The 55,839-nt window shown below is 63.4% G+C and carries 53 protein-coding genes and 1 other RNA gene (1 of these 54 only partly in view); 14 read left to right on the top strand and 40 right to left on the bottom strand.

Translation table 11 applies throughout. From position 1 onward, the window contains the following. The coding region (locus AC04SH_RS12225) for a transposase domain-containing protein (protein WP_488575467.1) at window positions 1–136 on the top strand (136 nt) is incomplete at its 5' end. On the opposite strand, the gene AC04SH_RS12230 is transcribed toward AC04SH_RS12225, so the two are convergent. Beyond that, on the bottom strand, window positions 103–879 hold the full coding sequence (locus AC04SH_RS12230) for a bestrophin-like domain (protein ID WP_488575202.1): 777 nt from the start codon (window positions 877–879) through the stop codon (window positions 103–105). The genes AC04SH_RS12225 and AC04SH_RS12230 overlap by 34 nt on opposite strands. Before the next feature lie 172 nt (window positions 880–1,051). Between AC04SH_RS12230 and AC04SH_RS12235 the strand changes: the two genes are divergently transcribed. Further along, on the top strand, window positions 1,052–2,533 hold the full coding sequence (locus tag AC04SH_RS12235; RefSeq protein ID WP_488575203.1) for an esterase-like activity of phytase family protein: 1,482 nt from the start codon (window positions 1,052–1,054) through the stop codon (window positions 2,531–2,533). A gap of 74 nt (window positions 2,534–2,607) precedes the next feature. Here AC04SH_RS12235 and AC04SH_RS12240 read toward each other — a convergent pair whose 3' ends face one another. Beyond that, a complete protein-coding gene (locus AC04SH_RS12240) occupies window positions 2,608–3,402 on the bottom strand; it encodes a L,D-transpeptidase (protein WP_477231499.1) in 795 nt (264 codons plus the stop codon). Window positions 3,403–3,579: 177 nt separating this feature from the next. Between AC04SH_RS12240 and AC04SH_RS12245 the strand changes: the two genes are divergently transcribed. After that, window positions 3,580–5,052 (top strand): MATE family efflux transporter, encoded by a 1,473-nt coding sequence (locus AC04SH_RS12245; RefSeq protein WP_488575204.1) that lies wholly within the window; start codon window positions 3,580–3,582, stop codon window positions 5,050–5,052. A 3-nt stretch (window positions 5,053–5,055) separates the two neighbouring features. On the opposite strand, the gene AC04SH_RS12250 is transcribed toward AC04SH_RS12245, so the two are convergent. Then, window positions 5,056–6,264 (bottom strand): MFS transporter, encoded by a 1,209-nt coding sequence (locus AC04SH_RS12250; RefSeq protein WP_488575205.1) that lies wholly within the window; start codon window positions 6,262–6,264, stop codon window positions 5,056–5,058. A gap of 155 nt (window positions 6,265–6,419) precedes the next feature. Between AC04SH_RS12250 and AC04SH_RS12255 the strand changes: the two genes are divergently transcribed. Then, window positions 6,420–6,995 (top strand): TMEM175 family protein, encoded by a 576-nt coding sequence (locus AC04SH_RS12255; RefSeq protein WP_488575206.1) that lies wholly within the window; start codon window positions 6,420–6,422, stop codon window positions 6,993–6,995. Window positions 6,996–7,001: 6 nt separating this feature from the next. On the opposite strand, the gene AC04SH_RS12260 is transcribed toward AC04SH_RS12255, so the two are convergent. Then, window positions 7,002–7,283 (bottom strand): hypothetical protein, encoded by a 282-nt coding sequence (locus tag AC04SH_RS12260; RefSeq protein ID WP_095773965.1) that lies wholly within the window; start codon window positions 7,281–7,283, stop codon window positions 7,002–7,004. Between the two features lie 130 nt (window positions 7,284–7,413). On the opposite strand from AC04SH_RS12260, the gene AC04SH_RS12265 reads away from it, so the two are divergent. After that, the gene (locus AC04SH_RS12265) at window positions 7,414–8,280 is read left to right on the top strand and encodes an SDR family NAD(P)-dependent oxidoreductase (RefSeq protein WP_488575207.1); all 867 of its coding nucleotides are present in this window, start codon (window positions 7,414–7,416) and stop codon (window positions 8,278–8,280) included. Between the two features lie 8 nt (window positions 8,281–8,288). Here AC04SH_RS12265 and AC04SH_RS12270 read toward each other — a convergent pair whose 3' ends face one another. The 4 genes from AC04SH_RS12270 to AC04SH_RS12285 all read right to left on the bottom strand — a co-directional run bounded on the left by AC04SH_RS12270 (window position 8,289) and on the right by AC04SH_RS12285 (window position 10,926). Further along, window positions 8,289–8,729 carry a low affinity iron permease family protein gene (locus AC04SH_RS12270; protein ID WP_477231504.1) on the bottom strand — a complete coding sequence of 147 codons (441 nt, stop codon included), beginning with the start codon at window positions 8,727–8,729 and terminating at the stop codon, window positions 8,289–8,291. A gap of 389 nt (window positions 8,730–9,118) precedes the next feature. Next, a complete protein-coding gene (locus AC04SH_RS12275; RefSeq protein ID WP_488575208.1) occupies window positions 9,119–9,760 on the bottom strand; it encodes a DapH/DapD/GlmU-related protein in 642 nt (213 codons plus the stop codon). Between the two features lie 94 nt (window positions 9,761–9,854). Continuing rightward, window positions 9,855–10,358 carry a CreA family protein gene (locus AC04SH_RS12280; protein ID WP_488575209.1) on the bottom strand — a complete coding sequence of 168 codons (504 nt, stop codon included), beginning with the start codon at window positions 10,356–10,358 and terminating at the stop codon, window positions 9,855–9,857. A gap of 61 nt (window positions 10,359–10,419) precedes the next feature. Further along, window positions 10,420–10,926, bottom strand: coding sequence for a cytochrome b (locus AC04SH_RS12285; protein ID WP_488575210.1), 507 nt, complete (start codon window positions 10,924–10,926; stop codon window positions 10,420–10,422). Window positions 10,927–11,137: 211 nt separating this feature from the next. Between AC04SH_RS12285 and AC04SH_RS12290 the strand changes: the two genes are divergently transcribed. The 3 genes from AC04SH_RS12290 to AC04SH_RS12300 all read left to right on the top strand — a co-directional run bounded on the left by AC04SH_RS12290 (window position 11,138) and on the right by AC04SH_RS12300 (window position 14,558). Next, window positions 11,138–11,722 carry an SCO family protein gene (locus tag AC04SH_RS12290; protein WP_488575211.1) on the top strand — a complete coding sequence of 195 codons (585 nt, stop codon included), beginning with the start codon at window positions 11,138–11,140 and terminating at the stop codon, window positions 11,720–11,722. Then, complete coding sequence (locus AC04SH_RS12295; protein WP_488575212.1) at window positions 11,722–12,594, top strand: 50S ribosomal protein L11 methyltransferase; 873 nt, start codon at window positions 11,722–11,724, stop codon at window positions 12,592–12,594. Before AC04SH_RS12290 ends, AC04SH_RS12295 begins: the two co-directional genes overlap by 1 nt. Before the next feature lie 119 nt (window positions 12,595–12,713). Beyond that, the gene (locus AC04SH_RS12300) at window positions 12,714–14,558 is read left to right on the top strand and encodes an aminopeptidase P family protein (RefSeq protein WP_488575213.1); all 1,845 of its coding nucleotides are present in this window, start codon (window positions 12,714–12,716) and stop codon (window positions 14,556–14,558) included. A 42-nt stretch (window positions 14,559–14,600) separates the two neighbouring features. Here AC04SH_RS12300 and AC04SH_RS12305 read toward each other — a convergent pair whose 3' ends face one another. Together AC04SH_RS12305 and AC04SH_RS12310 are read right to left on the bottom strand one after the other, a co-directional pair. Next, entirely contained in the window at window positions 14,601–14,897 is a 297-nt protein-coding gene (locus AC04SH_RS12305) for an AzlD family protein (protein WP_477231513.1), read from the bottom strand. Continuing rightward, the gene (locus AC04SH_RS12310; protein ID WP_488575214.1) at window positions 14,894–15,610 is read right to left on the bottom strand and encodes an AzlC family ABC transporter permease; all 717 of its coding nucleotides are present in this window, start codon (window positions 15,608–15,610) and stop codon (window positions 14,894–14,896) included. The genes AC04SH_RS12305 and AC04SH_RS12310 overlap by 4 nt, the downstream gene beginning before the upstream one ends. 188 nt (window positions 15,611–15,798) lie before the next feature. Between AC04SH_RS12310 and AC04SH_RS12315 the strand changes: the two genes are divergently transcribed. Further along, entirely contained in the window at window positions 15,799–16,641 is an 843-nt protein-coding gene (locus AC04SH_RS12315; RefSeq protein ID WP_477231515.1) for a VOC family protein, read from the top strand. A gap of 15 nt (window positions 16,642–16,656) precedes the next feature. On the opposite strand, the gene AC04SH_RS12320 is transcribed toward AC04SH_RS12315, so the two are convergent. From AC04SH_RS12320 to mraZ, 22 genes are all read right to left on the bottom strand, one after another. After that, window positions 16,657–17,346 carry a DUF2461 domain-containing protein gene (locus tag AC04SH_RS12320; protein ID WP_477231516.1) on the bottom strand — a complete coding sequence of 230 codons (690 nt, stop codon included), beginning with the start codon at window positions 17,344–17,346 and terminating at the stop codon, window positions 16,657–16,659. After that, complete coding sequence (ligA, locus tag AC04SH_RS12325; RefSeq protein WP_488575215.1) at window positions 17,343–19,547, bottom strand: NAD-dependent DNA ligase LigA; 2,205 nt, start codon at window positions 19,545–19,547, stop codon at window positions 17,343–17,345. Before ligA ends, AC04SH_RS12320 begins: the two co-directional genes overlap by 4 nt. Before the next feature lie 205 nt (window positions 19,548–19,752). Beyond that, window positions 19,753–19,992 (bottom strand): hypothetical protein, encoded by a 240-nt coding sequence (locus AC04SH_RS12330; protein ID WP_488575216.1) that lies wholly within the window; start codon window positions 19,990–19,992, stop codon window positions 19,753–19,755. Window positions 19,993–20,084: 92 nt separating this feature from the next. After that, window positions 20,085–21,758, bottom strand: a complete 1,674-nt coding sequence (gene recN, locus AC04SH_RS12335; protein ID WP_192258441.1) for a DNA repair protein RecN — start codon at window positions 21,756–21,758, stop codon at window positions 20,085–20,087. 197 nt (window positions 21,759–21,955) lie between these two features. Beyond that, the gene (locus tag AC04SH_RS12340) at window positions 21,956–22,825 is read right to left on the bottom strand and encodes an outer membrane protein assembly factor BamD (protein WP_488575217.1); all 870 of its coding nucleotides are present in this window, start codon (window positions 22,823–22,825) and stop codon (window positions 21,956–21,958) included. 263 nt (window positions 22,826–23,088) lie between these two features. Then, a complete protein-coding gene (gene lpxC / locus AC04SH_RS12345; protein ID WP_112560392.1) occupies window positions 23,089–24,036 on the bottom strand; it encodes a UDP-3-O-acyl-N-acetylglucosamine deacetylase in 948 nt (315 codons plus the stop codon). A gap of 275 nt (window positions 24,037–24,311) precedes the next feature. Then, window positions 24,312–25,964 carry a cell division protein FtsZ gene (gene ftsZ / locus AC04SH_RS12350; protein ID WP_477231519.1) on the bottom strand — a complete coding sequence of 551 codons (1,653 nt, stop codon included), beginning with the start codon at window positions 25,962–25,964 and terminating at the stop codon, window positions 24,312–24,314. A gap of 66 nt (window positions 25,965–26,030) precedes the next feature. Then, entirely contained in the window at window positions 26,031–27,338 is a 1,308-nt protein-coding gene (gene ftsA / locus AC04SH_RS12355; protein WP_112560390.1) for a cell division protein FtsA, read from the bottom strand. Further along, entirely contained in the window at window positions 27,335–28,276 is a 942-nt protein-coding gene (locus AC04SH_RS12360) for a cell division protein FtsQ/DivIB (protein ID WP_477231520.1), read from the bottom strand. The genes ftsA and AC04SH_RS12360 overlap by 4 nt, the downstream gene beginning before the upstream one ends. Further along, entirely contained in the window at window positions 28,264–29,190 is a 927-nt protein-coding gene (locus AC04SH_RS12365) for a D-alanine--D-alanine ligase (RefSeq protein ID WP_477231521.1), read from the bottom strand. Before AC04SH_RS12365 ends, AC04SH_RS12360 begins: the two co-directional genes overlap by 13 nt. A 311-nt stretch (window positions 29,191–29,501) precedes the next feature. Then, window positions 29,502–30,467 carry a UDP-N-acetylmuramate dehydrogenase gene (gene murB / locus AC04SH_RS12370; RefSeq protein WP_477231522.1) on the bottom strand — a complete coding sequence of 322 codons (966 nt, stop codon included), beginning with the start codon at window positions 30,465–30,467 and terminating at the stop codon, window positions 29,502–29,504. Then, on the bottom strand, window positions 30,464–31,870 hold the full coding sequence (murC, locus tag AC04SH_RS12375) for a UDP-N-acetylmuramate--L-alanine ligase (RefSeq protein WP_477231523.1): 1,407 nt from the start codon (window positions 31,868–31,870) through the stop codon (window positions 30,464–30,466). The genes murB and murC overlap by 4 nt, the downstream gene beginning before the upstream one ends. Continuing rightward, on the bottom strand, window positions 31,870–32,994 hold the full coding sequence (gene murG / locus AC04SH_RS12380) for an undecaprenyldiphospho-muramoylpentapeptide beta-N-acetylglucosaminyltransferase (protein WP_477231524.1): 1,125 nt from the start codon (window positions 32,992–32,994) through the stop codon (window positions 31,870–31,872). The genes murC and murG overlap by 1 nt, the downstream gene beginning before the upstream one ends. A gap of 1 nt (window position 32,995) precedes the next feature. After that, a complete protein-coding gene (gene ftsW / locus AC04SH_RS12385; protein WP_112560384.1) occupies window positions 32,996–34,147 on the bottom strand; it encodes a putative lipid II flippase FtsW in 1,152 nt (383 codons plus the stop codon). Then, the gene (gene murD, locus AC04SH_RS12390) at window positions 34,147–35,547 is read right to left on the bottom strand and encodes a UDP-N-acetylmuramoyl-L-alanine--D-glutamate ligase (protein WP_488575218.1); all 1,401 of its coding nucleotides are present in this window, start codon (window positions 35,545–35,547) and stop codon (window positions 34,147–34,149) included. The genes ftsW and murD overlap by 1 nt, the downstream gene beginning before the upstream one ends. 8 nt (window positions 35,548–35,555) lie before the next feature. Further along, window positions 35,556–36,638: a phospho-N-acetylmuramoyl-pentapeptide-transferase gene (mraY, locus tag AC04SH_RS12395; protein ID WP_112560382.1), complete on the bottom strand. Its 1,083-nt coding sequence runs from the start codon at window positions 36,636–36,638 to the stop codon at window positions 35,556–35,558. 18 nt (window positions 36,639–36,656) lie between these two features. Continuing rightward, complete coding sequence (locus AC04SH_RS12400; RefSeq protein ID WP_488575219.1) at window positions 36,657–38,090, bottom strand: UDP-N-acetylmuramoylalanyl-D-glutamyl-2,6-diaminopimelate--D-alanyl-D-alanine ligase; 1,434 nt, start codon at window positions 38,088–38,090, stop codon at window positions 36,657–36,659. Continuing rightward, window positions 38,087–39,541 carry a UDP-N-acetylmuramoyl-L-alanyl-D-glutamate--2,6-diaminopimelate ligase gene (locus AC04SH_RS12405; protein WP_488575220.1) on the bottom strand — a complete coding sequence of 485 codons (1,455 nt, stop codon included), beginning with the start codon at window positions 39,539–39,541 and terminating at the stop codon, window positions 38,087–38,089. The genes AC04SH_RS12400 and AC04SH_RS12405 overlap by 4 nt, the downstream gene beginning before the upstream one ends. A gap of 54 nt (window positions 39,542–39,595) precedes the next feature. Further along, window positions 39,596–41,320, bottom strand: coding sequence for a peptidoglycan D,D-transpeptidase FtsI family protein (locus AC04SH_RS12410; protein WP_488575221.1), 1,725 nt, complete (start codon window positions 41,318–41,320; stop codon window positions 39,596–39,598). A gap of 14 nt (window positions 41,321–41,334) precedes the next feature. Further along, the gene (gene ftsL / locus AC04SH_RS12415; protein WP_477231530.1) at window positions 41,335–41,727 is read right to left on the bottom strand and encodes a cell division protein FtsL; all 393 of its coding nucleotides are present in this window, start codon (window positions 41,725–41,727) and stop codon (window positions 41,335–41,337) included. A gap of 4 nt (window positions 41,728–41,731) precedes the next feature. After that, entirely contained in the window at window positions 41,732–42,748 is a 1,017-nt protein-coding gene (gene rsmH, locus AC04SH_RS12420; protein ID WP_488575222.1) for a 16S rRNA (cytosine(1402)-N(4))-methyltransferase RsmH, read from the bottom strand. After that, window positions 42,745–43,203, bottom strand: a complete 459-nt coding sequence (gene mraZ / locus AC04SH_RS12425) for a division/cell wall cluster transcriptional repressor MraZ (RefSeq protein WP_488575223.1) — start codon at window positions 43,201–43,203, stop codon at window positions 42,745–42,747. Before mraZ ends, rsmH begins: the two co-directional genes overlap by 4 nt. On the opposite strand from mraZ, the gene AC04SH_RS12430 reads away from it, so the two are divergent. Further along, complete coding sequence (locus AC04SH_RS12430; protein WP_488575224.1) at window positions 43,202–43,498, top strand: hypothetical protein; 297 nt, start codon at window positions 43,202–43,204, stop codon at window positions 43,496–43,498. The genes mraZ and AC04SH_RS12430 overlap by 2 nt on opposite strands. A 111-nt stretch (window positions 43,499–43,609) precedes the next feature. Further along, a complete protein-coding gene (locus AC04SH_RS12435) occupies window positions 43,610–44,725 on the top strand; it encodes a cystathionine gamma-lyase (RefSeq protein ID WP_488575225.1) in 1,116 nt (371 codons plus the stop codon). 9 nt (window positions 44,726–44,734) lie between these two features. Here the strand turns inward: AC04SH_RS12435 and AC04SH_RS12440 are convergent, their stop codons facing one another. The 7 genes from AC04SH_RS12440 to AC04SH_RS12470 all read right to left on the bottom strand — a co-directional run bounded on the left by AC04SH_RS12440 (window position 44,735) and on the right by AC04SH_RS12470 (window position 48,721). Further along, window positions 44,735–45,037, bottom strand: a complete 303-nt coding sequence (locus tag AC04SH_RS12440; RefSeq protein ID WP_488575226.1) for a type II toxin-antitoxin system RelE/ParE family toxin — start codon at window positions 45,035–45,037, stop codon at window positions 44,735–44,737. Next, window positions 45,034–45,309, bottom strand: a complete 276-nt coding sequence (locus AC04SH_RS12445; RefSeq protein ID WP_477231952.1) for a type II toxin-antitoxin system ParD family antitoxin — start codon at window positions 45,307–45,309, stop codon at window positions 45,034–45,036. Before AC04SH_RS12445 ends, AC04SH_RS12440 begins: the two co-directional genes overlap by 4 nt. A 179-nt stretch (window positions 45,310–45,488) precedes the next feature. Next, window positions 45,489–45,886, bottom strand: an RNA gene (gene rnpB, locus AC04SH_RS12450) — RNase P RNA component class A. A 50-nt stretch (window positions 45,887–45,936) separates the two neighbouring features. Further along, on the bottom strand, window positions 45,937–46,641 hold the full coding sequence (locus AC04SH_RS12455) for a lytic transglycosylase domain-containing protein (RefSeq protein WP_488575227.1): 705 nt from the start codon (window positions 46,639–46,641) through the stop codon (window positions 45,937–45,939). A 185-nt stretch (window positions 46,642–46,826) separates the two neighbouring features. Beyond that, the gene (locus tag AC04SH_RS12460; RefSeq protein WP_488575228.1) at window positions 46,827–47,594 is read right to left on the bottom strand and encodes an N-acetylmuramoyl-L-alanine amidase; all 768 of its coding nucleotides are present in this window, start codon (window positions 47,592–47,594) and stop codon (window positions 46,827–46,829) included. Further along, on the bottom strand, window positions 47,591–48,310 hold the full coding sequence (locus AC04SH_RS12465) for a TerB family tellurite resistance protein (RefSeq protein WP_477231536.1): 720 nt from the start codon (window positions 48,308–48,310) through the stop codon (window positions 47,591–47,593). Before AC04SH_RS12465 ends, AC04SH_RS12460 begins: the two co-directional genes overlap by 4 nt. A gap of 210 nt (window positions 48,311–48,520) precedes the next feature. After that, on the bottom strand, window positions 48,521–48,721 hold the full coding sequence (locus AC04SH_RS12470) for a hypothetical protein (protein WP_454574879.1): 201 nt from the start codon (window positions 48,719–48,721) through the stop codon (window positions 48,521–48,523). Between the two features lie 175 nt (window positions 48,722–48,896). Here AC04SH_RS12470 and AC04SH_RS12475 point away from each other — a divergent pair, with 175 nt between their 5' ends. The 3 genes from AC04SH_RS12475 to AC04SH_RS12485 all read left to right on the top strand — a co-directional run bounded on the left by AC04SH_RS12475 (window position 48,897) and on the right by AC04SH_RS12485 (window position 54,840). After that, window positions 48,897–52,730 carry a hydantoinase B/oxoprolinase family protein gene (locus AC04SH_RS12475; RefSeq protein ID WP_488575229.1) on the top strand — a complete coding sequence of 1,278 codons (3,834 nt, stop codon included), beginning with the start codon at window positions 48,897–48,899 and terminating at the stop codon, window positions 52,728–52,730. 143 nt (window positions 52,731–52,873) lie between these two features. After that, on the top strand, window positions 52,874–54,121 hold the full coding sequence (locus tag AC04SH_RS12480) for a BtaA family protein (RefSeq protein WP_488575230.1): 1,248 nt from the start codon (window positions 52,874–52,876) through the stop codon (window positions 54,119–54,121). Next, window positions 54,118–54,840, top strand: coding sequence for a class I SAM-dependent methyltransferase (locus AC04SH_RS12485; protein WP_488575231.1), 723 nt, complete (start codon window positions 54,118–54,120; stop codon window positions 54,838–54,840). The genes AC04SH_RS12480 and AC04SH_RS12485 overlap by 4 nt, the downstream gene beginning before the upstream one ends. Before the next feature lie 57 nt (window positions 54,841–54,897). On the opposite strand, the gene AC04SH_RS12490 is transcribed toward AC04SH_RS12485, so the two are convergent. Next, a protein-coding gene (locus AC04SH_RS12490) for a serine hydrolase domain-containing protein (protein ID WP_488575232.1) crosses the window boundary here: on the bottom strand, window positions 54,898–55,839 show its 3' portion. Its footprint extends 438 nt past the window's final position; 942 of the gene's 1,380 nt are visible here — the last part of the coding sequence; its start codon lies off the right edge, out of view — the gene reads right to left on this strand; its stop codon occupies window positions 54,898–54,900.

Consider the following 55,839-nt stretch of genomic DNA (forward strand, 5'->3'; position numbering starts at 1 on the left):
AAAACTCAACGGCGTCGACCCGTACGCCTACCTCACCGACGTCATCACCCGCATCGTCGCCGGCCATCCGCAAAGCCAACTCGACGACCTGCTGCCCTGGGCCTACGCCCCCGCACCACTCAAGGCCGTGGCCTGAGAACAGCGGTTACTCTGCAAAGGCGCCGACGAAATCTGGATCGGGCCGGAGAACGGCACATCCATATCGAGGATCAGGTAAAGCGCTCCGGCAATCAGCGCTGCCGAGACGACGAACGTCTCTATGGTGATGGCATTTCGCGGCGCCCTGAAACCGAAACTGGCGAAGATCAGCACCAGCCAGGCAACGAGCATAACGATCAGCGGCCGCGGGATGGTACCTTCCGATTGCTCAATCAAAGCCCAGCGCAGTTCCACCACCTTCTGCAGATGCTGGCGAGCGTCCTCCAGCATAGAACCATGCGCTGCGTCAGGAGGCTGCAGAGCGGTCAATCGTGTGCTGATCTCGGTCAACAGACGTTCAGACAGCCGGTTGGCGACGAGGGGTGTTTCGTTGGTTTCTGTCCAGTTGTTGGTCTGTCTTTGCACATAAGCGACCAGCGGCTGACGGACCTCGGCGGTCTCAGGCCCATATTGCCGAAGCGACCGGTCGAGAAGGATCAACTCGGTCGCATATGTGTGCACGTTGCGGTCGATCGACTCGAAAGTGTTCTTGGCCGAGTTGATCATCAGACCAAGCACCAGCGAGGTCATGACGACGAACAGGTTGGCGGCCAGCCGTACCACATTGTTGGTGTCGTCCTCGCGGTGATGCGCGGGCAATTTGCCATAGACAGCCATGCTGACCAGCGGCGCCGCCGTCAGGCAGAGGAAAACGGCGACCGCGATGAGTGTTTCGTGCATGGCAGCCATTTCTGCACGTCAAACGCCGAATGCCAATGGCCGGCAGAAATACCCTGTCACGCAAGTATCATGTTCGCGTCCTAGACCGCTTTGCGGGGGGCGACATCGTCGATGCGACACGGAGCCCTTTGCAGTCTCAGCCGCTTGAAGGCTTGTCACAAAGAGGATCTCCATGAAAATCTCGCACCGGACCCTGTCGCTCGGCGCCGCATTGGCGCTGTTTACCGCTTTGACCCCTGCCCTTGCCGACAGCACCGCCACCGTTGGCGGCGTCAGTTTCGTCAACAAGGGCCTGGTCGGCGTCGGCCGCATCCCGGCCGACCTGAAGGACAAGTTCGGCGAGACCTTCGGCTCCGGCTCCGGCATGTCGATCGACGCCTCGAGCTGGACGCATGACGCCAATGGCTACAAGGGTTCGCTCTGGCTGCTGCCTGACCGTGGCTACAATGTCGTCGGCACCACCGACTACCGGCCGCGCATCAACACTATTCGTATCGAGCTCACGCCGACCGCACTGGGCGCCACGCCCGCCGCCGGCCAGGAACAGACCGGCGTCAAGGCGACGCTTGCCGATTCCCTGCTGCTCACCGACGACAAGGGCGCCGATGCGACCGGCCTCGATCCGCTCAACGGCGTGCGCGCGGCGAGCGGCGAGCTACCGATCCTGCCCGAGGCCAACGGCAAGCTGGCGCTCGACAATGAGGCGATCGCGCGGCTGCCCGACGGCACCATGTTCATCTCCGACGAATACGGCCCCAACATCTACCGCTTCTCGGCCGACGGCCATCTGCTGTCGGCGACGCAGCCGCCGGCGGCCCTGGTGCCGATGCGCAAGGGCAAGCCGAACTTCGCCTCCGACAATCCTGGCCCGGGTGCCGCCGAACCAGATCCGAAGGATCCCGAAACCGGCCGTCAGAACAACCAGGGCCTCGAAGGCATGGCGCTGACGCCGGACGGCAAGTCGCTGATCGCGGTGCTGCAGTCGGCGCCCCGGCAGGATGGCGGCGATTCCGGCGCCACGCGCCAGAACACTCGCGCGCTGGTCTATGACGCCACCGACCCGGCCCATCTCAAGCTGGTGCACGAGTATGTCGTGCCGCTGCCGGTATTCAAGGACGACAAGGGCAAGACCAAGGTCGCCGCGCAGAGCGAGATCGTGGCGCTGTCCGACAAGACCTTCCTGATGCTGGCGCGCGACAGCGGCAACGGCCAGGGGGTGAAGGGCGACACCTCGCTGGTGCGCCAGATCTTCGTCGTCGACGTCTCGGTCGCGACCGACATTGCCGGCGGCGCCTTCGATGCCGCCGACAACCCGTTGGCGCCCAAGGGCGTACTCGACCCCTCAGTGACACCGGCCAAGCTGACGCCCTTCATCGACATCAACGACAACAAGGAACTCGGCCGCTTCGGCCTGCATGACGGCAAGCCGAACGACAAGAACAACCTGTCGGAGAAGTGGGAAGCGATGTCGGTGGTGAGCGTGCTCGATCCGGCGCTGCCCGACGACTATTTCCTGTTCGTCGGCAACGACAACGACTTCCTTGCCCAGGACGGCTTCCAGGTCGGTGCGCCCTACAAGGCCGAAGACGGCGTCGATGTCGACACCATGTTCCTGGTCTATCAGGTCACGCTTCCGGGCCTCGCCAGGAAGTAGCAGCATAGAAAAAGGCGGACGCGCCGAACGCGTCCGCCTTAACTGCTTATCGACGATCAGCGATGCCGCGAAGGCTATTTCAAGATCTCGGCGTCCCTCGGCACGCCGGCATCGATCGGCTCGGCGGTCCTGTTCGACACGGCGGAGCTCTCCCCGGCGACCGAGAAGTTCGCGCGCACATGGACCTGGGTTACGCCGTTGACCCGGCTGTAGAGGTCGATGATGTCCTGGTTCATGAAGCGCACGCAGCCCGACGACGCGTTCTTGCCGATGGAATCCCATTCCGGCGTGCCGTGCAGCCGGTACATCGTGTCCTTGCCGTCGCGGAACAGATAGAGCGCGCGGGCGCCGAGCGGGCTCTGCGGTCCCGGCGGCATGCCGTCCTTGTATTTCGCCAGTTCGGGGCGGCGCTGGATCATTTCCGGCGGCGGCGTCCACACCGGCCACTTCTTGCGCGCCTGGACCACGGCGCTGCCGGTCCAGCCGAACCCGGCCTTGCCGAGGCTGACGCCGTAACGGATCGCCTTGCCGCCATCGCGCACCAGATAGAGGAAATGCTCCGACGTATCGACGACGATGGTGCCCGGTTTTTCGCCGGTCGGGTCGGTCACGATCTGGCGCACGAACTTCGGATCGAGCTTGGATATCGGGATCGCCGGCAGTTGGTAGCCCTCGTCGACGCGTGCCGCGTACATGCTTTCGGCAGCGCCGAAAGCAGAATCGCTTGGCGGCGGCGGCGCTTCCACCGGCGGCGGCGCCACGTCCGTCGTTGTGCAGGCCGAAAGCGCCACGGAAGCGGCACCCAAGGCGGATGCCCCGAGAAACGCGCGCCGGTTCAGGCGCTCGGAAAAAAGCGGATTGTCGGACATGATCCCCCCGGGTTTGCGGCCCCACGCGGCGTCGATCCATATCCCATTCCGGATGCTTTGAGAACCTGATTGGCTCAGACGCGCAAGGCCGAATGTTCCGATGGCGCATCGACCTTATCCGTTAAATCGGCAATCATTGCCGGGCGGACTTTGAGATGAACCTAGGCCGAGCAGCCCATGGACGAAAAAATGCCCGCGCGTCGGCGCCCGGTCGACCTGACCAGCGGCCCCATCCCGCGCACGCTGCTTTTGTTCGCGCTGCCGGTGCTCGGCTCCAATGTGCTGCAATCGCTCAACGGTTCGATCAACGCCGTTTGGGTCGGCCGCTTTCTCGGCGAATCGGCGCTGACCGCGACGTCCAACGCCAATCTGGTGCTGTTCCTCATCCTTGGCACCGTGTTCGGCATCGGCATGGCGGCGACCATACTGGTTGCGCAATCGGTCGGCGCCCGCGACCTGCCCGAGGCCCGCCGCATCGTCGGCACCAGCGCCTCTTTCTTTTTCCTCGTCTCGGTGGTGTTCGCGGTCTGCGGCTGGATCTGGGTCAACGCCATTCTCAACACGCTTGGCACGCCACCAGATGCGCTGCCGCTGGCGCGCTCCTACCTGCGCATCGTCTTCGTCGCCGTACCGATGATGAATCTCCTGTCCTTCGTCATGACCGTGCTGCGGGGTGCGGGCGATTCGCGCACGCCGTTCTTCTTCATGGCGCTCGCCGTGGTGCTCGACATCGTGCTCAACCCGCTGCTGATCCGCGGCATCGGCCCTTTCCCCGAACTCGGCATTGCCGGCTCCGCCACCTCGACACTGATCGGCCAGACGGTGAGCGTGATCGCTATCCTCGTCGTGCTCTATGCCCGCAGGCATCCGCTCAGGATCGCCGGCGCCGACCTCGCTCTGCTGCGGCCCGACCCGACGCTGCTCAGGATAATCGTCTTCAAGGGCGTGCCAATGGGCCTGCAGATGATCGTCATTTCGGCGGCGGCACTGACGGTAATGGGCATCGTCAATTCCTACGGCTCGCAGGTCGCCGCCGCCTACGGCATCGCCGCCCAGCTGTGGACCTATATCCAGATGCCGGCGCTGGCGATCGGCGCCGCTGTCTCCTCGATGGCGGCGCAGAATGTCGGCGCCGGGCGTTGGGACCGCATCGGCAAGGTCGCCGCCTCCGGCGTCGGCTTCAACCTCCTGCTCACCGGCGCGTTGGTGGCGCTGCTGTTCTTCTTCGACAGGCCGGTGCTCGGCCTGTTCCTCAGCGGCGACAGCACCGCGATCGACATTGCGGCCCACATCAACAAGGTGGCGTCCTGGTCCTTCATCCTGTTCGGCGTCACCATCGTGCTGTTCGCCACCGTGCGCGCCACGGGTGCCGTCATGCCGCCGCTGATCATCCTGGTGATTTCGGTGCTGGTGGTGCGCACCGGCTTTGCCTACTTCTTCCGGAGCTACATCGGCGAGGAAGCGCTGTGGTGGAGTTTTCCGGCAGGCTCAATCACCTCGCTGGTGCTGGCCGCCGCCTACTATCGCTTCGGCCGCTGGCGCACCATGCACATGATCGAGGACCGTCCGGCCGCCGGCGAGCCGCCCGACACCGGCCTCGGCATACCGCGCCACCGCGCCAACCTTGCGCCCGAGACGCCGAACGGGTGACATTCAGCGCGCGTATTTTGCGCCGAATCCCAACGCGATTACGGAGAAGAGAGCGATCATACCGGCAAAGGCCAGGCTTGCCGTCGTCGGGCTGCTCCAGTTCGACAACAGGCCGATGCCGATGACCGGCAGCGCATTGCCGCAGAAGCAGCAGATGAAGAAGGCCGACACCACTTCGGCGCGGCGGTTCGTGGGCGCGATCTGGTTCACCACTTGCAGGCCGCCGCGATAGCCGAGCGCGGCCGCCACGCCGCAGAGAGCAGTGGCGGCAATCATCAGCGGCATCGAGGCAAAGACTTGCGCGGCAACCACCAACACCACAGCTGGGATCATCAGCCCCAGCGCCGCCAGCATGCCGGCACGGCTGGGCAGTCTGGTCGTGGCCAGGATGGTGGCTGCGGCCACGATCGACAATTCGAAGAACAGCCCGCCTGCTTCGGCATGGTTGGCCACATGCAGCTGCTGCGCCAGGATGCTCGGCGCCAGCGCTGCATAGAAGCCGACCAGCGCCATGGCGCCGAAACCGGTCACCGCCGGCGCCACGAAAGCGACGCGGATGTCGGCCGGCACCGAGAGGCGCGGCCGCAGCGAAACATCGGCCAGACTCCCCGGCCGCGACACGGTTTCGCGCGTGCGCCAGATCATAAGCGTGACCACGACAAGCATCGCCAGATAGACCGCAAACGTCAGCCTGAGCGGCCAGGGCGCATATTCGGCGAGCAGGCCCGAGGCAAGCGCGCCGAGGCCGAGGCCGACGAAGTTGGTGCTGGTAGCGATGACGGCCGCGCGCGACTTGTCTTTGCCTTCGATCAGCTCGGCAAGCCAGGCCGTGCCGGTTCCCGCGCCGATGCCTATGCCAAGGCCGCTCAGGATGCGGGCCGCATCGAGCCAGGCGACATTCTCGGCCAGCAGGAACACCAGCGCGCTGACCACCGCCACCGCCATCGATGCCAGCGCCGCAGGACGGCGGCCAATGCCGTCGGACAGGCGCCCGAACATCAGCAATGCGCCGAGATTGCCGACGACATAGACGGCGTAGACCAGCGTCAGCGTGATCTGCGAGAAACCGAAAGCCTGCTTGTAGATGACGTAAAGCGGCGTCAGCGCCGTGCTGCCGGCGAACAGCGCCGCGATCATGGCGGCAACCGCAGTCATCGCGGCACGGCCGCCGTGTTCATGGCCGCGTCTCGTCGTCTCGGCATAGCTGGTCATAACAAACTCCGGCCAGTTGCCCCAACGCCCCGATCGAATCCCAACGTCTACGTAAGGATTGCCGTTCCGCCTGCCGAACCCGCTCCTGACAATCTTGTCAGGATGGTCTTGCACGAAATCCTCCCGTAACGTCCGTCCAATGAGAGGGAGGAACCATGGGTAAAGGCAGAGTCGAGGCATTCACGGATGGCGTCGTCGCCATCATCATCACCATCATGGTGCTGGAGCTGAAGGTGCCGCATGGCGAGGACCTTTCCGCGCTGGCCCCGCTGTGGCCGATCTTCTTCAGCTATGTCTTGTCCTTCATCAATGTCGGCATCTACTGGAACAATCTGCACAACATGTTCCACACCGTGCAGCGCGTCGACGGCCGCGTGCTGTGGGCAAATCTCAACCTTCTGTTCTGGCTGTCGCTGATCCCGGCAACGACCGCCTTCATGGGCGAGAATCATTTCGCGCCGGTCCCTGTCGCCGTCTATGGCGTCGACCTCGTGCTGTGTGGGGTCGCTTACAGGATTCTTGTGACCAAGCTGCACCATCTGCATGGCAACGAAACCGCCTTCGCCAAGGCGTTGGGCAGTGACCGCAAGGGCAAGATTTCGGTAGCGCTATACATAACTGCGGTGCTGCTGACCTTCGCCAACCAGTGGATCGGCGTCGCGATCTACTTTCTGGTGGCTGCCATCTGGTTCGTGCCGGATACGCGGTTTTCGCGAGTGATCGAAAAGTAGCGGGCGCTACTTGCGCATCGCCTTCAGCTTTTCGGCGACCGATGCCGCAAGGTCGGCGTAGCGCTCCTCCAGCCGTTCTGCCGCCTTGATGATCGAAAAATCATGGCCGAACTTTTCCAGCGCCATGCGCAATTTCTCGACGAACTCGGCCTGTTTTTCCAATGCCGAAAACAAGGTCTTCACCTGCGCTTCGCTGATATCGGGATTGGCGAGCATCTGCGGCACCTCGCGGCCCATCTGGTCGCCGGTGGCGGTCTGCTCCTTCAGGATTGCGATCCAGTCGGTCAAACGGCAGTCTCCCTTTTCAGCTGCACCATGCGCAGCCAGCGCCTATACGGTCAACCCGAACACGCTGGACAGCCTTGCACGAAGCGCTTCCTGCGCTAAGTTCGGCGCGACCCCAAACAAGGACCTGACCATGACCAGCGATGCCGAAATTCAGTCCGCTCTGCCCGCCCTCAGCCCAGGCAATGTCGCCGTTATCACCGGCGGCGCCAGCGGCATCGGCCTTGCCGCGGCAAAGAGGCTGGCGGCAATGGGCATGAAGATTGTGCTGGCCGACATCGGCGGCGCGCGCCTCGATGCGGCCCGCCAGGCGGTCGCCGCGATCGCCGGTGAGGATGCCGTGCTCGCCGTCGCTACCGATGTCTCAAAGGCGGACGAACTCGGCCGGTTAGCGGAGACGACGCACCACGCCTTCGGCGCCGTCTCGCTGCTGATGAACAATGCCGGTGTGGGCAACAATCCGGGAAAACCCTGGGAAAACGGCGACGCCTGGAAGCGGCTGATCGACATCAATTTCTGGGGCGTCGTGCACGGCGTCGAGGCCTTCGCGCCAGCCATGCTGGCGTCGGGCAAGCCAGGCCTGATCGTCAACACCGGCTCCAAGCAAGGCATCACCACGCCACCCGGCAACCTGGCCTACAACGTCTCCAAATCGGCGCTGAAAACCTTCACCGAAGGCCTGGCGCATGCGTTGCGCAACGAACCGGGCGCGAAGGTTGCAGCGCATCTTCTCATCCCCGGCTTCACCTTCACCGGCATCACCGAGGGAGCGACCGAAAAACCGGCCGGCGCCTGGACCGGCGAGCAGGTCATCGACTTCATGCTGACCTCGCTGACGCGTGGCGATTTCTACATCCTGTGCCCCGACAATGAGGTGAAGCGGTCGACGGACGAAAAACGCATGGCCTGGGCGATCGGCGACATCATCGAGAACCGCCCTGCTCTCTCGCGCTGGCACCCCGACCACAAGGACGCCTTCGCAGCCTTTATGGAGCGCTGAGCAACGGTTCACGCGGCGCGTTTCTTGGGAGTGCGTTTCTGGGCCACGGCTTTCTTGGCGGCCAGCTCGGCGAGTTCGGTGTCATGCCGTTTCGCCGCCCGTTCGCATTTGTCTCTGATTTCCTCGACCTCGGTCTCGGTCAGGTGCTCGATGCCGATGAAACGGTTGTGGCCTGCGCTGACCCGGATCAGTTCGTCGAGCTTGGCCTGGACCGCGGCGCCGTCGCGGTTCTGGGTGTTCTGGATCAGGAACACCATCAGGAAGGTGATGATCGTCGTTCCGGTGTTGATGACCAGTTGCCAGGTATCGGAGAAACCAAAGAACGGTCCGCTGACCGCCCAGACGATGACGATCGCGCAGCAGCCGACAAAGGTCAGCGGCAGACCGGCCAGATGGGAAACGGTGTTGGCGATCTTGGTGAACAGCTTTTCCAATTCAAAATCCCTCATGAGTTAGACCCGATGGGAGCCGCATTCATCGCTCCAGCAAGAAACAACCGGCAGCCGCTCCCGGTTCCCTGTCGCGCGTGATATCGCTGATGCAATTGAGCACACGCCAAAGGCGCAGCGCCGGGAAAAGCCGCCTTATGGGTTTCCTGCCATAAGTCGCCATGCAGGCCGGAGAGCCTGTTCCTTCCGCTTCACAGCGGTTTACCTCCAAAGCCCCTTCCGCTGCGCCACCCCCGCATAGCGGAAGGGGTTGTTGCCGTAGACCGGCGGCTCTCTCCCCCCAACAGGCGCGCTGTCTCAGAATTTCGGTGCGAGGATTTCGACCAGCCAGTCGATAAAGACGCGCACGCGCGGCGAAAGCTGGCGGCATGCTAATCCGACCGCTGCGCTCAGGAGCGCTCTTGCTCCCAGCGATCGAGGAAGTCCTCGATCGGCAAGGCCTGCATGTCGGGAACCGCTTTGGCGAGTTTTTCCGGCGGCCAGTCCCACCAGGCGAGGCTTTCGATCCGCGCCGCGATCTCAGGAGGAAAACGCCGGCGCAATGGCTTCGCGGGAACTCCGGCGACGATCGCGTAGGCCGGCACATCCCGCGTCACCACCGCATTGGCGCCGACAATAGCGCCATTGCCGATGCTGATGCCGGGCATGACCACCGCGCCATGGCCAATCCAGACATCGTTGCCGATGTTGACAGCTTTCGCCTGCCGCCGCGCGCGAAACGCCGCATCGACGCCCAGCCAGCGGAAATACTCGTTCGGGCGGTAGCTGAGCTTGTGCTGCGTGACCCGCTCGATCGGATGCTCCAGCGCGTTGATGCGGCTGTTGGCGGCGATCGAGCAGAATTTGCCGATCGTCGTGTAGATCGCTTCGGCATGGCGCTCGAAATAGGAGAAATCGCCGACATTGACCTCGCGCAGCACCACCCGCTCGCCGATCGAGGCATAGCGACCGAGCTTGCACGCCTTCAGCTCGGCCGTCGGATGAATGCGCGGTTCAGGGTCTTTGAGGACAAGGTTCTCGGTGCGGTCCATGGCGCGGATTTACCTCCGCGCAATTGCGGAAGCAATTGTCCCGCGCAATTGCGCAAGCAATTGTCGCGTCCCCAAACAACCCACAGAGTCCGCCCTATTTCGGCTGACCGTTGGTCCACACCACACTCTGGCCGAACAGCGGCACGGTGGTCACCGACATTTTCGCCGAGCCGTTCTGCACCTGGCGCGAATGCGAGAGGTAGATCAGCGTCTCGTTTTTCTTGTCGTAGATGCGGTTCACCACCTGCTTCTTCCAGATCAGGCTGATGCCTTGCTTGAACACCTCCTCGCCGCCTTCGCTCATGTCGATGTCACCGATGGTGATCGGGCCGGTCTGGCGACACGAGATCGACGAATCCGACGGGTCCTCGAACCAGTTGCCTTTCTGCAGGCGGTCGATGACGCCGCGGTCGAAATAGGAAACGTGGCAGGTGATGCCGTCGACCTTCGGGTCCTTGATCGCCTCGACAATGATGTCGTTGCCGAGCCAGTCGACGCCGACCTTGCCGACCTCCTCAGCCGCGGCAGCGCCGGCGCCGAGGACAATGCATGCGGCCAGTGCGCCACCGATCAGTTTCTGCCCAATCCGTCTCTGCAAAGCAGCCTCCTCAGGTTCTGGTTGCCGGTCTCAGGTGGGGCGACCAGCCTGGCTTTGCAAGCTAGGCCTGTCGGAATGCCAGCATCCGCCGCAGCACGTCGGTCTTGAAGACGAAATGCTGAACCAGCGCCCCGGCGGTGTGCAACAGCACGACATAGAGCAGGATGTTCTGGCCCAGCACGTGCACCTGGGCCGCCCCCGGTACACCAAGGAACCAGGCGGCGGCGCCCGAAAGCGGCACGATGAAGATCAGCGCGTAGATGACAAGATGCGTCGCCTTGGCGAGCAGTCTCAACGCCGGATGCTCCATACCCGACACCGGCGGAACGCCGCGTGTGGTCCTGAGCCAAAGCCGCCATGCGGCTAGGACCAGCACCGTGACGCCGATCACCACATGCATATAGGCAAGGGGCAGGTCATTGGGCGAGACCTCCAGCCCCCGACGAAAGGCGCGCCACACATGCTGCATGCCGTCAGGCACGAGAAACTGGACCAGGATCAGCGCTGCGATGCTCCAATGGAGCCCGATCTGGGTTTTCGAGTAGGACGCAACGGACATATCCGACATTGGCTGGTTCCACAGCAAGAGAACAGACCGTCAAGATAGGTAGGGGCTCGAATCGGTCAAATTACGGTTTGGTAACTCCGGCCACGTTCGGAGCAGCATCGAGAGCCGGTTGCGGCAACGCGGCATCTTTGCCTTGACCGCCGCTACCGGCTAAGACTTCCGCCGCAGGTGCCAATCCGGCGCCTAAAGAAATCACGACGGACACTTCCTGATGATGCGTTCAATCCTGGTCGGCATTCTCGTTCTGATGGCGGCCGGCATCGGCTGGCTCACCTTCGACTGGTATAAGGGCCACTATGGCGGCGAGCCGTTCGGCGCGCCGTTCACGCTGGTCGACCAGAAAGGCGCGCCGATCACCGAAGCCGCCTTCAGGGGCCATCCCAGCGTCGTCTTCTTCGGCTTCACCCATTGCCCTGAAGTCTGCCCGACCACGCTGTTCGAACTGGCCGGCTGGCTGAAGACACTGGGCGACGACGGCAAGAACCTCAACGCCTATTTCGTGACCGTCGACCCCGAGCGCGACACGCCGGATGTGATGAAAACCTATGTCAGCAATTTTTCCGACCGCATCGTCGGCATATCGGGCGATCCCGACAAGGTGCACGCGATGGCGAAGTCGTTCAGCATCTACTGGAAGAAGGTCGACACCGGCGACGGCGACTACACGATGGACCACACCGCCTCGGTGCTGCTGCTGAATGCCAAGGGCGAGTTCGCCGGCACCATCGCTTACGGTGAGAGCGCCGACACGGCGATCGCCAAGCTGAAGCGGCTGGCGGCAGGCGCCCAAAGCTGATGGTGCAGACCAGGCTCCATTTCACGGCCGGGAAGGTCGAGGCCGACCGCGTCTTTGCCGCGCTCGAAGTGGCTTTCGAGGATGAGGGCCTGCCACTCGCCGTGCTCGAAGTCGACGAGGACCGCGACATCCATGAAGTCTCGCTCTATGCCGACGGCGATGTCGACGCGATCGAGGCACGGCTGAAAGATATCCTTTCTGGCCTCTCCCTGTCGAAGCCGATCGAACGCGAAGTGCTGCCCGACATCGACTGGGTGGCGCGCTCGCTGGAAGGGCTGAAGCCGGTGCGCGCCGGGCGTTTCTTCGTCCATGGCGCGCATGACCGCAGGAAGCGCCACAGCGGTGAACTCGCCATCGAGATCGAAGCCGGCCTTGCCTTCGGCACCGGCCATCACGGCACCACAGCCGGCTGCCTGGAAATGCTGGAACGGGTCGTGCGCCGCGAGCATCCCAGGAATGCTCTCGACCTCGGCACCGGCAGCGCGGTGCTGGCGATCGCCGTCGCCAAGCTGGCGCATATTCCGGTGCTGGCGACCGACATCGATCCGATCGCCGTCAGGGTCGCGGCTGCCAATGCCCGCCTCAACCACGTCAAGGCGCTGGTCGAAACGGTGACGGCGCCCGGCTTTCATCACCCGATCTTCGGCAAGCGCGCGCCTTTCGACCTCATCGTCGCCAACATATTGGCACGGCCGCTGATGCGGCTGGCGCCTGAGATGGCGAGGCATATCAGCCTCGGCGGCTCGATCGTGCTGTCCGGCATCCTCGATCGCCAGTGCAACGCGGTGATCTCGGCCTATGTCGGCCAGAATTTCCGCCATGTCAGGACCTTGCACCGCGAAGGCTGGGTGACGATCCACCTCAAGCACTGAATAGAGCGCGGAGCCCGCCGGGGCGAAGCGCACTTTGGACCAATCCGCTCTTTCGAAAATCGATTCCGGTTTTCTAGGGCATGCGCTACGCTCAAGCCAAGCACCTGAGGAGGCCTATCATGTTCCAGACCTTTGACTCCGCTGGCGATCCCAGCGTCGGCAAGCCGCGCGTGAAGCTGCTGCGGCAATGGCTGGCGGATAATGGCCTGGATGGTTTCCTGGTGCCGCGCGCAGACGAGCACCAGGGCGAATATGTCGCCGACCGCTCGGCGAGGCTGAAATGGCTGACCGGCTTCAGCGGGTCGGCCGGCGTCGCCCTTGTGCTGCGCGACCGCGCCTTCATGTTCGTCGACGGCCGCTACACACTGCAGGTCCGCCACGAAGTCGATCTCGACATTTTTGCGATCGAGAGCCTCGTCGACAATCCGCCGGCCGTCTGGATCAAGGACAATCTCGGCAAGGGCGCGCGACTTGGCTTCGACCCCTGGCTGCACACGATCAATGAGGTCAAGGCGCTGAATGTTTCGGCCGAGCAATCCGGCGCCACGCTGGTTCCGCTCGACAAGAACCTGATCGATATCATCTGGAAGGATCAGCCGGCACCACCGGTGGCGCCGGTCGAGATCCACCCGATCGGCTTTGCGGGCGAACTGGCCAAGGACAAGCTGGTGCGGCTGGCGGCGGCGATCGCCAAGGACGGCGCCACGCACGCCGTGCTGACCGACCCCTCCTCGATCGCCTGGGCCTTCAACATCCGCGGCGGTGACGTGCCGCACACGCCGCTGGCGCTCGGTTTCGCGATCCTCGCAGCCGACGGCAAGCACCAGCTGTTCATGGACCAGCGCAAGTTTTCGCGCACCGTCGCCGCCTATCTCACCCAGCTTGCCGACTTGCACGAGCCGGGCGAATTCGAGGCGGCAATCATAGCCCTTGCCAAGGGTGGCGCAAGGATCGCGCTCGACCCGGTGCTGGCGGCCGAAAAGCTCAGAATGCTGGTCGAAGACAATGGCGGCACCTTTGTTGCCGCGCCCGATCCCGCCCGTATTCCGCGTGCGACCAAGAACCAGGCCGAGATCGCCGGCAGCCGCGCCGCGCATCGCCGCGACGGCGCGGCCGTCGCGAAGCTGCTGTGCTGGCTGGAGCGGCAGAAGCCGGGCTCGCTCGACGAAATAACCGTCGTCACCAAACTGGAAGAGACGCGCCGGCAGACCGGCGAGGAAACGCAGATGCCGCTGCGCGACGTCTCCTTCGACACCATTTCCGGCGCCGGCCCGAACGGCGCTATCATGCACTACCGCGTGTCGCGCGCCACCAACCGCAAGCTGGCAAAGGGCGAGCTGTTCCTGCTCGATTCCGGCGCTCAGTATCAGGATGGAACCACCGACATCACCCGCACCGTGCCGATCGGCCAGCCGACCGAAGAGATGCGCGAGCGCTTCACCCTGGTGCTGAAGGGCATGATCGGCATTTCGACGCTGCGCTTCCCGGCGGGCACGCGCGGCTCCGAGATCGACGCGGTGGCGCGCATGGCACTGTGGAAGCATGGCTGCGACTTCGCGCACGGCACCGGCCATGGCGTCGGCTCCTATCTCGCCGTCCATGAAGGGCCGCAGCGCATCGCCCGCACCGGCACCGAAAAGCTGCTCGCCGGCATGATGCTGTCCAACGAGCCCGGCTACTACAAGGAAGGCTCCTACGGCATCCGCATCGAGAACCTGGTCCTGGTGACGCCGGCCGAACAGGTCGAAGGCGGCGACATCGCCATGCACAGTTTCGAGACGCTGACGCTGGCGCCGATCGACGTCAGGCTGATACGCACTGATCTGCTGACGCGTGACGAGCTGCACTGGCTCGACGCGTACCATGCCCGCGTGCTGGCCGAGATCGGGCCGATGCTCGACGGCGAAACGCTGGCCTGGCTGGAGAAAGCGACCGCGCCGCTGCCGCATGACGCCAAGATCTGAAGACGTGCCGGCCTGGAGTCCGTGTCCGATAGGACGCGGCGCTTAACCGACCAGATACCGGCCAATGATCAACACGGCTGCACCAACCAGAAACATTGGTAGAAGCCCACCGCGCAGCGATACTGCACCGGCGAGAACCAGCGCAGCCCATTCCACCGGCCCGGCCCCGAGCGCGGCCGGCGCCACCAGCGTTGTCAGCACTGCTGCTGGTACAGCGTTCAAACCCGCCTCGACGCGCGGATGCACGTGTTCGAAACGCGAGAGGACGAGGTGCCCGCCTACACGCGTGGCATAAGTGACCAATGCACCCGCTAGTATAATCCACAGTGTTGCGCTCACAGCGCCGCTCCACGTTTCGGCATTGCAGCGGCAAACACAATTCCAGCGGCGGCACCAATCGACACATGCCAGGGTGAGCCGACAAAGTTGTAAGCCAGGATAGAGGCGGCAGCGCTTATCAGGACGACCGGCAACCAAAGCGGCCGGTCACGAAATTCGGTCACCAGTCCGAGAAAATAGATAGGTAGCAGGAAGTCGAGGCCAATCGCATGCGGATTGGGTATCAAGCCGCCAAACGTCGCGCCCGCTGCCGACAGCGCCACCCAGAGAATGTAGATCGGCAGCGCCATGCCCATATACCAGACGAACGTCACTTCTTCACCGCGCTCGCTCTTGACCTCCGCCTCGGCATATTGCGGATCGACGAGGAAGAAGTAGGCGATCGCTTGCTTGATCGGCGGCCAATGCGCGAGGCGCGGGCCAACCGACGCCGAATAAAGCACGTGCCTGAAGTTTACTGCAAAGATCGAAAGCACGATCAGCCAAGGCGCGACCTGATGGCCGAACAGCTCAATGCCGACCATTTGACTGGCGCCGCCATAGATCGTCGCACTCATCAGCGTCGCTTCAGTCACGGACATGCCATTGTCAACCGCGAGCGCACCAAAGAGCAACGCAAAGGGCGAAGCCGCAATCACGGTCGGAATGCTCGCCCGGACGCCAAGCCAAAAATCGCTGGCCGGAGAATTTTCGGTCAAGGTCTCTGCTGACATCTCACGTTCCTAGGTCGCGCCGACATGTAGGTGTCCGCGATTGAAAAGTCAGACGAATTCGCTTGAGCCGATGAATCAGCGAAACTGATGTCATGGACCAACGCTCAGCATTGGCTCAAACAAGCAGAAGCTGTATGGTTCTTAGGTCGTCTGACCGGAACAAACCGTCGTCTGTTGAGGGCAGGCTCATGAACGGCATAAACCACCTCGTTTTGGCAGCTCACGATCTCGATGCGCTTCGTGCTGCCTATCGCGAACTCGGTTTTACTCTGACCCCGCGCGGTCAGCACCCATTCGGCACCGGCAATTCGATCATTCAGTTGCACGGCAACTATCTGGAACTTCTGTCAGTCACGATTCCGCAGGACGTTGTCGAGCATGGAGAAGGCAGATTCTCCTTCTCGGCTTTCAATCGCGACTATCTGGCCCGACATGAAGGATTCTCGATGACGGTGCTAGATACGTCGGATGCCGCCGCCGACAGAGCGGCCTGGATGGCAGAAGGGTTGCGGACATATCAGCCGTTCGAATTCTCCCGCATGGCAAAGATGCCGACCGGCGAGGACGTTCGCGTCGGCTTTTCGCTGGCTTTCCTGTCAACGCCGGCGGCACCGTGGTTCGGCCATTTCGCTTGCCAGCATTTCCGGCCGGAATATTACGCGCAGCCACAATATCTTGGGCACGCCAACTCGGCGCAGACGGTTCGCGACGTCTGGCTTTCGGGCAAGGATGCACTTGAGCTTGCTGAGCATATGCGGGCTTTTACGGGCGTGGCTGCAGAAAAGGGAAGCGCAGGCAGCATTGTCTTCAATACCCTCACAGGGGCCATCATTTTGGCCAGCCCTCAGGCTTTTGAGGATGCCTTCGGCATGCCACCTCCCCACCCTGATGACGGCCCCCATCTTGCCGGACTGACCATCAGGTGCCGAACGCTCGAAACCTTCACCGATCTCGGGCTGCCGTGGGCCGGCAGTCGGCTCGTCCTGTCGCCGACACGGGGATTCGGAACGGCGGTCGCCTTTTCGACTTAACAGCACCTGCAAGCGCTATGGGACCTTGCCCTGGATCGCCCTGCCCCAGTCGAGCAGCGGCTTGGCGCGCAATGTGAAATCGACAAGCTCGTCGACCAGCGCCGGCGCGTGAATTCCAGCCGGATCGATCATGTGCTGGACATAGAAGTGCCGGTTGCGGATGGCGTCGACAAGATCGGGTTCGTTGACCTGCTCGAAGCCGCGCGGCGTGCGCTTCAAGCGGCCCTCGGTTTCGAGTTCCAAGCCGTTTTTCTTCAGCGTTGAAAGCAGTTTTCGGAACTCGGCTGGCCGGGCGATAATGGCCTTGCGCATCGCCAGCAGCAGCGGCGGCTCCGGGTTCCACCAGGCAACGTCGGCAAAGCAGCGGTCGATCCCGACATAGACGAAGAACACGCCCTGCTCCATCTTGGTGCCGTCCGGCGACAGCATGGCCGACAGATGCTGGTTGTAGGGCCGCTTGTCCTTGGCGAAGCGCACGTCGCGGTTGATGCGGAACAGCGATTTCTTGCGGTCGCCGCGCAGGCCGAGCCCCGCCGATGCAAAGCGCTCCGTCAGCGTCTCGACCAGATCGCAGAACGGCTCGTGCAGTTCGCTGTCGTAAAGCGCCCGGTTTTCCTGGAACCATTCGCGGCTCTGATGGAAATCCAGCGCCTTCAGGAACGGGATGGCCTTTTGGCCAAACCCTTTGAACGAACCGCCGGTCATGCCTTGCCGACCCGTTGCAACCAGGTGTCCTCGTCGATGACTTCGACGCCGAGTTCGGTTGCCTGCTTCAGTTTGGAGCCGGCACCCGGCCCGGCCACCAGGAGGTCGGTCTTCGCCGACACCGAACCCGCCACCTTGGCGCCGAGCCGTTCGGCCATCGCCTTGGCTTCGGAGCGGGTCATCTTTTCCAGCGTGCCGGTGAAGACGATGGTCTTGCCGGCAACCTCGCTGTCGGCCGAGACGGTGACGATATACGGCTTCGGCTTGACCTGCTCGAGCAGTCTGTCGAGCACGTCGTCATTGCGCTCATTGCCGAAGAAATCGCGCAGCGCGCCGATCACCGTGTCGCCGATGCCGTTGACCGATGGGAAAACGGTGTTCGGATCGGCCGCCGCCGCTGTCTCCTTGCCGACCCGGATCAGTTCCTCGATGGTCGAGAAGGTTCGGGCAAGCACGGCGGCCGTCGTTTCGCCGATATGACGGATGCCTAGCGCGAAGATGAAACGATCGAGTTCGGGTTCGCGACGAGAGTCGATGGCGGCGAAGAGCTTGTCGAGGCCTTCGTAATTGCGGTCCTCGACACCGCGCACATTCTTGCGCGCCTTGCCCGAGGCGGCCTCGCGCTGCCGCGCCTGCTCCTCGCGCCGTTCGGCCAGCGCCCTGGTGACCGCTGGCCGGCGATCCCTGAGGGTAAAGATATCGGCGGCTGTCTTGATCAGTCCGGCATTGAAGAAGATATCGATGTTCTCGGCGCCCAGGCCTTCGATGTCCATGGCGCCGCGCGACACGAAGTGCCGCAGTCCTTCCACGGCCTGCGCTGGACAGATCAGTTCCCCGGTGCAGCGTCGGCGCGAATCTTCCTTGCCGGTCTTCTCGTTGATTTCGCGCGTCGCCGGCGAGCCGCAGACCGGACAGGTGTGCGGAAACTCATAGGGCACGGCATCGCCCGGCCGCTTGTCGATGACGACGCTGACGATCTGCGGAATGACGTCGCCCGCCCGTTGTATGACAACCGTGTCACCGATGCGGACATCGATGCCGTCACGGATCGGCACGCCGTTGCTGTCGAAGCCCTTGATGTAATCCTCATTGTGCAGCGTGACGTTTTCGACCACCACGCCGCCAACCGTGACCGGCGCAAGCCGCGCAACCGGTGCCAGCGTGCCGGTGCGGCCGACCTGGATGTCGATCTTTTGCACCGTCGTCATCGCCTGTTCGGCCGGGAATTTGTGCGCAACCGCCCAGCGCGGCTCGCCGGTGACGAATCCCCAACGGCGCTGCAGTTCCAGCTGGTCTACCTTGTAGACGACGCCGTCGATGTCGTAGCCGAGCGACGAGCGCAGTTCCTCGATCTTGTGATACTGCGCAATGAGATCTTCGACTGACTTCGCCCGCACCATCAGCGGACTGACCTTGAAGCCCCATTCGGCGAATTTCTGCACGGATTCGTACTGCGTCGGCGCGGGATCTGCCGTCGTGTAGCCCCAGGCATAGGCGAAGAACTTGAGGTTGCGGCTGGCGGTGACGGACGCATCCTTCTGGCGCAGCGAGCCGGCCGCCGTGTTGCGCGGATTGACGTAGTCCTGGCCGCCGACCGCCGCCGAGCGCGCCTTCAGCGCCTCGAACTCGGCATAGGTCATGTAGACCTCGCCGCGTATCTCGATGGTCTCGGGCCAGCCAGAACCTTTCAGCTTCGCCGGGATGTCGGCGATGGTCCTTAGATTGGCTGTGATGTCTTCACCCACCGCACCGTCGCCGCGCGTGGCACCCTGCACGAACACGCCGCGTTCGTAGCGCAGCGACGCCGACAGCCCGTCGATCTTCGGTTCGGCCGTAAAGGCGATGTCGAGATCCTTGTCGCGGTCGAAGAACCGCCGGCCGCGTTCGATGAAGTCGGCGACATCCTCATCGGTATAGGCCTTGGCGAGGCTGAGCATCGGCACCGCATGGCGCACCTTGGCAAAGCCTTCCGCAGGCGCAGCGCCTACCCTGCGTGATGGCGAATCCTCGCGCACGAGCGCGGGGAAGCGCTGTTCGATGGCGAGGTTGCGCCGCGTCAGCGCATCATATTCCGCGTCCGTGATAACAGGCGCGTCCTCGGTATGGTAGTGCCGGTCGTGCTCGGCGATCTCCTCTGCCAGGCGCGCAAGCTCATCGGCGGCTTCGCTTTCGCTCAACGATTCGACTGGTTTTTCAGACATGCGGCGCGGTCCTCGAATTCTGGTGGGCCACTATAAATCAGGATTTGCCGGCAGCGAGATAGGCTGTGGAAAAATCAAACCCGAACAGAGACATGCAGACATATCCTGACTCGGGTTTGGTGAGGAAAAATCTAGCGCCCAGGATACGCTGAGCTGAGGTCAGGCCGAAGCGAAAGGTGTCTGGCGCAGTGAGTCAGATCGAAATTCAGCGCTTGTGGCCGGGCGGGTTGACAGCTGAGACATAGCTTTCCTCGATCCATATAGAATGCATGTAGTCTGGTTCTCCAAAGACCTCGCCGACTTGTAGCTCCAGCAGGTTTGTCCCGGAAACGTTTGTGACGCTTACCACTTCGAACTTTCTTCCAACGCACCCAAGAAAGAGTTCCCTGGTTCGCATCACATCGTCGTCCGGAAGATCTTCGGGGACACCCTCCACGATCACCATGGTACCCGTAGAAATCACTGTGAAGCCTCCGACACTGAAAGCGTGCCGGGCACGCTCTTTTAGGGCTCGCACGCCACTGGGTTTTCCGTTTCCTAAGCCGCCGCCGTATTCTCTCGCAGCAGCCGCTCCGCCGCCGCCCGCGCCTCGTCGGTAATGGTGGCGCCGGCCAGCATGCGGGCGATTTCTTCCTGGCGCGCCGCCCGGTCCATCTCGGCAATGCCGGTGGCGACCTTATCCGAGCCGCCGGATTTGGAAATCAGGAAATGCGTCGCAGCACGTGCCGCCACCTGCGGCGCATGGGTGACGGACAGCACTTGCACCCGAGTCGACAGCCTGGCCAGTCTCTGGCCGATGGCATCGGCCACGGCGCCGCCGACGCCGGTGTCGATTTCGTCGAAGACCAATGTCGGCGCCGAGCCGCGATCGGCCAGCGCCACCTTGAGCGCCAGAAGGAAGCGCGACAGCTCGCCACCGGACGCCACCTTCATCATCGGGCCGGGCCTTGTGCCGGGATTGGTGCGCACCCAGAACTCGACCTGATCGATGCCTTCTTCCATGCGGTTTTCGCCATCGCTGGTCAGCCCGACGATGAACTCGGCCCGCTCGAGCTTCAGCGCCGGCAGTTCGGCCATGACAGCCTTGGTCAGGCCGATCGCAGCCGCATGGCGAAGCGAGGACAGCTGGGCCGCCGAAATGTCATAGGCCTCGCGCGCCGCGGCGGCCTGTTTCTCCAACCCATGCAGACGTTCCTCGCCGGCATCGAGATCGGCAAGGTCGGCCGACATCGTGTCGCGCAGCTGCGCCAGATCGTCGACCGCCACGCTGTGCTTGCGTGACGCCGCGCGCAGCGAAAACAGCCGCTCCTCCGCCTTCTCCAGCCGCTGCGGATCGTATTCGGTGGCGCGCAATGCCGCCTCGACACCGGACTGTGCCGCATCCAGCGACAGCATCGCCTCATCGAGCGACTTCACCACATCCTCGAGCAGGCCAGGTGCTTCGCTGGCCTTGCGCTGCAGGCGCCTGAGCAGGCTGGCCAGCTGCGGCAGCGGCGAGGATGGACCTGACAGCACATCCTGCGCGTCGTGTATTTCCGAGGCGATCTTTTCCGCCCGCATCATCGTGGCGCGCAGTTCAGCCAGTTGCGTTTCCTCGCCGGGCTGGGGATCAAGCTTCGCCAGCTCAGCGACCGATGCCCTGAGATAATCGGCCTCGCGCGCCGCCGCCTCGACCTTGGCGCGATGCCGGGCAAAGTCCTGCTCGCAGCCGCGCCAGTAGCGCCACGCCTCGCCTGTCGCGCGGGCAGCACCAAGATGGCCGCCAAAACTGTCCAGCAATTCGCGATGCGCGCCAGGATCGACCAGGGCCCGCTCGTCGTGCTGGCCGTGGATTTCGACCAGCGCGTGGCCGATGTCTCGCATCAGGGTGACGCTGGACGGCTGATCGTTGACGAAGACACGGGTGCGGCCATCCGCCGTCTGCAGCCGGCGCAGGATAATGTCCCCGTCATCCTCGATGGCGTTTTCGGCAAGCAGCGCACGCACCGGATGGTTGCGCGGCACGTCGAACACGGCGATGACCTGGCCCTGGGCGGCGCCATGGCGCACCAGCGAGGCGTCGCCGCGCGCGCCGAGCGCCAGCGACAGCGCGTCGAGCAGGATGGATTTGCCGGCGCCGGTTTCACCGGTGAGCACGGAAAGGCCGGGCTGGAAGTCGATATCCAGCTTCTCGATCAGGACGATATCGCGGATCGACAGTCTGGAAAGCATCAGAACCCGAACCTATCGCATGTCGCCCCAAGCGGACCGGTTTGGGACAACGGCATGCACAAAACCAAAGACTTAAAGCGCGCGACGCGCCTCAATGCGGCATGCGACCGGTGGAGTCGCAGCGCCGCACTATCTTTTTGTTTGGGCGTCGGATCAATCCGAAAAGCGCTGTGATCGCTTCAGTCGATGCTCAGGCGTCAGGCGCCGGTGATCAGCTTTCCGGCCTTGGATATCCACGACCCGGCATTCTCGCGCGGCTCAAGCCCATTGCTCTGCAAGAGCTTGTAGGAATCCTTGTACCACTGGCTGTCGGGATAGTTGGTGCCGAGCACGGCCGCGGCCGTCTGCGCTTCCGAGGTCAAGCCCATCGCGTAGTAGCTCTCGGTCAGGCGCGCCAGCGCCTCTTCGACATGGCGGGTGTTGGAATAGTTCTCGACCACATTGCGGAAGCGTTTGACGGCGGCAATGTATTCACGCCGCTCGAGATAATAGCGGCCGATCTGCATCTCCTTGCCGGCGAGCTGGTCGTTGGCGAAGCGAATCTTTTCCTTGGCGTCGTCGACATATTCCGAAGTCGGCCAGCGCGTCACCAGATCCTGCATCGTCTGCACGGTCTGGCGTGCTTCCTCCTGATCCTGAGTGACGTCCTTGATCTGGCGGTAGTAGCTCAGGCCAATGATGTACTGGGCGTAAGCGGCGTCGTCGGTCGACGGATAGAGCGTGAGATAGCGCTTGGCCGAGCCGATCGCCTCGTCATAATGGCCGGCGCGGTAGTCGGCGAAGGCGCCCATCACCATCGATTTGCGGGCCCATTCGGAATAGGGGTGCTGGCGGTCGACGGCGTCGAACTTCTTGCTCGCCTCATCCAGCCGGCCGGCGTTGAGATTGGCAAGGCCTTGATTGTAAAGGACGTCGGCCGGTTCGGTCTGGTCGACATAGGTCGACAAATCGACGTCTTTCTCGGACGACATGCAGGCCGACAGGAACAGCGATGGCACAACTATCGAAAGCGCCAGGAAAACAGCCCGATACGGCGCTTTCGATTGACCAACTCGCGTGAAGAACATGATTGGATTGCGCCCTTTCGGCGTTATTTCAATGCCTTTCGCATGGCGTTCCCTCAAAACTGGTCCCCACTTTTGAGCGACATGCGTCTAATCGACGGCAGCAGCCATAAACCATAACTGTCTTGCCCAGCAACGCTATGTCTAGCCAATCGCACATTTTTGTGGCGGCTTGGTGTTGCCGCGAAAGCTATGCGCTTTCACCGGCCGGTGATGCATCCGTGCAACACCAGCCGACGCTCAGAAAGCCAGAAAATCGTTAAGAATCAGATCACCCAGGGCGCGAAGACAGGGCCGGTGACGGCGCTCATCTCGGCGGTGCGGCCGCGCTCGCGGCGTGTGGTTTCGACGACCTCGAAGGCTGAACGGTCGGACAGCAGGCGCCGCAACGCCGCGGCGTTCATCCGGTGGCCGCCGCGATAGGAGCGGAAACAGCCGATGAAACGGGCACCGGCCAGCGCCAGATCGCCCATCGCGTCCATCGTCTTGTGACGGGCGAATTCATTGGGATAGCGCAGGCCACCCATATTGATCACCCGGTTGTCGTCGCCGATCACCAGCGAGTTCTCCAGCGAGGAGCCCAGCGCATAGCCGGCCGCCCACAGCCGCTCCACGTCCTTCATGAAACCGAAGGTGCGGGCACGCGCAATGTCCTGGCGGAAGACGTCGGGATTGATGTCGGAGGCGAACAGCTGACGGCCGATCGCCGGGCTCTCGAAATCGATTTCGACCTCGAAACGCGTGCCGCTATAGGGCCTGAATTCAGCCCAGGACGCGCCGTTCTCGATCCGAACCGGCTTGACCACCCTGATGTAGCGGCGCTTGACCGCCAGCGTCTCGATGCCGGCCTGGTCGATGGCCTCCACGAACGCCACCGCGCTGCCGTCGAGGATCGGAACCTCGTGGCCGTCGATCTCGATGACGATGTTGTCGATGCCGAGTCCGAAGAGCGTCGCCATCAGATGTTCGACGGTGGCGATATGCTCGCCTGCCGGATCGCCGAGCATGGTGCAGAGATCGGTCGCGCCGACTTCGGCAACCAGCGCACGGAACTCGCGGCTCTCGCTTCCGGTCGAAAGGTGGAAGACGACGCCGGTGTCGGCGTCCGCGGGGAGGAAATTGACGGTGACCGGTTTGCCGCTGTGAACGCCGGTACCGGTCAGCGTCGCACGCGATCTAAGTGTCGTCTGGTAGTCTTGCAAGACAAACCCCATAGCCCATAACGCCCATGTCCGCTTTATAGCCCCAAAGGGCGCGGCTCTTGATTATCGGCAGGCAGGGCCAACTCCCCGAATCCCAGCACACCGAAAGTGCTGCGGCAAAGATAGTGGTCCGTCAGGGAGACTCCAAATCACGGTTTCTTACTCTGTGTAACCCCGACCGACCGTGAGCGCCACCTCGTAACACTATGGTATCAAAGGATTTTTTTGGTTAACAGGCAAACGATCTCTCGTCTGCCTGTTAACAAGTGTTACATACCGTTAACGCCTCAGTTGGCCTGGCGGCGCAGGAACGCCGGGATCTCCAGCTGGTCGTCTTCCTGGGCAGAGCGGGTCTGCGGCGTCAACCGGCCCTGGTCGTCGAGCTGGCCACGGCGCGGCGCATAAAGCTGCGGATCCTGGCTGGCAAGGCGGCGCATTTCGGGCGCTGCCTGGCGCAGTTTCGGTTCGCGCGGCTGTGCCGGCTGCAATCGGGCCGGCTCTTCCTCGCGGCGCGTCAGTCCGTTGGTCAGCCGCTTGAGCAGCCCCATCGGCCCGCTGTTTTCATGGTCGGCCGGACGGCCCTTGGCTTCCACCTCGGCCTTCACCACCGGCGGAAAATCTTCCACCCGCGGCATGCGCTGCGGTGCGGCAGCCACCGGCTGCGGCATTTCCCGCAGCGGCGCCGGCTGCATCACCGGCTGCACGACAGGTTGCGGCTGCGCCGGCGGGGCCTGGAAGATCTTGCTCTGCGGACGGAAGTCTTCCGCCTGGGCCATCGGCGCCGGACGAGCCATTGCCGCCGCATTGGCTTCGGCAAGCTGAATCGCCTCGGCGACCGGATCGGCCGCGCGCGTCTCATAGGTCTGCTGGACCGGCGCCGGCCGGCCTTCCGCGGCCGGAGCCGGACGGCTGACAGGCTTCTGCTGCGGCGGCACGGCGCGGATCGAGATCGGCACCGCGGCGATTTCGGCCGCCGACTTGTCGATGCCGGTGGCGACCACCGAGACGCGGATGACACCTTCGAGTTCCTCGTCGAAAGTGGCGCCGAGGATGATGTTGGCGTCCTGGTCGACCTCCTCGCGGATGCGGGTCGCGGCTTCGTCGACTTCGAACAGGGTCAGGTCACGGCCGCCGGTGATCGAGATCAGCAGGCCCTTGGCGCCCCTCATCGAGGTCTCGTCCAGCAGCGGATTGGCGATCGCTGCCTCGGCGGCGGCCATCGCGCGGCCCTCGCCCGAAGCCTCGCCGGTGCCCATCATCGCCTTGCCCATCTCGCGCATCACCGAACGGACGTCGGCGAAGTCGAGATTGATCAGGCCTTCCTTGACCATCAGGTCGGTGATGCAGGCAACACCGGAATAGAGCACCTGGTCGGCCATGGCGAACGCGTCGGCGAAGGTGGTCTTGTCATTGGCCAGCCGGAACAGGTTCTGGTTGGGGATGACGATCAGGGTGTCGACGCATTTCTGCAGCTCCTCGATGCCCATATCCGCCGTCTTCATGCGGCGCTGGCCTTCGAAATGGAAAGGCTTGGTGACGACGCCGACGGTGAGGATGCCCTTTTCGCGCGCCGCGCGGGCAACGACTGGGGCAGCACCCGTGCCGGTGCCGCCGCCCATTCCGGCGGTGACGAAGCACATATGGGTGTTGGAGAGGTGATCGATGATCTCATCGATGCACTCCTCAGCCGCCGCACGGCCGACTTCCGGCTGCGATCCGGCACCGAGTCCCTCGGTGACATGTGCGCCGAGCTGGATCAGCCGCTCGGCCTTCGACATGGTCAGCGCCTGCGCGTCGGTGTTGGCCACGACGAACTCGACGCCGCGCAAGCCCGCGGTGATCATGTTATTGACGGCATTGCCGCCACCGCCGCCGACACCGAAAACGGTGATCCGGGGCTTGAGCTCGGTGATGTCCGGCTTTTGCAGATTGATGGTCATTGTCTCCGTCCTTTGCCTTTCCCGCCGCTTCGCCGCCGCGGCCGCCTATGGGGCTGTCCCCGTCAATTAGAAACTGTCTCTCAACCACTGACTCATGCGATGCAGTTTTCCGCCCGTTCCGGTCATCCTGAGACCGGAAATTCCTTTCGCCGGATGGCTCTCGAAACTCGCCATCTGCGGATAGATCAGCAGTCCGACCGCCGTCGAGAAAGCCGGGCCCTTGGCGGCTTCCGGCAGCCCCGCCACGCCGAGCGGGCGGCCGATGCGCACATTGCGTCCCAGAATCCGGCGTGCCGCTTCCGGCAGGCCCGCAAGCTGGCTGGCGCCGCCGGTCAGCACGACGCGCTTGCCCACGGCATTGCCGTAGCCCGACTTGTTCAGCCGGTCGCGCAACAGCTCTAGCGTCTCGTCGATGCGGGCGCGGATAATGCGCGTCATCACCGAGCGCGGGATCTGCAGCGGCATCTCGCCTTCCTCGCCGATCGGCTGGATCGACACCAGGTCGCGGTCATCGGCACTGCCGGGCAGCGCCGAGCCATGCATCACCTTCAGCCGTTCGGCCGCGTCGAGCGACGTCGACAGACCCTTGGCCATATCCAGCGTCACATGATTGCCGCCGATGGCGATGGCGTCGCCATGCACGAACTTGCCTTCCGAAAACACCGAGATCGTTGTCGTGCCGCCGCCCATGTCGATGCAGGCCGCGCCCATTTCGAGCTCGTCATCGACAAGCGCCGCAAGTCCGCTGGCATAGGGCGTCGCCACCATGCGCTCGACCGACAGATGCGAACGGTTGATGCAAAGTTCGAGATTGCGCAGCGGTGCGGCGTCGCCGGTCAGCACATGCATGTCGACGCCGAGCTGGTCGCCGACCATGCCGCGCGGATCGCGCACGCCGCGTTCGGCGTCCAGCGAAAAGCCGACCGGCAGCGAATGGATCACGTCGCGCTCGGCCTTGAGCGCCTGCTTGGCGCCGGCGGCAAGCACGCGCTTGATATCGGCCTCGTCGGCCTGATGGCCGCCGAGATTGATGGTGGCAGAATAGGTTTCGCTCTTCAGCCGGCCGGCCGTCATGTTGACGATCAGCGAATCCACCGTCAGTCCCGCCATGCGCTCGGCGGCGTCGACGGACAGGCGAATGGCGTGCTCGGCACGGTCGAGATCGACAACCACGCCCGACTTCACGCCTTGCGACTTCTGATGGCCGATGCCGATCACCTGGATGCGGTGCGAGCGGCCGCGCAGCAGCTTGCCGTCCTCGCGCGGCTTCAGTTTCGCCACCACGCAGCAAACCTTGCTTGAGCCGACATCCAGCACGGTCAGCGTGCCGGAGCGGCGCGAAGAGGCATCGCTGTTGCCGCCAAGCCAGCTCATATCTTCGTCTCCGACTTGCGCTTGAGGCTTTGCGGCTTTTCGTTGAGCGCCGCCTGGCGCTGCGTCGCCGCTTCCGGCGTCAGTTGCACCACCAGGCGATCGGAGATGCGCATGTCGACGGCCGCGATATCGCGCGTCAGAAGACCGTTGTCATGATCCATCCGAACCAGCTCGGCGATCGCCCGGTCCTCGCCATCCTCGGGCAGCTTGACGGTGATGCCGTTTTCCAGCTTCAGGTCCCAGCGCCGTTCGCCGATGCGGATATAGCCTTTGACCCGCGCCGCGAGCTCTGGATACTTCTTGATCTTGGCCAGGAAGTCGGGCGCCTTGGCCGGCGCACCGGTGCCGATGATCAACGGCAGCAAAGCCTGCTTGCCGCCCGAGAACGGCGCGATCACCGCGCCGGAGCGCTCAATGACCGAAAGCTCCGAGCCCTGCTGCCAGAGCGCGAAGGGTTCGCGCTCCTCGACACGCACTTCCAGTGTATGCGGATAGACCTTGCGCACCGCCGCCACTTCGACCCAGGGCAGCGTATCGATGCGCTCGCGCGCCGCCTCGGCATCGAAGCCGATCAGCGACGTCCAGCCATCGAGTTCAAGCCGGCCCAGTATGTCGATCTCCGAGGTCTGACGGTTGCCGACCACCTTGATCTGGTCGACGGCAAAGCCGGTGCGGGCGGTGATACTCTGGACGATGTCGTCGGCATGGCCGCCGAGAATGGCACCATAGAGGCTGCTCGATGCGATGAGCGAAGCGGACAGGATGGCTGCCGAAAAGCGCGGCGCGACGAAGTCGCCGCCACCCAGGCGCGCCAGCACGCGCACCGGCCGGCGCAGCACGCGCGGCAGCACGAAATGGTCGAACGACAACGGCATGCCGAACAGCGCCGGCCCGGCGCCACCCCTGCCCTTGTCCTGCCCCCATTTCAACGCAGACACGAAGCGTCCTCCACTATCCAACTCAACAGATCGCCGAACGAATGCCCCGCTTGGGCGGCGATTTCAGGCACCAAAGACGTCGGCGTCATGCCAGGCTGAGTGTTGATCTCGAGCCAGACAATTTCGCCGTTTTCGGAGTGACGATCGTCATAGCGGAAGTCCGACCGGGAAACGCCCCGACAGCCGATAGCCAGATGTGCCTTGAGCGCCAGTGTCTGTATTTTTTGGTAAATATTCGGTGAAATTTTAGCAGGGATTTCGTGTTTTGATCCGCCGGCGACGTATTTTGAATCATAGTCGTAGAAGGAGTGGCCGGTCGGGATGATCTCGCAGACGCCGAGCGCCACATCGCCCATGACGGCGCAGGTCAGCTCGCGGCCATGGATGTAGCGCTCGACCATGACGGTCTCGCCATATTTCCAATCGGACGAACCGATCACCTGCGGCGGATGCGACTGCCCTTCATGCACGATGACAACGCCGAAGCTTGAGCCTTCATTGACCGGCTTGACCACATAGGGCGGCTTCATCGGGTGCTTGTTCTGAATGGCGAAGCGGCTGGCAACCTTCGATTCCGCCACCGCAATGCCGGCAGCCTTGGCAACCTTCTTGGCCTGCTCCTTGTTCATGGCGAGCGCCGAGGCGAGCACACCCGAATGGGTGTAGGGAATCGCCAGATATTCGAGGATGCCCTGGATGGTGCCGTCTTCACCGAACGGACCGTGCAACGCGTTGAAGACAACATCAGGCTTGAGCTCGCCAAGCACGGCGCCGACATCGCGCGCAACGTCGACGCGGGTAACCTGGTAGCCTTCCTTCTCAAGCGCATCCGCACACGCCTTTCCCGAAGACAGAGACACGGGCCGCTCGGACGAGAATCCGCCCAGGAGGACAGCCACATGCTTGTTCTTCATATCCCGTCATTCCTCTCACGGCGGGCCCGCAACCACGCATTCAGCGACCAGATGGAGTCCGAGTCTCCCGGCAGGTTGCCCCCCAGACGGAAAACGCGGTCGACGCGTCGAACGACTCAAATCAGGAAACGCTTTAGGGCAGAGAATCAGAGAGTTGATTCGCTGGCAAGTGCTTATGATTCCGACAGATTCACTTTCCTCGAAAACGGCTGCAAAAAGCCCGTTGTGAGTCTTTCGGGCAACGGTCGCGGTGTTGTTTCAGACCGTTTGAAGTTCAAGCATCACATGAACTTCAGCTTGCGCCAAGATGCCTAGAGAAGTTGCCCAAGGAACTCTTGCACGGCGTGGCCGGGGCGGAAATTGCCGATGCGCTTGATTTCCCACTGCAGCCTTATGCCGGAATTTACAAGCACCCGGGCGCGCACCGTCTCGCCGAGATATTCGAGGTCGTAGCCGGTCGCGGTTCCGGTGTTGATCATGAAGTTGCAGTGCATCGGCGACATCTGCGCGCCGCCGATCATCAGCCCGCGGCAGCCGGCCTTGTCGATCTCCTTCCAGGCCGAGGTGCCCTCCGGATTCTTGAAGGTCGAGCCGCCGGTCTTCTCGCGGATCGGCTGCACCGTCTCGCGATGCGTCTGGACGGCGTCCATGGCCGCCTTGATCGCCGCCTTGTCTTCCCGCACGCCTTCGAAAATGGCGGAGGTGAAGATCAGCCCGGCAGGTGCTGCCGAGTGACGATAGGCATAGCCCATGTCTTCATTGCTCAGCGTGTGCAGATTGCCCTTGCGGTCGAGCGCCCGCACCTCCACGACCCGCTCTCGTGTCTCGACGCCATTGGCGCCGGCATTCATTCTCAGCGCCCCGCCGATGGCGCCGGGAATGCCGTGATAGAAATGAAAGCCGCCAATGCTGGCCTCATAGGCAACGGCAGCAACGCGCTTGTCCGGCGTCGCAGCGCCCGCCTTGATGCCGGTCGGCGATATGACCTCGGCTTCGCCAAAACCCTTGGCCGAAAGCCTGATGACGAAACCCGGAATACCGCCGTCGCGCACCAGGAGGTTCGAGCCGACGCCGACGACGGTGAGCGGGATCTCCTCCGGCACGGCGCGCAGGAAGGCGGCAAGGTCTTCCTCGTCGGCCGGCTGGAACAGCACCTCGGCCAGCCCTCCGGCGCGGAACCAGGTGATCTTGTCCATCTCGGCATTGGGCGTAATGCGACCACGCAGGCCGGCAAGCCGGTCGCCAAGTCTGTCGATCAGGTCCTGGCCGCGCATCATGAGACCGCACCGCCAAGTTCCCTGGGCAGCGCATAGGCCCATTGGGTGATGTTACCGGCGCCGAGGAAGACAACGAAGTCGCCGGGCTTGGCCAGTTCGCGGATGGTGGGGGCTATGGCAGCAGCACCGTCGATATAGCGCGCATCGCGGTGACCGCCGGAGCGGATGCGCGACACCAGCGCCTCCGAAGTCACGCCGTCGATCGGCTCCTCTCCCGCCGCATAGACCGGCGCCACCATCACCGTGTCGGCATCGTTGAAGCAGACCGAGAATTCGTCGAACAGATCGTGCAGGCGGGTGAAGCGGTGCGGCTGCGCGATGGCGATGACGCGGCCCTTGGTGGCGCTGCGCGCCGCTTTCAGCACCGCTGTGATCTCGACCGGGTGATGGCCGTAATCGTCGAAGATCTCGACGCCGTTCCACGAGCCGGTATGGGTGAAGCGCCGCTTGACGCCGGCGAAGGACGACAGCCCCTTCTTGATCGCCTCGGCCGACAGGCCGAGTTCATGCGCAACCGCAATCGCGGCCGTCGCGTTGGAGACATTGTGGCGGCCGGGCATCGGCAGGCGCAGGTCCGATATCGTCGTCTGGCCGCCGGTTTTGCGGTCGCGGATCACCACGTCGAACTCGGAGGCAGCACCGACCATGCGATGGTTGGTGAAGCGCACATCGGCCTGCGCGTTCTCGCCATAGGTGATGACGCGGCGGTCCTCGATGCGGCTGACCAGCGCCTGCACCTCCGGGTGGTCGGTGCACATCACGCCAAAGCCGTAGAACGGCACGTTCTCGACAAACTGGCGAAAGGCTTCGCGCACCTTGTCGAAACTGCCATAGTGATCGAGATGCTCGGGATCGATGTTGGTGACGACGGCAATTTCGGCCGGCAGCTTGAGGAAAGTGCCGTCGCTCTCGTCGGCTTCGACCACCATCCATTCGCCATCGCCCATGCGGGCATTGGTGCCATAGGCATTGATGATGCCGCCATTGATCACGGTCGGGTCGAGCCCGCCGGCATCAAGCAGCGTCGCCACCATCGAGGTGGTCGTCGTCTTGCCGTGGGTGCCGCCGATGGCGACGGCCTGGCGGAAGCGCATCAATTCGGCCAGCATCTCGGCGCGGCGCACGATCGGCAGAAGCTTCTCGCGCGCTGCCTTCAGTTCCGGATTGGATTTCTTGATCGCGGTCGAAACCACCACCACTTCGGCAGCACCGATATTCTCGGCCTTGTGGCCGACGAAGCAGTCGATGCCCTTGTCGCGCAGCCGCTGCACATTGGCGCTGTCGGCCTGATCGGAGCCCTGCACCTTGTAGCCAAGATTGTGCAGCACCTCGGCGATGCCGCTCATGCCGATGCCGCCAATGCCGATGAAATGCACAAGGCCGATGGTTTGCGGCATCTTCATCAATGCGTCCCCTTCCTGAAATCCGATACGGTTTTTCTGGACGCAATAGCCTCTGTGAGATCGGCGAGCAACCGTGCCGCGTCCGGCCGGCCGGCCGACTTCGCGCCGGCAGCCATAGCCGCCAGCCGCTCGGGATTGTCCATCAGCCCGCCAACAAGCGTCGCAATGCGCTCTGGCGACAGCGATGATTGCGGGTGGACTTCGCCGCCGCCGGCTGCCGCAAGGGCTGCCGCGTTCGCCGCCTGGTCGTGGTCCAGCGCATAGGGATAAGGCACCAGCAGCGCCGGCCGGCCGATGACGGCGATTTCCGAGACCGTCGAGGCGCCGGAGCGCGAGATCACCAGATGCGCGGTGGCCATGCGCTGCGCCATATCGGTGAAGAAGGGCGACACCTCGACATGGACGCCAAGTGCCGAATAGCCCGTCTTCACTCGCGCCACGTCGTCGGCGCGGGCCTGCTGGGTGATCACCAGCCGCTTGCGCTGCGCCTCCGGCAGGAGTGCGATGGCCGCCGGCATCGCATCGGAAAAAAACTGCGCGCCCTGGCTGCCGCCGAACACCAGGAGCCGGAACGGCTCCTCGCCTTGGGATGCCGTGTACGGCGTCTTTGCCGCCTCCAGGATCGGCGGCCGGACCGGATTGCCTGTGATGACCGTCTTGGCGCCGGCAGCACTTTCATCTTCAGGCAGAAAGCCGCCGGCAATGGCGTCGACGCGGCCGGACAGCGCCCGGTTGGCGCGGCCCATCACCGCGTTCTGCTCATGGATCAGCGTCGGCACCTTGCGCCGTGTCGCGGCATAGAGCGGCGGCAGGGTCGGATAACCGCCGAAGCCGACGACCGCGTCAGGTTTGATCCTGCCGATGACAGTGGAGGCCTGGCGCACGCCGCGCCAGATCTTCCAAAACGCGCCGAGCAAGGCGACGGGGTTTTTCGAGCCCATGGTCGCCGACTGGATCGGATGGATGGCGGCGGCCGGGAAATGGCCGGCAAACCGCTCGGCACGGTCGTCGGTCGCCAGATGCACGCTCCAGCCGCGTTCGATCAGCTCATGCGCCAGCGCCTCGGCCGGAAACAGATGCCCGCCGGTTCCGCCCGCCGCGAGAAGAATGACACCGCGCGCCATATCACTCCGCCGGCAAAGCGCGCTGCGACAGGGCAAAGCCCATCTGCTTGCGCTTTTCCGGACGCTTGCGCGTCAGCGCCAGCACCATGCCCATAGAGATGGCAATGGCGATCTGCGAGGAGCCGCCATAGGAGATGAAGGGCAGCGTCATGCCCTTGGCCGGCATCAGCTGCAGGTTGACGCACATATTGATGACCGACTGCAGGCCGAACACGGTCACCAGGCCGCCGACGGCGTAACGGGTGAAATCGTCATGCTCTTTCAGCGCCGTGTTGAGGCCGCGCAGCACGATGAAGGCGAAGATCGACATGATGAAGAAGCACATGATCAGCCCGAACTCTTCGCCGGCGACCGAAAACACGAAGTCGGCATGCGCGTCGGGGATGACGCGCTTGACCGTGCCCTCGCCCGGTCCGACGCCGAACCAGTGGCCGTTGATCAGCGCCTCACGGCCCATGTCGACCTGGAACGTATCGCCTTCGCCGGTCAGGAACTTGTCGATGCGGGCGGCGACATGCGGGAACACCGTATAGGCGGCAAACAGGCCGCTGGCCCCGGTGGCGCCAAGCGCGATGATCCAGAGCCATGGCAGGCCGGCCATGAAGAACATGACGCCCCAGGTGCCGGTCACCAGCATGGTCTGGCCAAGATCGGGCTGCGCCACCAAAAGCGAGATGACCAGGATCAAAAGCAGCATCGCGAACAAATTGCCTGGAATGTCAGGCTGGCGCTTGTGTTCGGCGAACAGCCACGCGCAGACGATGACGAAGGCAGGTTTCAAGAATTCCGACGGCTGGATCGACATGCCGACAAACGACACCCAGCGCCGCGCGCCCTTCACTTCGACGCCGATGTAGAGCACCGCCACCATCAGCACCAGCATGATGCACAGGATGACCAGCGCCATGCGCCGAATTTGTCTGGATTCCAGGAAGGACACGGCCAGCATCACGCCGAGCGCCGGGACGGTGAAGATGATCTGCCTGGTGGCAAAGTGGAAACTGTCGAGGCCGATGCGTTCGGCCACCGCCGGGCTTGCCGCAAAGGAGAGCACGATGCCGAGCCCCATCAGCGACAGGAATGCCGCCAGGAACCAGCGATCGATCGTCCACCACCAGGTTGCAACCGGGCTTTTGTCGAGACGGCTTTGCATTATCGTGCCCCTCCGATGGGTTTCACGCCCTCGATAGCATTCGCAGCTTGCCTGAAGGCTTCGCCGCGAACTTCGAAATTCTTGAACTGGTCGAAACTGGCGCAGGCCGGCGACAGCAACACCACCACCTCGCCGCTGTCATCCTTGGCCGCGTCCTGGGCGGCATGGTCGACCGCGGCGGCCAGCGTGCCCGAGATTTCATAGGGCACGGCTTCGCCCAGCGTCGCCGAAAAGGCAGGCGCCGCCTCGCCGATCAGATAGGCCTTGGCGATGCGCGGGAAGAAACCGCGCAGCGGCTCGATACCGCCTTCCTTGGGCAGCCCGCCGGCGATCCAGTAGATGCGCGGAAAACTCGACAGCGCCGGTGCCGCCGCATCGGCATTGGTCGCCTTGGAATCGTTGACGAACAGCACGTGGTCCTTGCGGCCGACCTGCTCCATGCGATGCGCGAGGCCCGGGAAGCTCTCGAGCCCCGCCTGTATCTCGCCGAGGCTTAAGCCCACCTTGAGGCAGGAGGCCACCGCGGCAAGTGCGTTCTGCGCATTGTGCTGGCCCCGCAGCGAACCTATGCCTTCGAGGAAAGCGACGCGGCTGTAGCGGCCATGCACGGCTTCCATCAGATTGGAGCCGTCGGCGAAATAGCCATCGGTCAGCGGCAGCCGCTTGGAGATGCGGATCACCTGCCTGCCCGCCCGCTCCAGCCGGTCGGCGATCTGCGCGCACCAGCTGTCGTCGACGCCGACGATGGCGGTCTCGCTGCCGGCGACCAGCCGTTCCTTGATCGAAGCGTAGTGCTGCATGGTGCCATGGCGGTCGAGATGATCGGGCGTCAGATTGAGCAGGATGCCGGCCGTCGGGTTGATCGAGGGCGCCAGATCGATCTGGTAGGATGAGCATTCGACGACATAGTGCCGGTCCGCCTGCGGCGGGTCGAGCGTCATGATGGCACGGCCGATATTGCCGCCCATCTGCGTGTCGCGGCCTGCCGATTTCAGGACATGCGCAGTCAGCGCCGTGGTCGTCGACTTGCCATTGGTGCCGGTGATGGCGATGAAGGGTGCTGTGGGCGCGCGCGAGATCCGCTCGCGGCAGAACAGCTCGATGTCGCCGATTACCTCGACGCCGGCGCCGCGCGCCAGTTCCACCGTCCAGTGCGGCTTGGGATGGGTCAGCGGTACGCCGGGCGACAGCACGAAGGCCGAGAACTTCGCCCAGTCGGCGCCGCGCAGATCGGCGGTCGCAATGCCCTGGCCAGCGGCCTTGGCGACGCTGTCGGGATTGTCGTCCCAGGCCAGCACGTCGGCCCCGCCTTCGATCAGCGCGCGCGCTGTGGCGGTCCCCGAGCCACCGAGCCCGAAGAGCGAAACGCGTTTGCCCGAGAAGGATGCGGCGGGGATCAAGCAGGCTCCTATCTCAGCTTGAGGGTCGACAGGCCGACCAGCGCCAGGATGACGGCGATGATCCAGAAGCGGATCACCACCTGGCTTTCGGTCCAGCCGAGCTTTTCGAAATGATGGTGTATCGGCGCCATCAGGAAGACGCGCTTGCCGGTCATCTTGAAATAACCGACCTGGATGATGACCGACAGGATTTCCACGACAAACAATCCGCCGACAATGACCAGCACGATCTCATGCTTGGTGGCGACCGCAACCGTGCCGATAAGGCCGCCCATGGCCAGCGAACCGGTGTCGCCCATGAAGATCGCCGCCGGCGGCGCGTTGAACCAGAGGAAGCCGAGACCGGCGCCGATGACGGCGCCGAGCACGACGGCCAGCTCGCCGGTGCCTGGCACGAAATGGATCTGCAGATATTCGGCAAACACCGCATTGCCGGAGAGATACGCGATGACGCCGAACGAGGCCGCTGCGATCATGATCGGCACGATCGCCAGACCGTCGAGGCCATCGGTCAAATTCACCGCATTGCCGGCGCCGACAATGACGAAGCAGGAGAACGGCACGAAGAACCAGCCGAGATTGACGATGAATTCCTTGGCGAAGGGGAAGGTCAGCGACGACGAGAACGGCGCCTGGCCATTATGCATGATCACCCAGGCGGCGATGCCGGCGATGACGAATTCCAACGCCAACCGCGCCTTGCCGGAAAAGCCGAGATGCGACTGCTTCGTCACCTTGAGATAGTCGTCGTAGAAGCCGATCGAACCGAAGCCCAGCGTCACCAGAAGCACCACCCAGACATAGATCGAGGAGAGATTCGCCCACAGAAGCGAGGAGCCAATGATGCCGCACAGGATCATCAGCCCGCCCATGGTCGGCGTGCCGGCCTTCTTGAAATGCGTCTGCGGCCCGTCGGCGCGGATCGGCTGGCCCTTGCCTTGCCTGAGCCTGAGCGAATTGATGATGGTCGGCCCGAAGATGAAGACGATCAGCGCAGAGGTGATCAGCGCGCCGCCGGTGCGGAAGGTTATGTAGCGGAAGACATTGAAGACCGAGATCTTGTCCGCAAAATCGACGAGCAATGTAAACATGCGATTCCGTCCCCCGGACTAGTTCTGTTTCGTGCCTGCGGCTTCAGCTGGAAATTTGCCGAGCAAGGCATCGACCAGTTTTGAAAAACCGATGCCTTTCGACGATTTGATCATCACCACGTCGCCCGGCTTCAGCGCCGACAGCAATACCGGCTTCAGATCCTCGGCGCCGGCGCGGTAGTCCGCTTCGATCTCGTCGGGCAATATATCAGCCAGCGCCCGCATCTCCGGGCCGCCGAGAAAGACTTTGCGTGTTTCGGTACCGACGATCAGATCGGCAAGGGCTGCATGCAGCTTTGCCGAATGTTCGCCGAGCTCGAGCATGTCGCCGAGTACGGCGATCCGGCGGCCCTCGCCCGACACTGGCGTCGCGTTGAGCAGCGCCATGGCCGCACTCATCGACGCCGGATTGGCGTTGTAACTCTCGTCGATCAGCGTGATCGGTCCCCTGGGATGGCGCAGCACATGGCGCTTGCCGCGGCCGCGCTCGGCAGAGAGATCGGCCAGCGCCTCCGCCACCTTGCCGATGTCGGCTTCAACCAGATGCGCCGCGCCGAGAACGGCCAGCACATTTTGCACCATGTGGCGGCCGGGTGCGCCGATACGGGCGACGACGTCCTGCCCGCCGATCCTGGCGGTAATGTCGGACTGATCGGCATGCAGCTCGCATTTGGTGAGCTTGTAGGTCGAGCGTGCGTTTTCGCCGAAGCCGAAGACATGCTCGACGCCGGCGGCGCGCGCCATTTTGTCGAGCAGCTTCCAACGCCCATCGTCGCGGTTGAGCAAGGCAGCACCGCCGGGCTCGATGCCTTCAAAAATCTCTGCCTTGGCCTTGGCGATCTCGTCGAGATTTTTGAAGAAGCCGAGATGTGCGGCGGCGATCAGCGTGACGATGGCGACATGCGGCCGGACCATCTTGACCAGCGGCCGGATCTCGCCGGGATGGTTCATGCCGATCTCGAACACGGCGTAGTCGCAATCGTCCGGCATGCGCGCCAGCGTCAGCGGCACACCCCAATGATTGTTGAAGGATTGCGCCGAGGCATGCACCCTGCCGACGGCCGACAGCACATGGCGCAGCGCTTCCTTGGTCGTGGTCTTGCCGGCAGAGCCGGTCACCGCGATGATTTTCGCCTTGGAACGCTCGCGCGCGGCGACGCCAAGTTTTTCGAGTGCCGCCAGCACATCCTGCACGACGATCATCGGCGCCGTCAGCCGCCCGAGCGATGGCAGTTTGCCTTCGGCGACAACCAGAACGCCCGCGCCGGCCTTGATCGCCGCGGTCGCGAAATCATGGCCGTCCATCGCCTCGCCTTTAATGGCGAAGAAGGCGTCGCCCGGCTGCAGGCTGCGGCTGTCGATCGAGATTCCCGATATGCCCTCCGGCATTGGCCCGAGCGGCCGTCCGCCCATGGCGTCAACCAGCGCATCGGCGCTCCAGAGCACGCTCATGCGGCCCGCTCCCGCAACGCCGAGCGGACTTCCTCATGGTCTGAGAAAGGAAATGTCTCGGCGCCGATGGTCTGGCCCTCTTCATGGCCCTTGCCGGCAACGATCAGCGTGTCGCCGGCCTTGAGCATGGCGACGGCATCGTGGATCGCCTTGCGGCGATCGCCGATCTCGATGGCGCCGGACGCGGCCGCCAGGATCGCGGCGCGGATGGTTTCGGGCACTTCCGAACGCGGGTTGTCATCGGTGACGATGACGACATCGGCAAGCCGTGTAGCGATCTCGCCCATGATCGGCCTCTTTCCCCGGTCGCGGTCGCCGCCGCAGCCGAACACAACAATGACGCGGCCGGTGGTGAACGGGCGCACAGCGGCCAGCACATTTTCCAGCGCATCCGGCTTGTGGGCATAATCGACATAGACCGGCGCGCCATTGGCAGTCGCGCCGACAAGGTCGAGCCGGCCAGGCGCGCCCTGGAGTTTCTCCAATGCCATCAAAGCCTTGGCGACTGGCGTTCCAGTGGAAATCGCCAGACCCGCCGAAACCAGGGCGTTGGCAATCTGGAAATCGCCGGCCAGCGGCAGGTCGATCTCGTAGAGTACGCCATCGGCTTCGACCTCGGCGCGCTGGCGGTGGCGCTCATGCTCGACCCGCTTCAGGCGGAGAAAATCGCCGTGGCGGCCAACCGTCAGCACCTTGAGCCCAGCGGCCTGCGCTGCCTTGACCGTCGGCGCAGACCACGGATCGTCGGCAAAGATGATGGCCGGCGCGCCTTTCGGTAGCAGCGTATCGAACAGGCGCAATTTGGCGCGATGATAGTCCTCGACGGTCGGATGATAGTCCATATGGTCGCGGCCGAGATTGGTGAAACCGCCGGCGGCGAGCTTCACACCATCGAGGCGGCGCTGGTCGAGACCATGGCTGGAGGCTTCCATCGAGGCATGGGTGACGCCGGCCTCCGCCAATTCCCTGAGCAATTGGTGCAAAGCCACCGGATCGGGCGTGGTCAGCGATCCATACTCATTGCGGCCCGGCGCCACCACGCCGGTGGTGCCGATTGAAGCGGCGGCGAAACCGGCCTGCTCCCAGATCTGCCTGGTGAAGGCGGCGACCGACGTCTTGCCCGCGGTGCCGGTGACCGCGACCATAGTTTCAGGCTGCCTGCCAAAGAAGCGCGCGGCACTCAGCGCCAGCGCCAGACGCGGATCATCGACGCTCAGCACCGGAACCGACAGGCCGGCAATTGCGCTGGCCTTACCCACGACAACCGCCGCCGCGCCGCGTTTTGCCGCATCGGCGACATAGGTGGCGCCGTCCGCCTTGCTGCCGGCAAGCGCGAAAAAGACGACGCCGGGTTTGACCTGGCGGGAATCCGACGAAATCCCGGTTACCTCCAGATCGCGGGACGCTGTTCCCTCGACAGGCAGGATACCGGCTAAATCTTTCAGGTGCATCGAACCCCGTTCATCGCAACAAAATAGCGCGCAGTTGCCGGCGCGCCCTAAGAATCACTGATAGGAAACCAGCGTTGCACCATTTTCATGGCTGAAATCTGGCTTCACGCCAAGCATAGCCGCTGCTCGCCGGATGATATTGCCGGCCATAACCCCCGCATTGTTGGCGGCAACGTCGGTCATCCCGGGCTTTTCGGGGTGCGGAGCGTCGGCAATCGTAAACACCAGATATTGCGGATCGTCCATCGGGAAAGCGGCGACGAAGGTGTTGAAATTCAGTTCCTTCGAGTAGCGGCCATTGATGACCTTCTCGGCCGTTCCGGTCTTGCCGCCGACGCGGTAGCCAGGGGCCCTGGCGTTTCTGGCCGAGCCCTTCTCGGCATTGAGCGTGTAGAGGTAGCGCATGCCCTCCACCGTCTTTTCGCTGACCACTCTCTTGGCCACCGCCATGGCTTCCTGCTGGCTGCGGACCAGGAATGTCGGCTGGATCAGGTAGCCCTGCATCAGTGCCGCGCAGCCGACCGCGGCCTGCAGCGGTGTCGTCGACACGCCATGGCCGAAGGCGATGGTGAACGAGTTGACCTGTTTCCAGACCTTGGGCTCGGTCGGGCGTGCGACCTCAGGCAGTTCGGTCTGCATCCTGTCCAAAAGGCCGAGGCGATGCAGGAATTCGCGGTGCCCCTCGATGCCGACCAGCTCGGCCTCGCGGGCCGATCCGATGTTGGAGGAATAGAGGAACACTTCCGGCAGCGACAGCACGCGGTTCTTGCCATGAAAATCGTGGATGGCCTGATGGCCGACACGGATCGGATGCGACGCGTCGAAACGGCTGTTCATGTTAGCCTTGCCGGAATCAAGCGCCATCGCCGAGGTAAAGCTCTTGAAGGTCGAGCCCATCTCGTAGAGGCCGGCGGACATGCGGTTCAGCCGGTCCTTGTCTTGCGCATTAAAGGGATTGTTCGGATCGAAATCCGGCACCGAGGCCATGGCCACCACTTCACCGGTCTTGATGTTGAGCACGACGGCGCCGGCGCCCATGGCGCGATAGCGTTCGAGGCCGGCGGCGATCTCGTCGCGCACCACATGCTGGACGCGCAGATCGATCGAAAGCTGCACCGGCTTCAGGTCCTTCGCCACCGCAAGGCCAGAGGCCTGCAAGTCGCTCAGGCCCTGCTCGTCGATGTATTTCTCCATGCCGGAGATACCCTGATTGTCGATGTTGGTGAGGCCGACAATGTAGGATGAGGTCACGCCGGCCGGATAGAAGCGGCGCTTTTCGGTGCGAAAGCCGATGCCTGGAATACCAAGCTGCATGATGTCGGCTTGCTGCTTGGGCGTCAGCTGCCGCTGCAGCCAGACGAAGCCGGCGCCGCTCTTCAGCTTGTGGTAGGTCTGCTCGGGGTCGATATCGGGCAGAATGGTCGACAGCTTTTCGATCGCCTCGTCGGCATCGACGATGCGGCGCGGCTCGGCAAACAGCGATGCCGTCTTGATGTCGGTCGCCAGCACCTCGCCATTGCGGTCGACAATGTCAGGCCGCGACGCCGTCACCCGGCTCTGCGGCCCGTTCGACGTGTCGGGGTTCTGGAAACCGAGATAGACCAGCCGTCCGGCGATGGTGGAATAGATGCCGAAGAACACCGCCATCGTCATGATGATGCGGGTCTTGGCCTTGCCGCCGGTCGCCTTGCGCGCGCCTTCGACGACGATCGAGCCGTCCTCGCCGGTCCTTGCGCGCCGCTTCAGCAATTTGCCGATAGACGGAAGTTTGGCGGTCATGGGAAGTCCCGCGATCATTGCACGATGGCTCCGGTCACCACGGGATCCTTGCCGGCTGGTCCTTCGCCGGAATTATCGGCCATGCCGCCGAGTCGCTGCGACGACAGGTCCTCGATGTTGAGCGGTTTTGCCGGCAGGTCGTCGATCCCTACGATCTGCCGCGCATTGACCGGCTCGAGTGCGAGCTGCGATTTATAGGTTTCAGCCAGCTTCTGCAGGCGCGACGGCTGAGTCAGCAGGCTCCAGTCGGCCTTGAGCAGGTCGATCGTGTCCTCCTCATAGCGGATCTGTGCCTCGATCTTCTGCACCGAGGCCAGTTGTTCCTCAGCCTCGCGCTTGGCCTTGTAAGTGAAGGCCGCGGCCGAGACCATGACGGCGATCAGGACTATGTCGCTGGTTCGAAACAATTGTTCACCTCTCTCGCGGCGCCTGGATGCCGGGAAGCTTTGGAAGGCCGAAAATGGAAAGATCGCCGGCGCGCGCAGGCGCCTCGGTACGGATTGCAGCACGCAGCCTGGCCGAGCGCGCCCGCGGATTGGCTGCTATTTCGGCGTCGCCGGGCGTCACACCGCCACCGACCTTGCGGAAGGTCGCGCTGCGCGCATGCGCCTCGGGCATATGGCGCGAGCCGGTCACCGCGTCGGCGCGGTCGGCGATGAAGCGCTTGACGATGCGGTCTTCCAGCGAATGGAACGTCACCACGGCAAGCCGCCCGCCGGGCTTCAGCACGCGCTCTGACGCCACCAAGGCTTTGGCCAGTTCACCAAGCTCGTCATTGACGAAGATGCGCAGCGCTTGGAAGACGCGGGTGGCCGGATGGATCTTGTCCTTCGGCGCGCGGCCGATATGCGTCTCGATGGCGTCGGCGAGATCGAGCGTGCGCTCGAACGGGCGTTTTTCGCGCCGGCTCTCGATCATGCGGGCAATGCGCCCGGCGTTGCGCTCCTCGCCAAGGAAGCCGAAGATGCGGGCAAGATCGCCCGTCTTGAACGAATTAACGACATCGGCAGCGCTCAGGCCGGCCTGTGCCATGCGCATGTCGAGCGGCCCGTCGGCGCGGAACGAAAAGCCGCGTTCGGCCTGGTCGACCTGCATGGAGGAAATGCCGATGTCGAGCACAACGCCGTCGGCGCTTTCGACCTGCTCGTCCAGCGTCGAGAACGGCGCTTGCACCAGCCTCAGCCTGCCTCCGGATTGCTGTTCCAAGGTCCGCCCCGCGGCGATGGCGTCCGGATCGCGATCGATCGCCACCACCGAGGCGCCGCTCGCCAGGATCGCCTTGGTGTAGCCGCCAGCGCCGAAGGTACCGTCGACGATCACATCGCCAGCTTTGGGCGAGAGCGCTTCCAGCACTTCGGCAAGGAGGACCGGAATGTGGCGGACCGATCCGCCAACGGCGCTGATATCATCGCCGTGATCCGCCATCATTCCGGTCGCTCCCCAGGCTTCGTCCCCTGCCGAAGCTGCAAAAGCCGGGCGCGCGCCTGCGCCCCATAGGCGGCAAGCCGCCCGGGTTCCCAAACTTGAAAGAAATTGCCGCGACCGACAAAAGCCACTTCGCTCGAGATGCCCGTATGCTCGCGGATGAAATCGGTCATCGTGATGCGGCCGTCCTGATCGAGTTTCAGGAACGTCCCGTCGCCATGGCAGAAGAACGACATGTCGTCCGCCGTCTGCAGGAAAGGATCCTCCAGCGCGATGCGCTGCTCGTAGCGGTCGAGCAGGTCGAGCCCGCCGACATCCATCGCCGGGACATCGAGGCCGCGCAGCGCGTAGAGCTCCGAATAGCCGCGTTTCTGCACGACCGTGCGGAAATGCGCCGGAACGGAGACCCGCCCCTTCGCATCGATCCTGTTCACCGCGCTTGACAGAAACCGGTCCATGACCCTCTACAGCCGCTTCCGCCGCCGCACCCCTCTCCATGTTTTCGTCCGCGCCATTGAGGCGCGTCCCCTGCCGAAAATCTGCTTCGGTCCCAACGGCAAAATCCTGCAAACGCACAGCCGCCGCGGCTGCCCGATTGGCGTACGCTTTACCCTGACGCGGAACGAAGGCTTTGGTATCGAAATGGGATATCATGGGGCACTATGGGCGTCAACGGGATCAGGCTTCACAAACGCGCGCGCCACAACCGGTGAGAGCAGCTTTGACGACGCTCCCGTCTTTATCGTCCATTAAGCCTAACGAAGCGTTTAGAGCGGCTTGGCCCAACCGGAAGCGGCTTGCCGCGCATCGCTACCGCGCATAGCGTCAGCCGTCTTTCCGCCCAGCAACAAGGTTAGAAAATCCATGTCCGAAACAGCCAGGTCACGCGCGGCCTCCCTTGCCCATCTGCGTCGCGACGGGCTTGCCAAAGGCGACCCCATCCCTTTGCCGCTGACCATGGCTGCCATTTTCCATAATCCAGGCGATGGCGCCGGCTACAGTCAGTACGGCCGCTACAGCAACGCCACCTGGGATGCGGTCGAGCATATGCTGGCGCATCTGGAAGACGCTCCATGCGTCGGCTTCCCTTCGGGGATGGCGGCGATCTCGGCGGTGTTTTTCGGCCTGTTGAAATCGGGCGACCGCGTCCTTTTGCCATCCGACGGCTATCACGCCACGCGGGCGCTGGCGGAGCGTTTCCTGAAGCCGTTCGGCATCACCTATGATCTCAGGCCGACATCGACCTTTCTCGACGGCGGCTTCGACGGCTACCGCCTTGTCTATGCGGAGACCCCGTCAAATCCGCGACTGGACATCTGCGACATCACAGCCGTCGCTGAGGCTGCCCACCGCGCGGGAGCGACGGTCGTTGTCGACAACACGACGATGACGCCATTCGGCCAGCGCCCGCTGGATCTCGGCGCCGACATTGTCGTTGCCGCCGACACCAAGGCGTCCAACGGTCATTCCGACGTGTTGTTCGGCCATGTCGCCAGCCGCAATGCCGACATCATCGCCGCGGTCACCGGCTGGCGCGAGACCGCGGGCGGCATTCCTGGCCCATTCGAGGCATGGCTGGTGCATCGCGGCCTGGAGACATTGGACGTGCGCTTCGACCGCATGTGCGCGTCGGCTGAACTGATCGCGAAGCGCCTGAAAAACCATCGCGCGGTGAGCGGCCTGCGCTATCCCGGACTGGAAGGCGATCCGTCGCACAATCTTGCCCGCGCCCAGATGGAGCGCTTCGGCTTTCTCGTCTCCTTCGAACTCGCCTCCGAGGGCAAGGCCGAGGATTTCATCAACAACTGCACGCTGATGCAGGCGGCGACATCCTTCGGCGGCGTCCACAGCTCCGCCGAGCGGCGTGCCAAACGCGGCGACGCCGTTCCGCCCGGATTCGTGCGCCTGTCGGTCGGTTGCGAGCCGGTGGAAGAGCTGTGGCAGGCGATCGAGGCATCGCTGGACAAGATCAGCGGTTGATCTGAGCGCTTAGGTGATGACGTCATCGGCGCCGATATTGCGCCTGCCGTGCAAGACACGAACAATCTCGATCGCGTCGTCGCCGACGCGGTACAGAATGAGGTATTCTCCAACGATCAGATGACGAATACCGGGCGCGATGTCGTCACGCGGCGCGCCCGAGTATGGATACGTCGCCAATTGCTGCCAGCGCGCCTCAATCCGGTCGAGCAACCTGTCGGCAGCAGCCTCGCTGTCGCGTCCAACATGCAGCCAGATCGCGATCAGGTCTTCTTCTGCGCGCGCATTGCGGACGATGGGCAGCAAACTCATGCTGCGTCATCGCCTCTCAATCGCCTGCGTGCTTCGGCCTTGATCTCGTCCATCGACGCAAACCGTCCCGGCCCACTGTCGATCCCCTCCTGCACCAGCTTGCGCAACTCCTCGACCGTGTAGCCGAGCAGGTCGCGCCGGTCCTTCCACTGCCGCAGGGCGTCACGGATTACTTCGCTGGCCGAGGCGTATTCGCCGGCGGCCACGACATCGTCTACCGCCGCTGCCAGCTCCGGCGAAAGCGTGATGCTGCGTTTGTCGACATGACCCATGACGTGCTCCTTGATCCATCCATCACGAGGTCATGGTACGATTTAATCGCACCAGCTTCAAGAACGCCATTGCGCCCAGCCCACGCCGGCGATTGATTCAATTACTGAAGCACCTGAATCGACAGCTGCGCCCGAAGGCGCAACCTGTTGATCTCAAGAGATCTTCGATATCGCGGAGAATTGCCAGCTGGCCTGTAAGCCGGGTTTTGTATGGCCCTCGCCCCTTACGGAGCGAGAACGTGGCGGCCATTCATCTTGGACGCATGTTGCCATGCGCCTCACGCAACCTACCCGGACGGTGAGCCGGAAACAGCCCTCGAAGGTTTCCCCTCGCACCGTCCCTATTCGGTCTTGCTCCCGGTGGGGTTTACCGTGCCGCTCCTGTTGCCAGTCGCGCGGTGGGCTCTTACCCCACCCTTTCACCCTTACCTCGATAAATCGTGGCGGTTTGCTTTCTGTGGCACTTTCCCTGGGGTCGCCCCCGCCGGCCATTAACCGGCACCGTGTCTCCATGGAGCCCGGACTTTCCTCACCCGCAGCCTTTCGGCTTTGCGGGTGCGGCCGCCCGGCCAGCTGGCAGAGCGTATAAAGGGGTTCACGTTCCAAAACGCAAACGAAAAAGCAGACTTATGCGGGAGATCCAAGGGCCGCCATCTGCACCTTGACCTTGCCGCAATAGGCGGCCGACACGGGATTCATCCGCGTCGCGGCATGGCCGGCATTGTATTTCAGGATGGTGCCGCAGGTCGTTCCGCCACCGAGGTTGCGCGCCATGGCGAGATACTTCATGCCGTATTTGATGTTGGTGTCGGGATCGAACAGGCCCTTGGCCGAACCGCTGTAACCCATCATCCGCGCCGTTGCCGGCTTGATCTGCATCAGACCGATCTCGCCAGCGCTGCCGACGATGTTGGGCCGGTAATTGCTCTCGATCTTGATCACCGCCTTGGCCAGCGATACCGGCACGCCTTCGGCCGCCGCGTAGCGGGCGATGATCGCCGAATACTGGCCGCCGAGCGCGGCCGCCGCCGTCGATTCCGCAGCGGTGCTTGGGCCGATCGACGCGGTCGTCGACAGGTCGATGCTCTTCCTGCCGCGCTTCAAATGCCTCTTGGCCGTCGCTTTTCTGTCCTTCACCACGGCTGCTTTCTGCACTTTCGCGGTGGTTGCCCTTTTGGCTTTTGGGTTCGCTTTCGTCATGGCGGTTTCGGCGGGTGCGTTTACGAAGCCCTGGTCTACCCTTTGGCTCAGTGGCGCAGCATCTGCCGCCCCGAAGGCAAAAGTCATCACGCCAGCAGCAATAGCTGCCGTTACAACGGTCAATTTCTGCATGTGGTCCTGTTCTGTCTGGGCCGCGCGAAGATCTTCGCGCAGCAACGCCTAATCAATATCGGAACATTCGGGGGGCTGAAGGTCCGATAACTTGCACGAACTGCCTTTGATGGCCGAATTGGTGTCGAACAAGGCGAGGCAATTCACTTTCAGTGACAGGCTGTAACTCGAATATCAGGAAAAGGTTATTTAGACGCAGCTGACTTAAGGGAAGTCAGCAGGCTTTGCAGCGTGCGGATCGTCGAACCGTCGGCGACGCCATCCACCAAGCGTGGCCGGAAATGCCGCTGAAACGCTTCGACGACGATTTCGGTTTGGCGGTCGAAGACACCGGATATCTCAACGCCATAGCCGTAGAGCGCCAGCATCGACTGCAGCGCCTCGACCTCGGCGCCGGTATCGCCGGCTTTCAGCATCGCGCTGTGCCGAATCGGCGCCGCAGGCAGGAAATGGCCGACCCCGGCTGCAAACAGCGTCTTCCAGGGGAATTTCTCGCCCGGGTCGATCTTGCGCCCCGGCGCGACGTCGGAATGGGCAAGCACCCGTTGCGCCGTAATGGAATGGCGCCCGATTATCCCTTTGCAGAGGCCAATCACCGCCTCGATCTGCCGCTTGGGAAAGGTCGAATAACCGAGCGAATGGCCAGGATTGACGATTTCGATGCCGACCGAGCAGGAGTTGATGTCGGTGCGCCCGAACCAGGAACTTGCGCCGGCATGCCAGGCCCGGTCGCTCTCGCGCACCATCTGGACGATGCGGCCGTCCTCGTGGACGAGATAGTGTGAGGAAACTTCGCTGGCGGGGTCGCACAGCCACGCTTCGGCTGCAGCACCCGTCGCCATGCCGGTATAGTGCAGCACGATCATGTCGGGTCTGAGCGTCTCGCGCCGCGGGCCGAAATTCGGCGATACCCTGACCTCGGCGCCTGGCTCGTCGGGCAGGAAGCCGCTCATGCGTGCCTAAGGCCCCGCTCGATCATTTCATAGGCCGCGTTGATCGCCGCGACCCTGGTCGTCGCGATCTTGATGAACTCCTGCGGCAGGCCGCGCGCGATCAGCCGGTCCGGATGATTGTCGGAGACCAGCTTGCGATACCGCTTCCTGACTTCCTCGAACGGCTTGCCGCGCTCGATGCCCAGCACGACATAGGGGTCGCCGGCGCCAAGATTGACGTGCCTGGCCATGATCGCCTCGTAGTGCACCTCGTCGATGCGGAAAATCTCGGCGATGCGGTGCAGGAAAATGCCTTCGCGTTCATGCACCAGCCCATCGGCCTTGGCGATATGGAACAGGCCGTCGAGTATGTCTTCCAGCATGACGCAGTTCGAATGGCCCGAGCCGCACATCTGCGCCATGCGTTCGGCATAGGTCTCGAACCCGGCAACGTCGCGCTTAGCCAGATCGTAGAGCCGCGCCACGTTGCGGGTCTGCTCTCTCGGCACCTCGAATATTTCCTGGAAGGCACGAACCTCGTCCTGGGTGACGATACCGTCGGCCTTGGCCATCTTGGCCGACAGCGCGATCATCGCCACGGAGAAGGCAACGCGCCGGCGCAGATCCGCATCGCCGGAAAAAACAGTTCGCACGGCCTCGACCACTTCGGCGACGCCCGAATTGGCTGAAGAGGAAACGCGGTTGATGAACTCGCCAAGGCGATCCCAAATCGACATGAGCGCTTATTAGGGCCGCCAGCCACCGCTATCAAGCCAAGACAGCGCCGCAGGGTGGATCGATTTACGCAAACAACTGACGCGCCAGATCGCAAATCATAGGAATCAGCCGATCGTAGCCCACGAAACGGCCAGCCCGGCCTTAAACGCAGGAAGGCCGGCGCGAAGCCGGCCTCCTCTCTCGTCACATCAAAGTGACCGAGACTGCTGCTACTGCGCGGGGGCGGCAGGAGCAGGTGTTGCCGGAGCCGGTTCTGCAGGCTTCGGTGCATCCGGCGTCACCGGCTTCATAGGCTCGGCGGCTGGCGGATTGGTGCTCTGGGTGGTGGTGTTGTCTGTGCCGCTGTCGCTGCAGGCTGCAACGCCGAGCAAGGCCAAAGCGGAAACGGACGCCAGAATGAGCTTTTTCATACCATCTCTCCTTCACAACACGCTCACGTTGCGGTGAGCGCTCGAAGAGGAAATGCATCAGACGGCCATGGGTTTCGTAACGTTGCGTTTCCTGATGTAACATCCCTGTGGCCGATTGCAGGCCGCGCGACGGCGAACTAACAGTTTGAAACCAAAAGAAATGCCGGAGTTGCGCGTGGACAAGAAATGGGACTTCTGGATCGACCGCGGCGGCACCTTCACCGACGTGATCGGACGCGCCCCGGACGGCGGGTTGCATCCCAAAAAACTCCTGTCGGAAAATCCCGAAGCCTACCCTGATGCAGCCATAGCCGGCATCCGCGAACTGCTCGGCCTGGAGTCAGGCGTCGCCATTCCGTCCGGCCTGATCGGCGACATCAAGATGGGCACCACCGTCGCCACCAACGCGCTTCTGGAGCGCAAGGGTGACCGCGTGCTGCTGCTCATCACCAAGGGCTTTCGCGATGCGCTGAAGATCGCCTACCAGGCACGGCCGGATATCTTCGCCAAGGAGATCATCCTTCCTGAACAGCTCTATGAGCGGGTCATCGAGATCAACGAGCGCGTACGCGCCGATGGCTCCGTCGAACGCCTGCTCGACATCGCCGCCTGCCGTCCGGCGATCGAACAGGCGAAGGCCGACGGCATCGATGCGGTGGCGATCGTCTTCATGCATGCCTGGAAATACCCCGACCACGAGAAGGCGGTGGCGAAAGTCTGCCGGAAGATCGGCTTTTCGCAGATTTCGGTCAGCCATGAGGTCTCGCCGCTGATCAAGCTGGTCGGTCGCGGCGACACCACCGTGGTCGATGCCTATCTGTCGCCGATCCTGTCGAGATATGTGCAGAGAGTGGCGGGCGAGCTGGGCGCCCTCTCCCCCCTCGAGGGGGGTGAGGATCGGTCGGCCGAAGGCCGAGAAAAAGCCAACGATTTGGCTTTTTCAGCGACGAACGCCCGGAGCCATAGCGAAGGGCAGTCGGCAAAGCGGCCAGAGGGGGTCCTCTCAGAAGGCACCGCCGGAGCGTCGAGCCCAGTCGATCCGACCCCACCCGGCGGCTCCGCCGCCACCCTCCCCTCGAGGGGGAGGGAAAGCCCTCGCCTCATGTTCATGATGTCGTCGGGCGGGCTCACCGCCGCCGACATGTTCCAGGGCAAGGACGCGCTGTTGTCCGGCCCAGCCGGCGGCGTCGTCGGCATGGTCGAGACGGCGAAGCTCGCCGGATTCGAGAAAGTCATCGGTTTCGACATGGGCGGCACCTCGACCGACGTCGCCCACTATGACGGCGAGTATGAGCGCGCCTTCGACACCGAGGTCGCCGGCGTGCGCATCCGCGCGCCAATGATGCGCATCCACACCGTGGCTGCCGGCGGCGGCTCGATCCTGCACTACGAAGCTGGCCGCTTTCGCGCCGGGCCGGATTCCGCCGGCGCCAATCCCGGCCCGGCCGCCTACCGGCGCGGCGGTCCGCTCGCCGTCACAGACGCCAATGTGATGCTGGGCAAGCTGCAGCCCGATTTCTTCCCGGCGATTTTCGGCCCCGGCCAGGTCCAGCCGCTGGACGTGACAGTAGTGCGCAAGAAGTTCGCCGCACTCGCCGCCGAAATCGGCGACGGCCGCACGCCGGAAGCCGTCGCCGAAGGTTTTGTCACCATCGCCGTCGAGAACATGGCCAACGCCATCAAGAAGATATCCGTGCAGCGCGGCTACGACGTCACCGAATATCTGCTGAACTGCTTTGGCGGCGCCGGCGGCCAGCATGCCTGCCTGGTTGCCGACGCGCTCGGCATGGAAGCGGTGCTGATCCACCCCTTCTCCGGCCTGCTCTCGGCCTATGGCATCGGCCTGTCATCGGTCTTTGCTTCACGTCAGCAGGCGCTGCTCAAGCCGCTGGCGGAAGAGTCCAGGTCAGAGATCGACAGCCTCATTGCCACATTGAAGAAAGCCGTCGTCGCCGAACTCGCCGCGCAAGGCATTGCGCAGGACAAGGTTGCCGCAAAGCCGGTGTTGCACATCCGCTATGACGGCACCGACACGACGCTGCCGGTGAATTTCGAGCAGGACTCGATCTTTCAGGCCAGGCGCGATTTCGAGATCGCCCACAAGGCGCAGTTTGGTTTCGTCTATGACAACAAGCCGATGATTGTCGAGACGGTTGGCGTCGAAGGCAGCGAAATCGCAGAGGCCAGGGCCGAAGCCTATGCGCCCGCAGGACCTGCACGGGTTGAAGCCGGCGCTTCCGGAACGCGGCGCATCTACACCGAAGGCCAGTGGCATGAGGCGGGCATCCATCGCCGCGAAAACCTGCGCCCCTCCAATTTGGTCGCGGGACCCGCTCTCATTATCGAGCCGAACCAGACCATCGTCGTCGAGCCGGGCTGGCGGGCCGAAATCACCAATCTCAATCACGTCGTCATTCGCCGCACGGAACGGAAAGTGCGCGCTGCGGCCCTCGGCACCCAAGCCGATCCGGTGATGCTGGAGGTCTTCAACAACCTCTTCATGTCGATCGCCGAGCAGATGGGCGTCACGCTGCAGAACACTGCCTATTCCGTCAACATCAAGGAAAGGCTGGATTTTTCCTGCGCCGTCTTCGACCGCCATGGCGCGCTGGTCGCCAACGCGCCGCACATGCCGGTGCATCTCGGCTCCATGGACCGCTCGGTCGAAACCATCATCCGGCTGAACTCCGGCGACATCCATCCCGGCGACGTGTTTGCGCTGAATGCCCCCTACAATGGCGGCACGCATCTTCCCGACATCACGGTGGTGACGCCGGTGTTCGATGATGCGAAGAAAAAAATCCTGTTCTGGGCGGCGTCACGCGGTCATCATGCCGACATTGGTGGCACGGCCCCCGGCTCGATGACGCCGCTCGCCACTACCGTCGACGAGGAAGGTGTGCTATTCGACAATTTCCGTGTTGTCGATCGCGGAAAATTCCGCGAGGCGGAACTGCAGACGCTGCTCACCGACCACCCCTACCCCGCCCGCAACCCGCACCAGAACATCGCCGACCTCAAGGCGCAGATCGCAGCCAATGAAAAGGGCGTGGCGGAACTGCGCAAGATGGTCGCCCATTTCGGCCTCGATGTCGTCGAGGCCTATATGGGCCATGTCCAGGACAATGCCGCCGAAAGCGTGCGCCGCGTGCTGGAGCGGCTGCCCGACAGTTCTGAGTATGAATACCCAACCGACACCGGCCAGGTCATCAAGGTGAAGATCACGGTCGACCGGCAAAAGCGCGAGGCGACCGTTGACTTCACCGGCACCTCGCCTGTCATGAAGAACAACTTCAACGCGCCGGAGCCCGTCGCCCGCGCCGCCGTGCTCTACGCGTTCCGCGTCATGGTCGAAGACATGATCCCGATGAATGCCGGCTGTCTGCGGCCCATCAACATCATCATCCCCGACGGCTGCATGCTGAAACCCAGCTATCCCGCCGCCGTTGTCGCCGGCAATGTCGAGACCTCGCAGCATGTCACCAACGCGCTGTTCGGCGCCATGGGCGCCATGGCCAACGCGCAAGGCACGATGAACAACCTGACCTTCGGCAACAAGCAGTACCAGTATTACGAGACGATCTGTTCCGGCTCGCCGGCCGGGCAGATGAACTCCGGCCGCGGCTTTGCCGGCACCTCCGGCGTCCACACCCACATGACCAATTCGCGCCTCACCGATCCGGAAGTGCTGGAACTGCGCTTTCCCGTCCTGCTCGAGGATTTTCACATCCGCGAGGGATCCGGCGGCAAAGGCAAATGGAGCGCCGGCGATGGCACCAAGCGGGCGATCCGCTTCCTCGAAAAGATGGAATGCGCCATCCTGTCCTCGCATCGCAACCGGCCGCCGCAAGGCCTCGACGGTGGCGGCGACGGCGAGGTCGGCTCGACCAAGGTGCGGCGCAAGGACGGCAGCATCGAGACGTTGATGGCCTGCGACCAGACCGTGCTCGACGCCGGTGACGCCGTCATCCTGACGACGCCGACGCCGGGAGGGTTTGGCCAAGATTGATGCATGTCGCCCAAAAATTGTTCATCCGTTTTGGGAAAGCGACTTGCATCAAAACAACAAGCTGAAGCGTCAACAGCCTGTCACTGGCTTGTCATGACGCTGCGCTACCCGCTTGCGCCAAAGCAAACGGGGAATCATTAGCCATGACGGACGTTTCGGCAGATCTGGTCTTTCGCCGTGGCAAGGAAGTTGGAAAAGCCGTCTACCAGAACCGCCCGCTGTCGAAGGCCGGCCTTTCCGAGCGGCTGTTCGCGCTGCTGTTTTCCGGCCTCGTCTACCCGCAGATCTGGGAAGACCCTGAAGTCGACATGGAGGCCATGCGGCTTGGCCAGGGCCACCGCGTCGTCACCATCGCCTCCGGCGGCTGCAATATCCTCGCTTACCTCACACGCTCGCCTGAACGCGTCGATGCGGTCGATCTCAACGCCGCCCACATCGCCTTGAACCGGATGAAGCTGGAGGCGGTGCGGCATCTGCCTTCGCAGGGCGATCTGTTCCGCTTCTTTGGCGCCGCCGACACCAGCCACAATTCGGAAGCCTATGACCGCTTCATCGCGCCGCATCTCGATCCGGTCAGCCGCCATTACTGGGAGCGTCGCAACTGGCGCGGCCGCCGGCGCATCACCGTCTTCGATCGCAATTTCTACCAGACCGGCCTGCTCGGCCTGTTCATCGCCATGGGCCATCGCACCGCCAAATTCTTCGGCGTCGATCCCGCCAGGATCATGGCGTCGAAGAGCATTGCCGACCAGCGCCGCTTCTTCAACGAAGAGCTGGCGCCGGTCTTCGACAAGAAGCTGTTGCGCTGGGCGACGTCGCGCAAGGCCTCGCTGTTCGGTCTCGGCATTCCGCCGGCGCAGTACGATTCGCTGATCACCTCGGGCGACGGCTCGATGGCCAGCGTGCTGAAGGCCCGGCTGGAAAAGCTCGCTTGCGATTTTCCATTGAAGAACAATTACTTCGCCTGGCAGGCTTTCGCCCGCCGCTATCCCAATCCGGGCGAAGCGGCCCTTCCCGCCTATCTCGAAGAGGCCAACTACAAAGCGATCCGCAACAAGGTCGGTCGCGTCGGCATCCATCACGCCAATCTGATCGAATTCCTGGCCGGCAAGGATGCCGGAACCGTCGACCGCTTCATCCTGCTCGACGCGCAGGACTGGATGACCGACGACCAGCTCAACGCGCTGTGGTCGGAGATCACCCGCACCGCCTCGGTCGGCGCCCGCGTCATCTTCCGCACCGCCGCCGAACCCAGCCTGCTGCCCGGCCGCGTCTCGACTTCGCTGCTCGACCAGTGGACCTATGAGGATGAGGCCTCGCGCGACTATTCGGCCCGCGACCGCTCGGCGATCTATGGCGGCTTCCACCTCTATGTGAAGCGCACCGCATGAGCACGAGCGAGCTGCCGGCCAACCATGCCGAACTGATGGACGGCGTCTATCGCTGGCAGCGCCACATCTACGACCTGACCCGCAAATATTACCTGCTCGGCCGCGACCAGATGATATCGGGGCTGGATGTGCCGGCGAAAGGAACCGCGCTCGAACTTGGCTGCGGCACCGGCCGCAACATCGCCCTTGCCGCTCGCCGCTACCCCGATGCCCGTTTCTACGGCCTCGACATCTCGGCCGAGATGCTGGAGACCGCCAGCAAGGCGATTGGGCGCGAAGGCCTGTCCGGCCGCGTCGTGCTGGCGCGCGGCGATGCCACCGATTTCGACGCCAAGACACTGTTCGGCGTCGAGCGTTTCGACCGTATCTTCGTGTCCTATTCGCTGTCGATGATTCCTGGCTGGGAAAAGACGGTTTCAGCAGCGCTTGCAGCACTTGCGCCCGGCGGCTCATTGCATGTCGTCGATTTCGGCCAGCAGGAAGGCCTGCCGCGCTGGTTCCGGACCGTGTTGCGCGGTTGGCTCAAAAAGTTCCATGTCACCCCGCGTGAATCGTTGCGCGAAGTCCTGGAATCGGAATCTCGGCGAACCGGCGCACCCTTCCGTTTCCGCACGCTTTATCGCGGCTACGCCTGGCTCGCCGTGATCGCATCGCACAACCTTACCTCCCCCTCGATGGGGGAGGTCGCGCCGAAGGCGCGGGTGGGGGTGAAGCGCTAGGCACCCCACCCCGGCGCTGCGCGCCGACCCTCCCCATCAAGGGGAGGGTAAAGGGAGCTAATGCAGCGCCTTCACCAGCGCACCAACCATCACCTGCGGCCGGTAGGCGAGCTTGGCCGGGGTCAGCCCGAGCCGCACCACCACCAACTGCTCCGACGGGATGATGGCGACCGTCTGGCCGTCATGGCCCTCCATCCAGTAGGTGTCCTTGGGCAGGCCGGCGGCGACGCCGGCGCCAGGATTTTCTTCGTCGCCCGGCGCCTCGATCCACAACTGGCCCTTGCCATAGACTTTCGAGGCGGTCGCCGGTTCGCGCATCCAGTCAACGAAACCGGCCGGCAGGATCTGGTTGCCGTTCCACACCCCGCCCTGCAGCAGGAACTGGCCGAAGCGCGCCCAGTCATGGCCGGTGGCGTAGAGATAGGACGAGCCGACGAAGGTGCCCTCTTCGTCTGTTTCGAGCACCGCGCTTTGCATGCCGAGCGGCGCGAACAGCGCTGTCCGAGGCCAAGCCAGCGCCTTCGCCTTATCTCCGATCGCATCCTGCCACAGCCGTGACAGCATCACTGCTGTGCCGCTCGAATAGGAAAACACCTTGCCGACGTCGCCGGTCAGCGGCTTGGCTTCGGCAAAGCCTGCCATGTCGGGCTCGAGATAGAGCATGCGCGTTACATCGGCGACGTCGCCATAATCCTCGTTGAACTCCAGCCCGCTCGACATCGCCATCATGTCAGCGAGACTGATGGCGGCGCGGCCGTCCGCCTTCCAGGGGCCGAACAGGCCCCGATCGGTCACCGCCATCTTGCCGTCCTTGACCAGCGTGCCGACAAGCGCGGCATTGACCGTCTTGGTCATCGACCAGCCGAGCAGCGGCGTCTTCGCCGAAAAGCCGTCGCCATAGCGCTCGGCGACGATGCGGCCGTTCTTCACCACCACCACAGCCCGCATGCCGGTTCCGCTCATCCCTGCATCGTCGAGGATCTTGCCGATCTCGGGATT

It is taken from the genome of Mesorhizobium sp. CNPSo 4688, from assembly GCF_057784295.1.

Excerpts from the sequence above, each read along its gene's own strand:
- AC04SH_RS12230 (WP_488575202.1), bottom strand. The coding sequence starts at position 879 with ATGCACGAAACACTCATCGCGGTCGCCGTTTTCCTCTGCCTGACGGCG.
- AC04SH_RS12235 (WP_488575203.1), top strand. The coding sequence starts at position 1,052 with ATGAAAATCTCGCACCGGACCCTGTCGCTCGGCGCCGCATTGGCGCTG.
- AC04SH_RS12240 (WP_477231499.1), bottom strand. The coding sequence starts at position 3,402 with ATGTCCGACAATCCGCTTTTTTCCGAGCGCCTGAACCGGCGCGCGTTT.
- AC04SH_RS12245 (WP_488575204.1), top strand. The coding sequence starts at position 3,580 with ATGGACGAAAAAATGCCCGCGCGTCGGCGCCCGGTCGACCTGACCAGC.
- AC04SH_RS12250 (WP_488575205.1), bottom strand. The coding sequence starts at position 6,264 with ATGACCAGCTATGCCGAGACGACGAGACGCGGCCATGAACACGGCGGC.
- AC04SH_RS12255 (WP_488575206.1), top strand. The coding sequence starts at position 6,420 with ATGGGTAAAGGCAGAGTCGAGGCATTCACGGATGGCGTCGTCGCCATC.
- AC04SH_RS12265 (WP_488575207.1), top strand. The coding sequence starts at position 7,414 with ATGACCAGCGATGCCGAAATTCAGTCCGCTCTGCCCGCCCTCAGCCCA.
- AC04SH_RS12270 (WP_477231504.1), bottom strand. The coding sequence starts at position 8,729 with ATGAGGGATTTTGAATTGGAAAAGCTGTTCACCAAGATCGCCAACACC.
- AC04SH_RS12275 (WP_488575208.1), bottom strand. The coding sequence starts at position 9,760 with ATGGACCGCACCGAGAACCTTGTCCTCAAAGACCCTGAACCGCGCATT.
- AC04SH_RS12285 (WP_488575210.1), bottom strand. The coding sequence starts at position 10,926 with ATGTCGGATATGTCCGTTGCGTCCTACTCGAAAACCCAGATCGGGCTC.
- AC04SH_RS12290 (WP_488575211.1), top strand. The coding sequence starts at position 11,138 with ATGATGCGTTCAATCCTGGTCGGCATTCTCGTTCTGATGGCGGCCGGC.
- AC04SH_RS12295 (WP_488575212.1), top strand. The coding sequence starts at position 11,722 with ATGGTGCAGACCAGGCTCCATTTCACGGCCGGGAAGGTCGAGGCCGAC.
- AC04SH_RS12300 (WP_488575213.1), top strand. The coding sequence starts at position 12,714 with ATGTTCCAGACCTTTGACTCCGCTGGCGATCCCAGCGTCGGCAAGCCG.
- AC04SH_RS12310 (WP_488575214.1), bottom strand. The coding sequence starts at position 15,610 with ATGTCAGCAGAGACCTTGACCGAAAATTCTCCGGCCAGCGATTTTTGG.
- AC04SH_RS12315 (WP_477231515.1), top strand. The coding sequence starts at position 15,799 with ATGAACGGCATAAACCACCTCGTTTTGGCAGCTCACGATCTCGATGCG.
- AC04SH_RS12320 (WP_477231516.1), bottom strand. The coding sequence starts at position 17,346 with ATGACCGGCGGTTCGTTCAAAGGGTTTGGCCAAAAGGCCATCCCGTTC.
- ligA (WP_488575215.1), bottom strand. The coding sequence starts at position 19,547 with ATGTCTGAAAAACCAGTCGAATCGTTGAGCGAAAGCGAAGCCGCCGAT.
- AC04SH_RS12330 (WP_488575216.1), bottom strand. The coding sequence starts at position 19,992 with ATGGTGATCGTGGAGGGTGTCCCCGAAGATCTTCCGGACGACGATGTG.
- recN (WP_192258441.1), bottom strand. The coding sequence starts at position 21,758 with ATGCTTTCCAGACTGTCGATCCGCGATATCGTCCTGATCGAGAAGCTG.
- AC04SH_RS12340 (WP_488575217.1), bottom strand. The coding sequence starts at position 22,825 with ATGTTCTTCACGCGAGTTGGTCAATCGAAAGCGCCGTATCGGGCTGTT.
- lpxC (WP_112560392.1), bottom strand. The coding sequence starts at position 24,036 with ATGGGGTTTGTCTTGCAAGACTACCAGACGACACTTAGATCGCGTGCG.
- ftsZ (WP_477231519.1), bottom strand. The coding sequence starts at position 25,964 with ATGACCATCAATCTGCAAAAGCCGGACATCACCGAGCTCAAGCCCCGG.
- ftsA (WP_112560390.1), bottom strand. The coding sequence starts at position 27,338 with ATGAGCTGGCTTGGCGGCAACAGCGATGCCTCTTCGCGCCGCTCCGGC.
- AC04SH_RS12365 (WP_477231521.1), bottom strand. The coding sequence starts at position 29,190 with ATGAAGAACAAGCATGTGGCTGTCCTCCTGGGCGGATTCTCGTCCGAG.
- murB (WP_477231522.1), bottom strand. The coding sequence starts at position 30,467 with ATGATGCGCGGCCAGGACCTGATCGACAGACTTGGCGACCGGCTTGCC.
- murC (WP_477231523.1), bottom strand. The coding sequence starts at position 31,870 with ATGAAGATGCCGCAAACCATCGGCCTTGTGCATTTCATCGGCATTGGC.
- murG (WP_477231524.1), bottom strand. The coding sequence starts at position 32,994 with ATGGCGCGCGGTGTCATTCTTCTCGCGGCGGGCGGAACCGGCGGGCAT.
- ftsW (WP_112560384.1), bottom strand. The coding sequence starts at position 34,147 with ATGCAAAGCCGTCTCGACAAAAGCCCGGTTGCAACCTGGTGGTGGACG.
- mraY (WP_112560382.1), bottom strand. The coding sequence starts at position 36,638 with ATGTTTACATTGCTCGTCGATTTTGCGGACAAGATCTCGGTCTTCAAT.
- AC04SH_RS12400 (WP_488575219.1), bottom strand. The coding sequence starts at position 38,090 with ATGAGCGTGCTCTGGAGCGCCGATGCGCTGGTTGACGCCATGGGCGGA.
- AC04SH_RS12405 (WP_488575220.1), bottom strand. The coding sequence starts at position 39,541 with ATGCACCTGAAAGATTTAGCCGGTATCCTGCCTGTCGAGGGAACAGCG.
- AC04SH_RS12410 (WP_488575221.1), bottom strand. The coding sequence starts at position 41,320 with ATGACCGCCAAACTTCCGTCTATCGGCAAATTGCTGAAGCGGCGCGCA.
- rsmH (WP_488575222.1), bottom strand. The coding sequence starts at position 42,748 with ATGATGGCGGATCACGGCGATGATATCAGCGCCGTTGGCGGATCGGTC.
- AC04SH_RS12430 (WP_488575224.1), top strand. The coding sequence starts at position 43,202 with ATGACCCTCTACAGCCGCTTCCGCCGCCGCACCCCTCTCCATGTTTTC.
- mraZ (WP_488575223.1), bottom strand. The coding sequence starts at position 43,203 with ATGGACCGGTTTCTGTCAAGCGCGGTGAACAGGATCGATGCGAAGGGG.
- AC04SH_RS12435 (WP_488575225.1), top strand. The coding sequence starts at position 43,610 with ATGTCCGAAACAGCCAGGTCACGCGCGGCCTCCCTTGCCCATCTGCGT.
- AC04SH_RS12440 (WP_488575226.1), bottom strand. The coding sequence starts at position 45,037 with ATGAGTTTGCTGCCCATCGTCCGCAATGCGCGCGCAGAAGAAGACCTG.
- AC04SH_RS12445 (WP_477231952.1), bottom strand. The coding sequence starts at position 45,309 with ATGGGTCATGTCGACAAACGCAGCATCACGCTTTCGCCGGAGCTGGCA.
- AC04SH_RS12455 (WP_488575227.1), bottom strand. The coding sequence starts at position 46,641 with ATGCAGAAATTGACCGTTGTAACGGCAGCTATTGCTGCTGGCGTGATG.
- AC04SH_RS12460 (WP_488575228.1), bottom strand. The coding sequence starts at position 47,594 with ATGAGCGGCTTCCTGCCCGACGAGCCAGGCGCCGAGGTCAGGGTATCG.
- AC04SH_RS12465 (WP_477231536.1), bottom strand. The coding sequence starts at position 48,310 with ATGTCGATTTGGGATCGCCTTGGCGAGTTCATCAACCGCGTTTCCTCT.
- AC04SH_RS12470 (WP_454574879.1), bottom strand. The coding sequence starts at position 48,721 with ATGAAAAAGCTCATTCTGGCGTCCGTTTCCGCTTTGGCCTTGCTCGGC.
- AC04SH_RS12480 (WP_488575230.1), top strand. The coding sequence starts at position 52,874 with ATGACGGACGTTTCGGCAGATCTGGTCTTTCGCCGTGGCAAGGAAGTT.
- AC04SH_RS12485 (WP_488575231.1), top strand. The coding sequence starts at position 54,118 with ATGAGCACGAGCGAGCTGCCGGCCAACCATGCCGAACTGATGGACGGC.